This window comes from Acinetobacter piscicola (genome assembly GCF_002233755.1).
Taxonomy (GTDB): domain Bacteria; phylum Pseudomonadota; class Gammaproteobacteria; order Pseudomonadales; family Moraxellaceae; genus Acinetobacter; species Acinetobacter piscicola.
In genome coordinates this window covers 288,358-346,028 of the sequence record NZ_KZ268704.1, presented here as the reverse complement: position 1 = coordinate 346,028, position 57,671 = coordinate 288,358, and the positions used below count along the sequence as shown (strand labels likewise).

Genomic DNA, 57,671 nt, shown 5'->3' with positions numbered 1-57,671 from the left:
AAGTGGCACAGCGTATCGAATTTGATGATCTCGTGATTGACAATGGTGGACGTTCAGTGACATTGAATGGTGAATTGGTAGACTTCACTAGCGCTGAATATGATTTGTTATGGTTATTGGCTTCAAATGCAGGGCGTATCCTTTCTCGTGAAGATATTTTTGAGCGTCTACGTGGTATTGAATACGATGGTCAAGACCGTTCAATCGATGTGCGTATTTCACGTATTCGTCCAAAAATTGGTGATGATCCTGAAAATCCAAAACGTATCAAAACAGTACGAAGCAAAGGTTATCTTTTTGTTAAAGAAACCAACGGTCTTTAAGCGATTTAAACCCTTCCTGTGCCATTCCTTTTAAGGACAACTTCGGTGTCAAAACACAGCATATTCCTGCGTATCTACGCAGGACTTGTTATTCTTGTGGTTTTAGTTGCGTTATTTGGTTATTTGTTGGTGCAAATCATCAACTATCAACGTGCGCAAGAATATCGTGAATCATTGACAGATGGTATTTCGTTTGTCATTAGTGAAGGTGTGGCACGTCAGCAAACTGAACAGCAGCGATTGGATTGGATTTCCGATGCGTCTGATTTATTGGAATTGCCCATTTATTATTTGGATGCGCAAAAAGTCGATTTGTCGCGCACTGAAGAAAAACGCATAGAAAGCCAAAAAGCTGTTGTACGTTACGATGCTGAACTCGGGGTTGCTTATTTGGTGATTGGGATTCGCAATGATCCTAAACACTATTTGTATATCAAAGTAGATCAAATTGGTGAACGTCAAATGAAGGCCTTACCTGTCTTTATTTTGGATTATTTGGTTTACTACCCTGGGCAAGAACGAGAATATCTTAAAAAAATTCAACAGCATTTTTACTATGATGTTGGTGTAGAAAAAATTTCTCAGCTGAATCTGGATTCTGAGCAAATCGGGCGATTACGTTCAGATCAAAGTGTGATTCTATGGCGAGATAGTGCTACAGCACGTGGTACAACCATCTCTATTGTTTCTCCTTTGCCTAACTCACCTACTGATGTATTGGTGATGGGGCCAGTGCCGATGTTTAATTGGATGCCTGTTAAACTTGCAGCAGGTATTACATTGCTGAGCATGTTCTTATTATGTTTAGGTGTTTATGGTTTGATTGTGCCGATGCAACGTAAGTTGAAACAGGTCAATGAAGCCTTAGACATTATGAAAACAGGTGATATGTCGCAACGTGTTCCTGTTGAAGGTCATGATGAAATGGCAAGCTTGGCAACTAGTTATAACAGCATGTCTGACCATATACAGCGTTTGATTGAAGCTCAACGTGAGTTGATGCGAGCTGTGTCACATGAGTTGCGTACTCCTGTTGCACGAATACGCTTTGGTATGGAAATGCTCGCTGATGAAGAAGATTATGAGTATCGCCTACAACAAGTTGAAATGATTGATAAAGATATTGAAGCATTAAATACACTTATTGATGAAATCATGACCTATGCGAAGCTAGAACAGGGCACGCCATCTTTGGATTTTGAAAAAATTGCGCTAGTTGATGTTTTACAGCAAGTTGCAACTGAAACTGAAGCATTAAAAACCCAAAAAATGATTCATTTAAATCCACTTGCTCAAGAAGTTGTTGTGGATGCAGAACGTCGCTATTTGCATCGTGTGGTGCAAAATTTAGTAGGTAATGCAGTGCGTTATTGTGACAATCGAGTCAATATCAGTGGCGGTATTGACCATCAAAAAAATATGGCATATGTCTGTGTTGAAGATGATGGGCCGGGAATTCCCGAAGAAGATAGAAAGCGTGTTTTTGAGGCCTTTGCACGTTTGGATGACAGTCGTACACGTGCTTCGGGTGGTTATGGTTTAGGCTTATCAATTGTAAGCCGAATAGCCTATTGGTTTGGTGGCACGATTCAGGTGGATCAAAGTCCAGAATTAGGTGGTGCAAGATTCACCATGTCATGGCCAGTCAATCGCTTTAAAAAGAAAAAAGTTTGATCGTGAATCCAAAATCATTCAAGTAGTGTTTGAATTGACGAAGCTTGTAAATTCAAAATAAATAAAAAGCGCCGAAGAGATTTGGCGCTTTTTTAATAGATTGTTAATTTAATATCGGGCTGATTATTCCAAAAGCGTTGCATCTGGTGCGATAAAAGGTTTGCCTTCTTTTAATGCTTCCAATGCATCTGCATTAAAATCTATCAATAAGCTATTTTGCTCAGCATCAATTTTAAAACTGCTGATAATTTTTTGATCACCATTGATTGTGTCGATGCGATATTCATCTGCAATATTGAGAATACCTTCTAAATTTGTGGTTGTTGCCGCTAAATCTTGGCGAAAAAGTTCGTAAATATCTCTTAAATCAAAAATTGCGTTTTGAGCATCAGGATGCTTTTTGACATAGTTTTCAATATGACGAACCATTAATTGAGCAAACAGAAAATAATTGGGTTTACTTGAGAATTCCACGTTGTTCAGCTCCTAAGTTATAGGTTTAAAATTATTGATTTCAAGTTATTGGTTCTTAGCATACACATGAAAATGATGGAGTGTTGTATAAAGTTAATTAATCCATGTTGTTAAATTGAAATTTTTGCATCATTAAACATGGATCTATTCTCAATGAGGTAGGTTAAAAGTAGGCATTATTCATTTTATCTTCTTTGTTTTGGGTAGCAGAATTTTAGAGTCTAAAGATTAATTTTGATAAAATAGCTTTAAATGGAACACAATCCATATATTAATTTTATAACTTTATTATTATTTGATAATTTATTTGTTTAAGTGATGGGGTGAAGATTATTTTTTGCTATAGACTGTAACAAAATATTTTATGTTTGAAATTCTTAAGTCAATGTGAAAAATGAGGCTTATTTGAGAGGGATTAGCTCAAAAGTATCATCCTAATCCGCTGAAATACAAGTAAGCTGCTGATTTGTCATTTTTAATTCATATTCTGTATTTGTGATTCGAAAATAATAATAACAATAGAGTTTTATATTTAATAAAACGATGAATTCGTCATGTATTGGCTTAAATTCTCCTAAATTATGTATTTTGCTTAAAAAATCATCCGAAAGACTTAGAGTGATTAGCTAGCAACAGATGACATCAATCGGGTACAATTGGTCAGATTTATTTTATGTTTGGTGTATTTGCTAGGCCAATACATGCATTCTTTGTTAATAATAGGCCTGCCAGGAGTTATCCCCGCATGAGTGCCATTACTCCATACGATTGGGCAATTATTGCCTTCGTGATCGGCGTTACATTTCTATGTGTCTTTATGCTCACAGTTCCTTTACTCCTTGGGGGTAAATCTTGGGGACGTGCGAAGCAAGAGCAATTTGAATCAGGTGTGGTCAGTGCTGGTGGTGCACGTATCCGCTTATCTGCAAAATTTTATTTGGTTGCAATTTTCTTTGTCGTGTTCGACTTGGAAGCACTTTACTTATACGCATGGGCGACTTCTGTTCGCGAAGTGGGTTGGGTTGGGTTTGCAGCTGCGGCAGTATTTATTTTAGTTTTACTCGTTGGTTTGGTTTATGAGCTTTCAACTGGCGCACTTAACTGGGCACCTTCAGATCGTCGTAAAGCAGCAGGTATTAAACCTAAAATAGGTTCACCGAATATGAATCTTGCAGAAATTACCCGCTTTAATTCTATTGAAGAGTTGGTTATTGACCCTACAGGTACAATCCCAGCGCAATCATCAGGTCGTGTGAAATCTAAATCTACGACTATGTCACTGAATAAGGAGTAACTCGGGAATGAAATATACCTTAACCCGTGCGAATCCAGAAGCTGAGCAATATCCACTTCAAGATCGTCAAATTGTGACTGATCCACTTGAAGAAGAAGTGAATAAAAATGTGTTCATGACTCGTTTAGAGGACGTGGCACATACAGCTGTAAACTGGGGCCGTAAAAATTCATTATGGCCTTTCAACTTTGGTACTTCATGCTGCTACGTAGAATATGCAACGACTTTAACCGGTGTGCATGATTTATCGCGTTTTGGTGCCGAGGTTATTCGTGCTTCACCACGTCAAGCGGACTTAATGATCGTTGCAGGAACATGCTTTGTAAAAATGGCACCTGTAATTCAGCGTTTGTATGAACAAATGTTGGAACCTAAATGGGTGATTTCAATGGGTGCTTGTGCGAACTCTGGTGGTATGTATGATATTTATTCAGTTGTACAAGGTGTAGATAAGATTATTCCTGTTGACGTGTACGTTCCAGGCTGTCCACCTCGTCCTGAAGCACTCATCCAAGCATTAATGTTATTACAAGACCAAATTCAATTAGAGCGTCGTCCATTATCTGCCGTGATCGGTGATGATCTTAAGCCAGTGTATAAGCCAAAGATGATGCCTGAACGCGACCGTAAGAACGCTGAACGTATTGCTGTTAAAAACTTACGTTCTATGGACGAAATTGAGTAATTTTTACTGATGAATGTTTGACATATCTGAAGGATATGATCATCAGAAAATTTCACAGAATTTGTATTAAATAGGAAGCCAAGCCAATGGCTGAAACTGAAATTGCTATGCCAGAATCGACTCCTGTTGATTCACGCCCAGCATTTGCGATTGTAGAAGATCTCAAAGCCAAATTTGGCGAGAACTTTTACGTGCAACCGACGTTTGAAGATTTTCCAACGGTCTGGGTTGAGCGCGCACGTGTACAAGATGTTTTAATGTACCTGCGTACAGTGTCACATCCTTATGTGATGCTGTTTGACTTGTCAGCAGTAGATGAGCGTTTACGTACGCATCGTGAGGGTTTACCTGCATCTGACTTTACGGTTTTTTATCACTTGCTTTCTTTAGAGCGCAATAGTGATATTCGTATTAAAGTCGCGTTGAATGAGAATGATATTAACATTCCTACAGCGACTAATATTTGGCCAAATGCTAACTGGTACGAACGTGAAGCTTACGATATGTTTGGGATCAATTTCGAGGGGCATCCAATGCTTCGTCGTATTTTGTTACCGACGTATTGGGAAGGTCACCCACTGCGTAAAGAATACTCTGCACGTGCGACTGAATATACGCCGTACATGCAAGACAAAGCAAAACAAGATTTTGAACAAGAACATCTTCGTTTCGTACCTGAAGACTGGGGTCTGACTCGTGGTAATGACGATGAAGATTTCATGTTCCTCAACTTAGGTCCTAACCATCCATCTGCTCATGGTGCATTCCGTGTAATTTTGCAGCTTGATGGCGAAGAAGTAAAAGACTGTGTGCCTGATATCGGTTATCACCACCGTGGTGTGGAAAAGATGGCTGAACGTCAAACTTGGCATTCTTTTATTCCGTATACAGACCGTGTTGACTACTTAGGTGGTTGTGCGCAAAACATGCCTTATGTGATGGGTGTGGAGCAAATGGCGGGAATCACTGTTCCTGACCGTGCACAATGTATCCGTGTCATGATGTCTGAATTATTCCGTATCAATAACCACTTGTTGTATATCGGTACTGCGATTCAGGATGCGGGTGGTATGACCCCTGTGTTCTATATGTTTGCAGACCGTCAAAAAATCTATGACGCAATTGAAGCGATCACAGGTTTCCGTATGCATCCAGCGTGGTTCCGTATCGGTGGTACGGCGCATGATCTTCCAAATAACTGGCAAAAACTTATTCGTGAAATTCTTGAATGGATGCCAAAACGTTTGAAGGAATATCATACTGCGGCACTTAAAAACTCCGTATTTGTTGGTCGTACTCGTAATGTTGCTCAATATGATGCTAAATCTGCATTGGCTTGGGGTGTAACAGGTACGGGTTTACGTGCAACAGGCATCGATTTTGATGTGCGTAAATATCGTCCATACAGTGGCTACGAAAACTATGATTTCGAAGTGCCATTAGAGTATGAAGGCGATGCTTATGCACGTGTAATGGTTCACTATCGCGAAATCGAAGAGTCATTAAAAATCGTAAAACAGTGTTTGGATAATATGCCATCTGGTCCGTATAAAGCAGATCATCCTTTGGCTGTTCCACCACCAAAAGACAAGACTTTACAAGATATTGAAACTTTGATTACGCACTTCTTGAGCGTGTCATGGGGTCCTGTAATGCCAGCAGGCGAAGCGTCTGTAATGGCTGAAGTTGTGAAAGGTGCGTCTAACTACTACTTGACTTCTGATAAGTCAACGATGAGTTACCGTACTCGTATTCGTACGCCAACGTTCACACATTTGCAGCAAATTCCTTCCGTGATTAACGGCAGTCTTGTATCTGACTTGATCATTTATTTAGCGACAATTGACGTCGTTATGGCTGACGTGGATCGCTAGGGGTAAACGATAATGATGATTTTGACTGATAAAAAGCCACGTGTGAATGTTGAAGGGATTTTGACTGCTGAAGAAATCCATGAAATTGAACATCACATTGGTCATTATCCATACCCACGCGCAGCATCTTTGGATGCTTTAAAGTGCGTACAACGCCGTAATGGTTGGGTGGATGATGCACAGCTACATGCGATTGCTCAGCTTTTGACAATTTCTGTTGCTGATCTTGAAGGTGTTGCAACTTTCTATAACCGTATTTATCGCCAACCAGTTGGCCGTCATGTAATTTTATTATGTGATTCAATTGCTTGCTTCTTAATGGGTGCGGAAACTTTAGCAGAGGCTTTCCAACGCGAATTGGGTATTCAATTTGGTCAAACAACCGCTGATGGTCGTTTTACTTTATTGCCAATCTGTTGTTTAGGTAACTGTGATAAAGGCCCAACGTTGATGATTGATGAAGACACTCATGGTCTAGTTGAAGTGGCATCAGTTCAACAGTTATTGGAGAAGTATGTATGAATACTGAACCAAAACCAATTTATGGCGAAGGTAACCCAGAAACTCATCCACTCACTTGGCGTTTGAGTAAGCAGGAAAATGTTCGTAGTGCAGATGACTATGAAGCGCTTGAAGGTTATGCGGGCTTTAAAAAAGCCATCACTATGCCACCGAAAGATGTGTTGGAAGTGATTAAAGCAGCGACTGTAAAAGGTCGTGGTGGTGCGGGCTTCCCAGCGGGTATTAAATGGTCATTGATGGCACCAAATGATGGTGGTCCTCGTTATTTGATCTGTAATGCCGATGAAATGGAACCAGGTACATTCAAAGACCGTTTGTTGATGGAAAAGCTTCCTCACCAATTGATCGAAGGAATGTTGATTGCAGGCTATACCCTTGAAACAACTCAAGGTTATATCTTCATTCGTGGTGAATACATCGAAGCTGCTCAATATTTAAATGAAGCTTTAGAGCAAGTTCATGCCAAAGGTTACTTGGGTGACAATATCCTCGGTACAGGTTGGAACTTTGATTTACACGTACACACGGGTGCAGGTCGTTATATTTGTGGTGAAGAAACTGCATTGATTAACTCACTTGAAGGACGCCGTGCAAATCCGCGTACTAAACCACCTTTCCCACAGGTTGCGGGTGCTTGGGGTCGTCCTACGATTGTCAACAACGTAGAGACCTACAATAACTTACCTGCAATTATGTTGCGTGGCCCTGAGTGGTATATCAATCTTTCTGCGGGTAAGTCGAAAGATCCTGGTACAAAAATTTATGGCGCGTCAGGTAAAGTGAAATTCCCAGGTTTATGGGAGCTTCCGTTTGGTACGACTGCACGTGAAGTGATTGAAGACTATGCGGGCGGCATGCGTGATGGTTTGAAACTTAAAGCATGGTTACCGGGTGGTGCATCAACTGACTTCTTGGCAGCTGAACACATCGACCTTCCTATGGATGCGGAAAGCATCATGAAAGCAGGTTCACGTTTAGGTACGTGTTTGCTGATGGTGGTGGATGAAACTCAATGTATGGTTTCAGCGACACGTAACTTAGAAGAGTTCTTTGCACGTGAGTCATGCGGTTTCTGTACGCCTTGCCGTGATGGTTTACCTTGGGCAGTCAAAGCGCTTAAAGCAATTGAAAATGGTGAAGGGAAGATGGAAGACATTCAACATCTTCAAGAACTCACACGTAAATTGTGGATTGGTAAGACTTTCTGTGCTCACGCACCTGGTGCGATGGAACCACTTATGGGCGCACTCAAATATTTCCGTAGCGAGTTTGAAGCAAAAGTGACAGATCGTCCTGCTGCTCAAGTAAGCAACGTAGAACAAGTTTAAGGAACTCGACTATGGCTACAATTCATGTCGATGGAAAATCGTACGAAGTCAATGGCTCTGAAAACTTGCTACAAGCATGTTTGAGTCTTGGCATCGACATCCCATATTTTTGTTGGCATCCATCCTTAGGTTCAGTCGGTTCTTGCCGTCAATGTGCTGTTACTCAATATGCGAATCCAGAAGATACGCGTGGACGTTTAGTAATGTCATGTATGACGCCTGCTTCTGACAATACCTATATCTCTGTTGAAGATAAAGAAGCAAAAGATTTCCGTGAATCTATCGTGGAATTCTTAATGACCAACCACCCACATGACTGTCCAGTCTGTGAAGAGGGTGGTCATTGTCATTTGCAAGATATGACAGTCATGACAGGTCATGACCGTCGTCGTTATCGTTTTACCAAGCGTACCCATCACAATCAAGAGTTGGGTTCATTCATTGCACATGAAATGAACCGTTGTATCGCGTGTTATCGTTGTGTTCGTTATTACAATGATTATGCAGGTGGTACAGATTTTGGTGTATATGCAAGCGCTTCACGTGTTTATTTTGGTCGTCCAGAATCAGGTACTTTAGAATCAGAATTTTCTGGTAACTTAACTGAAGTTTGCCCGACAGGTGTATTTACCGATAAAACACATTCTGCACGTTATAACCGTAAGTGGGACATGCAGTATGCGCCGAGCGTATGCCAAGGTTGTTCTTCTGGTTGTAACATTTCACCGGGTGAGCGTTATGGCGAATTACGTCGTATAGAAAATCGTTTCAATGGTGACGTTAACCAATACTTCCTTTGTGATAAAGGTCGTTTCGGTGGCGGTTATGTGAATCGTGAAGATCGTCCGCGTCAACCACAATTCCGCAGTGGTACTGAAGTTACAACAGTTTCTGTAGATACAGCTTTAGATTCTGTGATTGCAAATATTCAAGGCAAAAAAGTTTTGGGTATTGGTTCGCCACGTGCATCACTTGAATCAAACTATGCACTTCGTGAACTGGTTGGACAAGCGCATTATTCAACGGGTATGTCTCAAAAAGAACAAAGCTTAGTTGAATTAGCAGCATCAATCATGCAAACCGAAGGTATTTATAATCCGGGTATGCGTGAAATCGAAAGCTATGATGCTGTGTTAATTCTCGGTGAAGATTTAACACAAACTGCACCACGTATGGCATTGTCTGTTCGCCAAGCTGCGAAAAACAAAGCCAAAGAAATGGCAGCAGAACGTCGTACTCAAGATTGGTTAGCTGAACCTTTACAACGTATTGCTCAAGATGCTAAATCTCCAATTTATATCTTGGCGGCAACGCAAACACGTCTTGCGGATGTAGCTACAGGTGAAGTCGTTGCTTCTCCAAATGATATTGCGCGTTTAGGCTTTGCAATCGCTGCAGCGGTAAAAGGTGACACGATTCTTGGTTTAGATGATGATGCGAAAGCATTTGCACAAACCATTGCGGATACTTTAAAAGCTGCGAAAAAACCATTAATCATTTCTGGTACAAGCTTGCAAGATGCTTCGATTATGGAAGCAGCAACACAAGTGGCACAGAATCTTGGTGAAAATGCAGGTTTAACATTGACTGTTCCTGAAGTGAACTCAATGGGCTTGGCATTATTTGGTGGTTTAAGCTTAGAGCAAGCTTTTGCACAAGATTATGATTCTATCGTGATTGTGGAAAATGACTTATTCCGTCATTTACCTGCTGCACAAGTTCAAGCGGCATTTGACAAAGCGCAAAGTGTTATTGTTTTGGATCATTCTGAAACAGATACGGTAAAAGCTGCCGATGTTGTGTTGTCTGCTGCAAGCTTTGTGGAAGGTGATGGCACAGTCGTGAGCCAAGAAGGTCGTGCACAGCGCTTCTATCAAGTTTACGATCCAAGCTACTATAAACCTGAACTTGCGATTAAAGAATCTTGGCGTTGGTTACATGCCATTGAAACTGGCGTGAAAGGTAAGGCGATTTCTTGGACTTTACTTGATGATGTTATCGAGTCAGTGGTTAAGAATGTTCCTGCACTTGAAGCGATTCAAGATGTAGCACCTAATGCAGGTTATCGTGTACACGGTTTGAAAGTTGCACGTGAACCACGTCGTTATTCAGGTCGTACAGCAATTCGTGCACCATTAAACGTACATGAGCCGAAACAACCTGTAGATCAAGATTCAGCATTAACATTCTCTATGGAAGGTTATGTTGGAAATCAAACACCTTCATCATTGGTTCCATTTGCTTGGGCGCCAGGTTGGAACTCTCCGCAATCTTGGAATAAATATCAAGATGAAGTGGGTGGACATTTGAAAGGTGGTGATGCTGGTGTTCGTTTATTCGATCGTCTAGGAAAACGTCCTGCACGTAGCTATGTTGCTCCAGCAGTAATGGTTGCAAATCCAGACAGTTTCCGTTTAGTGCCAATGCATCATATTTTTGCTTCAGGTGAATTCACTGCTAAAACACCGGCGATGGAATCGCGTATTCCAGCACCAGTATTTGCTGTAGGTGAGCAAGATGCAAAACGTTTAAATGTACAGGATGGACAACAAATCATCATTAATGCAGGTGAGACTACTGTTCGTCTTCCAGTGCAAGTGATTGAATATTTACCTTCAGGTTATATTGGTTATCCAGTAGGTCAAGCACCTACGGTATCTCTTGCTGAACCTGTATCTGTGGCGGTAGGAGTGTAATCATGAATGAAACTTTACGCGCTCTACCAACATGGGCTCAGGATTGGCCAATCGCATATTCAGTGATTCAAGCTATCGTGATCTTGTTGGTCGTGGTTTTACTTGCTGCATTGATGTCATTTGTTGAACGTCGCTTGCTTGGTTTATGGCAAGACCGTTACGGTCCAAACCGTGTTGGTCCTGGCGGTATGTTCCAGATCGTTGCTGACATGCTTAAAATCATGTTTAAAGAAGACTGGACACCAAAATTCGTTGATAAACTGACGTTCCGTTTAGCACCAGCAGTTGCAATGGCAACTGCGGTACTTTCGTTCATGGTTATTCCTGTTTCACCTTATTTAGGTGTTGCGGACATGAGTATCGGTCTATTGTTCTTTATGGCAATGGCAGGTATCGCAGTGTATGCGGTGTTATTTGGTGGTTGGGCTTCAAACAACAAATATGCATTACTTGGTGGTTTACGTTCAGCGGCTCAAACGATCTCTTATGAAGTCTTTTTAGGGATTTCATTGATGGGTGTCGTTGCGATTGCAGGTTCATTTAACCTTCGTGACATCGTAGAAGCTCAACGTGATGTATGGTTTGTTATTCCTCAGTTTATTGGCTTCATGATTTTTGTGGTCGCAGGGGTTGCGGTAACTCACCGTCATCCATTTGACCAACCAGAAGCAGAACAAGAATTGGCTGAAGGTTACCACGTAGAATACGGCGGTATGAAATGGGGGATGTTCTTCGTTGCGGAATATGTCAACGTTATCCTAATTTCAGCACTCATCGTGACTTTATTCTTCGGTGGTTGGTTAGCGCCGTTCAATTTAAATATTCCATTCATTCCAGATGCGTTCTGGTTCATTGCTAAAACAGCATTCTTTGTAATGATGTTTGTCTTGGCACGTGGTTCGTTAATGCGTCCTCGTTATGACCAAGTCATGAACTTCGGATGGAAAGTATGTTTACCACTGGCGTTGGTTAACCTTTTGGTGACTGGTGCTGTGATTCTGATGAATCAAGCCTAGGACAGCAGGGAGTACAAAATGTATAAAATTCTAGCTGGAGTCGGGTCAATTGTTCGTTCGTTGTGGATGGTATTTAGCCATGTTACACGTAAACGTGACACGATTTTATATCCTGAAGTACCAGCCGAACAAATCGTACCTCCACGTTACCGTGGTCGTATTGTGTTAACGCGTGATCCTGATGGCGAAGAGCGTTGTGTTGCATGTAACTTATGTGCGGTTGCTTGTCCAGTCGGTTGTATTTCATTGCAAAAAGCGGAAAAAGAAGATGGACGTTGGTATCCAGAATTTTTCCGTATTAACTTTTCACGTTGCATTTTCTGCGGTATGTGTGAAGAAGCGTGTCCTACAACTGCGATTCAGTTAACACCAGATTTCGAACTTGGTGAATATGTACGTCAAGACCTTGTTTATGAGAAAGAAAATCTGCTCATTTCAGGTCCAGGTAAATACCCAGATTACAACTTCTATCGTGTAACGGGTATGACAATTGACGGTAAAGAGAAAGGTCAAGCGCAACGTGAAAGCGCACCTGTTGATGTACGGAGCTTATTACCATGATGTGGCCATTTTATTTAATGGCTCTCGTGGCCATCGTTTCTACGGTTCGTGTTGTGACTAATGCGAATCCAGTACATGCATTGTTAAGTTTGATCGTATCACTACTTGCAGTTGCAGGCATTTTCTTGACTATTGGTGCGCCATTTGCAGCAGCATTAGAAATTATCGTTTATGCAGGTGCGATCATGGTTTTGTTCGTATTTGTCGTGATGATGTTGAATCTTGGTCAACATACAGTTGATCAAGAACGTAAGTGGTTGACCTCAGATGCATGGGCTTATCCTGCGCTGATGTGCTTTTTATTAGGCTTATGCTTAGTATGGAGTCTAGGTTCGGATTACACGACTTCGGGTGCCGTTATTGGAACTCAAGTGATTGGTCCTAAAGCAGTTGGTCAAGCACTCTTTACACAATACTTATTATTGGTTGAAGTTGCGGCAATGTTATTGCTTGCAGCACTCGTTGCGGCATTCCATTTAGGAAAGCGCGAATCTAGTGCAGAAGGGGATAAAGAATAATGGGCAATATTCCTTTAGAACATGGTTTGATCGTTGCATCTATCCTTTTCGCACTGGGTTTTTACGGTGTGATGGTACGTCGCAACTTTTTATTCATGTTAATGAGTCTTGAAGTCATGATGAATGCAGCGGCGCTTGCATTTGTTGTGGCGGGTAGCGCATGGGCACAACCAGATGGACAAATTATGTTTATCTTGATTTTGACCCTTGCAGCTGCTGAAGCGTGTATTGGTCTTGCGCTCGTCCTTCAGTTCTATCATCGCTTCCATCACTTGGATATAGATGCTGCTAGTGAGATGCGCGGATGAGTTATTTATATTTAACGATTTTATTTCCGCTCATTGGTTTTATCCTTTTAGCGGCAGGGCGTAATAAACTTCCTGAAAATGTAGCAGCAATCATTGGTGCAGGTTCAGTTGGACTTTCTGCATTATTCGCTTTAATTGCTGGTATGGATTTTGTGAATCATGGTTCTGTTGCACAAACACAACATCTTTGGACATGGTTCAATGTTGGCGGTTTTGCTCCAGGCATTAATTTACATTTAGACGGCTTATCATTACTGATGATGGGCATGGTTACTGGTGTAGGTTTCCTTATTCACATCTTTGCAACATGGTATATGCGTGGCGAAGAAGACTTTGCGCGCTTCTTCTCTTATTTCAACCTGTTCGTTGCAAGCATGTTAGTGCTTGTATTGGGTGACAACTTAGCGTTGTTATTCTTAGGTTGGGAAGGTGTAGGTCTATGTTCTTACCTATTAATTGGTTATTACTACCAAAACCCTGCAAATGGTTTTGCTGCAATCAAAGCATTTACAGTAACACGTGTTGGTGACGTATTTTTACTGATCGCACTGTTCTTGCTTTATCAGCAATTTGGTACTTTGCACATCGGAACGATTGTTGCAAATGCATCACAAGTTTTAGCACTTGACCATAATCTTGCACTTTGGACTTCACTGATGTTGTTCTTGGGTGCTGCTGGTAAATCTGCACAAATTCCATTACAAACATGGTTGGCAGATGCGATGGCTGGTCCTACACCAGTATCAGCATTGATCCATGCTGCGACAATGGTAACTGCAGGTGTTTACTTGTGCTGCCGTATGTTCTCTGTGTTTGAAATGACACCAGAAGTCATGCAGTTCATCTCGATTACAGGTGCGGTAACGTTACTCGTTGCTGGTTTTGCTGCATTGGTTCAAACCGACATCAAACGTATTCTTGCTTACTCTACAATGAGTCAGTTAGGTTATATGTTTATGGCTGTAGGTGCTGAAGCGTACCAAGCAGGTTTATTCCATATGCTTTCTCACGCATTCTTTAAGGCATTATTATTCTTGTCTTCTGGTGCTGTGATCTTGGCTTTCCATCACGAACAAAACATTTTCAAAATGGGCGGCTTGTTCTATAAGAATAAATTCTTATTTGCATGTTTTGCGATTGGTGGTGGTGCATTAGCCGCAATTCCATTTATTACCATCGGCTTCTTTTCTAAAGATGCGATTCTTGGTGCCGTTTGGGTTCAAGGTCAATCTGTAGCGATGTATGGCTGGTTGTACTGGGTTGGTGTAGCAGGTGCGTTCTTAACTTCGATTTATACATTCCGTTTAATTTGGATCGTATTCTTTGGTAAAGAAAACACGCCGTATCACGAAATCAAAGGTGCAACTTACTGGGCTCCATTGGGTATTTTGGCTGTGCTTTCAACAGGTTTGGCTTATTTCCTAAAAGCACCTGTAGAAAAAGCATTAACAGCTGCAAATATTCCAGTTTTCAATATTCCAACAGAAGAGTTGGTGCATGGTATGCATTCTGCTGAACATACAGCAGTTGGTATCGCATTGGCTGGTTTGGTTGTTGGTGTTGTCCTATTTGCATTTGCATATAAAGCAGTGAAAGGCTTTGCTGAAACTTCTTTTGGCGCTGGTCTTGTGAGTATTTGCCGTAATGCATTTGGTTTTGATTCGTTATACAACCTTGTATTTGTTCAACCTTACTTGTTGATTGCAAAAATTCTTGGTCGTGATCCTATTGATGGACTATGGCTGGTATTACCTGCGATCGTGAAAGGTGGCAATAAATTTACAAGTACCCGTCAGACAGGTTCATTACGTGAATATGCATCAAGTATGTCACTCGGTGTAGTGGTGTTGTTGATGATCTTGATCGTGATTCAGGTAGTGGGGAAATAAGATGGAAATTACAAACAATTGGATCTTACCCGCACTGATTCTTGTACCTTTTATTGCAGGTTTCATTTGCTGGTTAGTTGATAAACTTGATCAACATTTGCCTCGTTATATTGCCTTAGCCGGAATGCTCCTGACTTTGGTTCTGACCATTGTATTATGGAAACAAGGTGGATTTAGCTATGAGTTAGGTGCAAAAACACCGACTTGGGCGGCAGAGTTTTATTTACCTTGGATTAAAACACTGGGTATTAACATTCATCTTGCTGTAGATGGTCTTTCACTGTTGATGGTTGGCTTGACTGCTTTACTGGGTGTACTTGCAGTAGGTTGTTCATGGGGTGAAATTCAAAAGAACGTTGGCTTCTTCCATTTAAACCTTTTATGGTCTTTGGGTGGGGTTATTGGCGTTTTCCTTGCGATTGATTTGTTCTTGTTCTTCTTCTTCTGGGAGATGATGCTTGTTCCAATCTATTTCTTAATCGCACTTTGGGGGCACAGCGGTGCAGATGGTAAATCACGTGTTTACGCTGCAACCAAGTTCTTCCTTTATACTCAAGTTGCTGGTTTAATCATGCTGATCGGTATCCTAGGCTTAGTGGTCTATGGTTACATGATGACAGGTATGATTGGTTTCGATTATAACTACTTACTTGCAGTTGCGAATACACTTGATGCTCAAGCGCCACATGTTGCTTATGGATTAATGATCTGTTTCTTTATCGGTTTTGCGGTAAAACTTCCAGTTTTCCCTTTACATGGTTGGTTACCAGATGCGCATGCTCAAGCACCTACAGCGGGTTCTGTAGACTTGGCAGGTATTTTGATTAAAACGGCTGCTTACGGTTTATTACGTTTTGTTATGCCGTTCTTCCCGGCAGCTTCTGCACAGTTTGCAGATATTGCAATCATTTTAGGTTTGATTGGTATTTTCTACGGCGCTTGGTGTGCTTTCCAACAAACAGATATGAAGCGCTTACTTGCGTACACATCAATTTCTCATATGGGCTTTGTTTTACTTGCGTTATACGCAGGTAATATTCTGACATTCCAAGGCTTAATGATCATGATGTTAGCGCATGGTTTATCATCTGCTGCATTGTTCATTATGTGTGGTCAAGTGTATGAGCGTTTACATACACGTGATTTACGTTTGATGGGTGGTATTCGTGGTCAATTCCAGTATTTACCGTTCTTCTTAATGTTCTTTGTATGTGCGCTTGTTGGTATTCCAGGCTTAGGTAACTTTATTGGTGAATTCATGATTCTTATGGGTTCATTTGCGAAGTTCCCAATATTTACTATTCTTGCTGCAATCAGCTTAGTATTTGCGGGTCTGTATGGTCTTATTTTGATCCATAAAGCTTTATTTGGTACGCCAAATGAAGAACAGAAACAGCATTATGAAAGCCCATTAAAAGATTTAAATACACGTGAAACTGTAATTTTATTAATCTGTGCGGTCGGCTTAGTCTGGTTAGGTATCTATCCTCAAACATTCTTGGATATTTCAAGTTCAAGTATGTCATGGTTAGCAAATAGCTATATTCCGGTTCAAGACGTTGTCGATGCGACTCAACAAATCGTTTCACAACAAAATGTGGAGATCCAATAGTCATGAACTTCACAATGTCATTTTCGGATCTCATGCCTTTGGCTCCTGTCATGATCGTAGCGTTAGCTGCGGTTGTTGTGATGATCTTAACTGCGATTAAACGTAATCATAATTTGATTGCGACAGCTTCGGTTGTAGGTTTAAACCTTGCAGCGATTGATATTTTATTCATGATGTTTGGCGGTGCTTATGCACCATCAAATGTGATGAATATGTTTATGGTTGATCCATTTACATTGCTTTATCAATTAATCATTATTATTGCTGCACTGGCTTGTTGTACGCTGTCTCACGCTTATATTGAAACGTATAAAGATAATCGTGAAGAGCTGTATATCTTGATGTTGATCTCTGTTGCAGGGGCAATGTTAATGGTAACAAGTTCACATTATGCGTCGTTCTTTATTAGCTTAGAGTTAATGTCTATTCCTGTTTATGGTTTATTGGCATATACACATCAACGTAAAAAATCATTAGAAGCCGGTGTTAAGTATTTAGTACTTTCAGCGACTGCTTCTGCGATGTTGTTGATGGGTATGGCTTATTTATATGCTTATACGGGTTCATTGGCATTTTACGAGTCTTTCCAAACGTTGTTTGAAGTCATCAAACAACCAATGGTTGTATTAGGTCTAGGTTTAATTATTTTTGCAATTGGTTTTAAACTTTCTCTTGCACCATTTCATAAATGGACGCCAGACGTTTACCAAGGTGCACCTGCTCCAATTGCAACTTTCCTTGCGACAGTCGCTAAAGTAGCAACGATTGGTTTAATGGTTCGTTTTATCCTGACTTCAGGTGCGATTCTTATTCCATCAATTGTGACGATCATTACTGTGATTGCGGTACTTTCAATTATCGTTGGTAACTTGCTTGCTGTACGTCAAGTCAACTTGAAACGTATTTTGGGTTATTCATCGATTGCGCACTTTGGTTATTTGTTGATCGCATTGGTGAGCATGACCTATGCAAGCTTAGGTAGTGTAAGTGTTTATGTGGTGACCTATACATTAACCACGATTGGTGCATTTGGCGCTGTTGCTCTAATGTCTAGTCCATATAACAATGTTGATGAAGCAGAATCACTTGCGGATTACCGTGGTCTGTTCTGGCGTCGTCCAGTACTGACAGCAACATTAACTGTAATGATGTTGTCTTTGGCTGGTATTCCGTTAACAGCAGGCTTCATTGGTAAGTTTATGGTGGTTATGGCCGCTGTAACGACACAGCATTGGTTCTTGGCTGCAATGATTGTAGTCGGTAGTGGTATCGGTTTGTATTACTACTTACGTGTTATGGTTGTGATGTATATGACACCACCTGACAATCCACGTATTGACGCTGTTGATCATTGGGGACAAAAAGTGGGTGGTTTAATGGTACTAGGTGCTGCAGCATTAGTATTGTTAATCGGTATTTACCCAGATCCAATTATTAACTTTGCATTGAAATCAGAAATTTTATCTCCGATACATTTTTTGATGAGTCAACAGCACTAATCTGAAAAAACGATTATTGTTAACAAAAAAAAGCCTTCATTCGTTGAGGGCTTTTCTTATTTCTTATATAAAAAACATTTATAATAGTACAAATTTACTTTTATCTTTTTAGGTGTACTCCCGTGTCTATTCAAGAAATTCGTCATCCGCTCATTCGTCATAAATTAGGTTTATTACGTCGTGCTGATATTAGTACTAAGAATTTCCGTGAACTTGCTCAAGAAGTAACCATGCTTTTGACGTATGAAGCAACGAAAGATTTACCTGTATGTGACCATGAAATTGGTGGATGGGCGGGTAGTGTCACTGTAGATAGAATCGCAGGAAAGAAAATTACTGTCGTGCCGATTTTACGTGCAGGTATTGGTATGTTGGAAGGTTTTTTAAACCTAATTCCAAGCGCAAAAGTTTCAGTATTAGGTTTAGAACGTGATGAAGAAACACTTGAAGCACGTACCTATTATAAAAAATTAGTTCCTGATGTTCAAAATCGTATTGCGATGATTATAGACCCAATGTTAGCAACAGGTTCTTCTTTGGTTGCTGCAATTGATGTGCTTAAAGCCAGTGGTTGTAAAGACATTCGTGTAATGGTTTTAGTTGCTGCGCCAGAAGGTATTAAACGTGTTGAAACGGCGCATCCTGATGTGACGATTTTTACTGCATCTGTAGATCAAGGTTTGAATGAACATGGTTATATTGTTCCGGGTCTTGGTGATGCAGGAGATAAAATTTTTGGTAGTGTGCAAAAAGATTAAAATTTAGTATGATCAAAGGAGGCTATAAAGTCTCCTTTTTTTAAGCTTTTAAAAGAGAACAAAAAATGTTTCGAAAAGGCATAGTAACCTTTTTTGATGATCGTTCAGGTTTAGGCTATATAGAGTTAGCGGCTGATCATCAACGAGTTATTTTTAATTTAGAAAATTTTTCCAATACTTCGATTTTGCCACAAATTGGTGAACGGGTTAAATGCATTGTTATTGAAGAACGTGGTGAATTTTTAGCTAAATTTATTGTACGTTTAGATCATAAAAACTATGTTGCTGATAAAAATAAACCATTATCTTCGCAGCATGCTTATGATGAAAGTTCATTTGAGAATATTCGTAATTCAAGGAAAATTTTGAAAAAAAGACGGATTTCTACAGATAGTATTGCACTTCAAAGTGAACACGTGCCTGAAAATATCGCAACAGATCAGGTCATTGCATCTGCGGAAGAAGAGAATGAATCCGTAAACGATAAAAATGTATTTGCTACTCAATCTACTAAAACCATTCAAACTCAAATAGTCGCAATTCAGCCACAAATTATCAAAAGTAATTTGTATACTGAGGCATTCGTTGAGGCTTTTAAACCGATTCAGATCGAAGAAGGGCAAAGTCTCGTCGATGAAGTTTCTGTTGTAGATATCAATGAACAAGCTTCAAATGAACAGATTTCCGAACCAGTTGAAATGGCTCAAGAAGAAGTACCAACTGAATCTATTCAACCAATTCAAATTGAAGAAGTACAAAGTGTTGTCGATGAAGTTTCCGTTGTAGATATTAATGAACAAGTTTTAAATGAACAGATTCTCGAACCAGTTGAAGTGGTTCAAGAAGTAGAAATACCTAAATCTATTCAACCGATTCAAATTGAAGCAGTACAAAGTGTTGTCGATGAAGTTTCCGTTGTAGATATTAATGAACAAGTTTTAAATGAACGGATTTCCGAACCAGTTGAAATGGCTCAAGAAGTAGAAATACCTGAATCTATTCAACCAATTCAAATCGAAGAAGTACAAAGTATTGTCGATGAAGTTTCCGTTGTAGATATTAATGAACAAGTTTCAAATGAACGGATTTCCGAACCCGTTGAAATGGTTCAAGAAGAAGCACTTGTCGAATCTGTACAGCCGATTCAAGTCGAAACAGTACAAAGCGTTGTTAAAGATACTCCAGTTACTGAAATCAGTGAATCAGCTTTAAAAGAACAGATTTTTGAGCCAATTGAAACGATTCAAGAAGAAATACTTGTTGAATCAGTACAGCCAATTCAAGTCGAAGCAGTACAAAGTGTGGTTGATGAAGTTCCTGTTGTAGATATCAATAAACAAGCTTCAAATGAACAGATTTCAGAACCTGTTGAAATGGTTCAAGATGTGGAAATAGCTGAATCTATTCAGCCAATTCAGGTTAAAGCAGCACAAACTACTGAAGACACTCCAGTTGTCGATGCTTTGTCATCGATTCAAAATAAACCTGAGTCGAAAGTAAATGATGTAGAGAGACAAAAACGGTTGCTTGAACGGCAATTGCTTGAAAAAAATATGAACTTAAGTGCTTTCCAAAAGTTCATACAGCGAATGAAGGTGAAGTTTTTATACTCTAAACGCAAACAGACTCAAGTTAAGCCTGAAGTTCAAAAGCGTTTGCATTTTAATCCTTGGATTTTGGTCGTTGGTGTTGTGCTGCTGGGAGGGATAAATTTTAGCTTTTATGCACATGATAGATATGCAGAATATAAAAGTGAGAATTTATTAAAATTACAACAATATGAACATGCACAAAAAGAAGAAATTAAACGGCAGAAGCAAGAAGCGACTTCACGATAAGTTTTTGTTTTATAATTTTTTATTTAGTCTTGAAATAGGTTGATTCTTATTTCAAGATGATAATAGAGTAGACAAAAATAAAGCTCCTATTGGAGCTTGATTTTTATTCATCACAAAATTTCATAAAAGCTTTTAACCCAGGCCCTTGGTATTTTTGGCGATGGACTAGCATGAAAAGAGGGCGGGTTAGTTGCCAAAAAGGTGTATCAAGAATGACCAATTGACCTTTGTCAATTAACGGTTGAACAGCCAGTTTGGAAATACATGACATGCCTAAGCCGCCTGCAACTATTTTCAAAATGGCTTCATTATGGCCTAAAGTTAATCTGATCTTCGCATTTGGTAAATCTTTTAAAATAGCATTATCAAAAACTTCACGTGTGCCTGAACCTTCTTCACGAAGAATCCACTCACTTTGATAAAAATCTTCAGGTCTTAATGGACGATTGAGTTTTGCCAAAGAATGATTTGGTGAGCAGCACACTGCTAGTTCGTCATCACGCCAATGGATACATTGGAGCTGAGGTAAATAACATGAGCCTTCAATCAGTGCTAAATCAAGTTGAAATTGGTTCACAGCTTCAATCATTTGGCGAGTATTACCTACTTGAAGTTGTAAGTGTGCCTGTGGTTGAACTTGTAAGAAATCAGCCATCAAATCAGGCATTAAATAGTCGCTAATGGTTAATGTTGCACCGATTCGCAAATCGATACTTTGCAGTTCGCCTTTAGCCGCCTGTTCAAAAGCTTCGCAACGACCTAAAATTTCTAAAGCTTGAGGGAGTAAAAAACGCCCTAAATCGTTCAATTGTAATCGTTTTCCAAGACGATCGAACAGTGGCGCACCTAATCCATCTTCCAAGTCTGCCAAAGCCATACTTGCGGCGCTTTGGGTCAACCGAACTGCATCACTCGCTTTGGTAACAGTACCTTCTTGAGCAACAGCTACGAAAACAGCCAATTGGCGTAAAGTCATTCGCATGTGTAGAGCCTTAACATTTTAAATATTCATAAATAATATAGTCATGCTACCATGAGCACTGTCTTTCATGCCACGTAGAAATCATGTCAATTGAAAAATTTAGCGTAGAAAAAGTTTTGTCTGTTCGTCGCTGGACTCATACACTTTTCAGTTTTACCATGACCCGACCTGCACATTTTAAATTTACTGCAGGACAATTTGCACGAATTGGTTTGAAAGTGAATGATGATTTGATTGTACGTGCGTATTCAGTTGTTTCTTCTCCATTTGATGAAACTTTAGAATTCTTTTCAATCGTTGTCCCTGATGGTGCTTTTACGTCGAATTTACAACATCTTCAAGTAGGGGATGAACTGTATTTAGAAAAAGTTCCTTACGGTTTCCTAACTCTAGCACGTTATCAATTACCTTTACCGAAAGATTTATGGTTATTGGCTACAGGTACAGGACTAGCCCCTTTTATTTCCATGCTACAAGATTTTGAAACATGGTCTAAATATGAAAAAATCAATTTAGTTTATAGCGTGAGAACAGCATCTGAGTTGGCTTATATCGATCGCATTCAGGAAATTGCTGAAACATTTGGTGAAGGGCACACTGGGTTCAAATTTATTCCCATTATTACCCGTGATCCAAATGCAATGTTACATGACCGTTTGCCGCTTTTAATTGAGAATGGTGAATTAGAAAAAGTTGCAGATTTAGCTTTTAATCCTGAAACAACTCATGTCATGCTTTGTGGAAATCCACAAATGGTGGATGATACTAAAGCGGCTTTAAAAACACGTGGATTAAGTATGAACCGCCGTGGTGAAGGGAACATTGCAGTAGAGAATTATTGGTAAAATCATTGATTCTCAATGCTCAGTCTTACATCATAGAATAGATTTGAAATAGGACATTTACTGTTTAGACTGATTGTGTGCATTGTCCATCAATGCACAAACATGTCCATAAATTCACGTAATTCTTGAATCGCTGTATCAATATCACTGGTTAACCAAGTTGGTTCAAAAAGGCCTGCATAATGTTCAAGACGTTCATGTGGTACAACTAAACGAATGGGACAGTCTTCTTCAATTAAACGCCAAGGAATAATCGGTACTTCGTTATCTAAAAATGCAGCAACATTGCGAATATCAATAATCATGGCATTCACGCAATCTGGAAGTGGCATGACAGAAAACTCATCTGTACGCCTACGAAAATATTCTAAGTCGCCCCATTTAACCACATAACTCGGCTTACTAAATTCAATAATACCAATCAAATGTTCGTCACGAGAAGTATGTAAATAGCATTGATGTGTGACATCGGTTTCTAAATCAAGTACGACACTTTGTCGTTGATAAGCCATATCTACAATAGCCAAAAAATGGGGTACATATTATAGCTCATTTATCGGTTGATAACTGCTCATGCTAGAATTTACTTTCGTTTAAAATATTTTACACAACTGAACAGATTAACTTGCTAATATAAATATACACCATATGGATGGAGGTAGAAATTATGCGACACGATTTCAGCAAACCATCTCATGTAACCAGTGCAGAAGAAATCACTCATAAGAAACGTTTACCCGTTTATATGCTTATTCTTGTGGGGTTATTTCTCGTAGCGATGCTTCTTTACATGATAGCCAATTGGGTGTGATGTGCTGAACACATCAGTCCCATGATAATGAAGAATGATTTATCTAACCGACTCTAGCCATATTTATATTGCTAGAGTTTTTGTTTATGTCGCTTTATCATAAATTTATACAAATCATAAAATGTCTTAATTTTTGATTGTTATGAATAAAAATAATTTTTTCAGCTAAAAATAATTTTTTTTGCCCTTATTAAAATACATGTAATTTGTAAGTGATTCATAGTTTAAGGCGAGTGAATAGGGTACTTATGCTTTATTTTGAGTCATATTTGTAGAAGTTATGCAGTTAAAATTGAACAATAAATAATCAAAATATACAGTGAATGTGTGGTGAATTAAAAAGCAGATCAGCATTTTAGATTGAGTCTGGAATGTTTGTGAATCTCAACGAAGTATAAATCTATATAAATCTCAAGCTTGAGGAATAAAAAATGAATGAAATTTTACAAACACGGGGGCATTTTGATGCCATGTATTATTGGGATCAATTCCAACCCATATTGGCCGCAGTCGCCATTCTCATTGTCGGTTGGATTATTGCTTTAATTATTGCTGCGGGCGTTAAAAAAGTTCTCGAAAAACTGGGAACCAATCAGAAATTATCATCAGCGACAGGTCATCGCTCAAATATTGAAAATATTTTATCTCGAATCGTATTTTGGATCGTGATGATCATTGCAGTGATTGGTGCTTTAAATGTGCTGAATTTAACCAGTGTCAGTGGTCCGTTTAGCCTGATGATTCAACAATTCTTATTGTTTATCCCTCAATTATTGGCCGCCGTTGCAATCGGTTTTATTGGCTGGATTATCGCAAATCTTGTCAAAGTTGGACTAAAGCGAGTTTTAGATCGAACACAATTAGATGAGAAACTCAGTGCTGATGTGGGGGTTAGTCCAATTACCCAAAATATTGCAGATATCGTGTATTGGCTTATTTTATTGTTATTTTTGCCAATTGTTTTATCAATATTGGGTTTAGAAGGTTTATTACTTCCTGTTCAAAACATGTTAAATGAAGCGGTATCATATTTACCTAATATTTTCATAGCAGGCGTTATTGTTTTTGTTGGATATATCTTAGCAAAAATTGTACGCGGTATTGTTGAAGGCTTGATTAGCAGTTTAAATTTGCAAGCTCAAATTGAAAAAGTAGGTTTATTTAAAAATTCCAATCAAGGCTTATCTAAGTTTTTAGGTTCTTTTGTTTTCGCAATCGTGATGATTACGTCGTTAATCGTTGCATTTGAAGCTTTGGGTATCCAAGCGATTTCTCAACCTGCCACGGCGATGTTGGCTGAAATCATGTATGCCATTCCACATATTATTGCGGCAGGGTTGATTCTCATCGTTGCCTATGTGGTGTCTCGTTTTGTGGGACGTTTGGTTGCTGAAGTTGTTGCAGGAACAGGCGTAGATGAAATTCCAACAAAATTAGACGTCCAGCGGTTTTTAGGTGATACCAAAGTTTCTTGTATTATCGGTTATCTCATCGTTATTTTTACCATGTTATTTGCTGTTTCAGAAGCAGCGAATCGACTTGGTTTTGAACAAGTCAGCGGTTTAATCGCAATGTTTATTCACTTTGGTGCCAATATTTTATTAGGTGCAGTGATTCTTGTGATTGGTTTCTGGTTAGCCAATATTGTCGCAAATGTGGTGCAACGTGGTGAATATAATAGTTCTCGTTGGTTAGGGAATCTGGTTCGTATACTGATCATGGGTTTAGTCATTGCTATGGGCTTAAGAGCAATGGGAATTGCAGACTCTATTGTTAATCTTGCCTTTGGTTTAACTTTAGGCTCAGTTGCTGTCGCATTTGCCTTAGCCTTTGGTTTGGGTGGTCGTCAGCCTGCGGAGCGGGTTTTAGGGGATTTGATTGATAAAGCGAAAAGACAAGCCAATCAACCGAATCCGCTCAACCAGAAAGCAAATGATCCGTCGAATAATGCATTAGCAGAGAATACGCAAGTGACAGCAGATGCGCCAATCATTGAAACGGAGTACCAATCTTTGAACGATACATTGGATAATTCTCACAATCATGATGAAAATGACCCGAAATAACCTTTAATTTTGCAAAAAGATCGATCAGGATATTTGATCGATCTTTTTTATTTTATGATTGTTTAGCGTATATATTGTTATTGTACAAATATAGAGGAGAAAAATAATGTCCAACAAACAGCCGAATAAATTCATTGCTCCAATTGTTATTGCTGGAATTACGATTGGATTTTTAGCCAGTGCGTATAAGTTTGTTTTTGCCAAATCGAATAAGCAACAAAGCGAAGTTGCTCAGCAAGAGAATGCGCAAGTCGATCATTCAAAAGAGCTGCAAGATTAAATCTGCATTTTCAATTGCAATAGATGAATGTGTAGCGGACTTGAATATAGATCAGCTTGGCGGTTTAAAACGTTAAAAACCGCCTAATACTATGATTTAAAATTTATTTTTAGAAAATAAATACATCAAACATACTCGGAAGCGGCGTGTGCGGATGCCCATGCCCATTGGAAATTAAAGCCACCCAAATGACCTGTGACATCTAAAATCTCACCAATAAAGAACAAACCTTTTTGCTTTTTACTTTCCATTGTTTTTGATGAAACTTCAGTGGTATCAACACCACCTAGAGTAACTTCAGCGGTACGATAACCTTCTGTTCCTGAAGGTTTAACTTCAAACTGATGTAATTTATTGGCAATGCTTTCAAGCTTTTCATCACTTAATTGCCCAATTGCTATTTCTGCAAATTCTACCCAGATTAAATTTTGTAGTTCAATCACCACACTTTTTGGTAAATGTTCAATGAGCAAAGTACGAATCAGAACTTTAGGTTGAGTTTGTTTTTTTGCTTTAAAAAACTCGAAAAGATCATGAGCGGGTAAGAAATCTATTTTAAAACTTTGCCCAACATTCCAATAGTTGGAGAGTTGCAGCGAGCTTGGGCCACTTAAACCACGATGAGTAAAGAGTAATGCTTCGGTAAAGCTATTCAGTTCATTCGAAAGCGTGGCTTCAACAGCATTACCACTTAAACGAGTGGTGACTTCTTTAAATTGATCTGAGAATGTAAAGGGAACAAGACCTGCACGAGTTGGATAAATATGGTGTCCAAATTGTTTCGCAATTTTATAACCAATATCAGAACCACCCAATGTTGGAATAGATAAACCACCCGCAGCAACGACCACAGATTCAGCTTGAAAATAGCCTAAGTTAGTTGCAACTTGAAAACCTTGTGGATCGGTTTGTGAGACTGCTTTGACTTCACAATTGGTTTTGATATCGACCAAATGGGTCTTTTCACATTCATTCAATAACATGGCTAAGATTTCTTTTGCCCCTTTTAGGGTAAAAAGCTGACCATGTTTACGCTCTTCGTATTCAATACCATACTCGCAAACCATGCCAATAAAGTCCCAATTGGTATAGCGTGTTAAAGCAGAAATGACGAAGTGTGGATTGTGCGAAATAAAGTTTTCAGGTTCGATATAAAGATTGGTGAAGTTACATTTTCCACCACCTGACATGAGAATTTTTTTACCAATCTTATTGGCTTTTTCAACCACCAAAACTTTTCGACCACGTGCAGCCGCTTTTGCTGCAAGCATTAAACCTGAAGCACCTGCGCCGAGGACAATCACATCGTATTGGTTGGAAGACATGCAAAAACTCATGAAAAGTCAAAGCAGGGGATTATAGACAAATTTGAGTTAATTTTCAGAACTAATCTTGAGCTTAAATTTTGTTCTCGTTATTTAAAATCAATGAAGGGATTTTCCGACCCTGTAAACCGCCTGAATGAATGACCAATATTCTACTATTTTCTGCAAAATAAGCTTTTGAAATTAGGTCAAAAATACCATAGAGCATTTTCCCTGTATAAACCTGTTCCAAGGGAATGTGATGTTGATCTTCAAAGGTCTGAATAAACTGAAATAACTCAGGTGTTGTTTTGGCATAACCACCAAAGCAGTAATCATCGATAATTTTCCAATTGCTTTTAGCCGTTTGTTGAGCAACTTCTTGTTGTAGAAAATTACCTTTTAATGCCGAGAATCCTAGAATAGCGTGCCGATCCGTACTGGCTTCAATCAAACCAGTGATTGTTCCGCCAGTCCCGACGGCGCAACAAATGACGTCATAATTTTGTAAGTCATCTTGATTTAAAATCTCTTGACTACCTTGTATTGCCAAAGCATTTGTTCCACCTTCGGGGATGATATAAGCAAGAGGATACTGCTGTTTTAAATCAGCCAAAAATTCAGGTGTATCTTTTAATTTGTATTTTTCACGTGAAACGAATTGAAATTGCATACCCATTTGCTGAGCTGATTCCAAGGTTGAGTTCAATGTTTTATTTTCTAACTCAGCACCACGAATGATTCCAATACTTTGAAAGCCAAATAATTTAGCAGTATAAGCTGTCGCTGCAATATGATTGGAATACGCACCGCCAAAAGTTAGAATTTGTTTGAGTCCTAAATGTTGTGCTGCTAAAAAATTGTATTTGAGCTTAAAAAATTTATTACCCGAGATTTGCGGGTGAATTTGGTCTAGGCGTTTAATGGTGACTTGCACAGGAAGGTCAAGATTTAAAGTTTGATAAGGAATCGTTTGAGCAATACGATCGAACATATGCATATTCTTTAATAATCAAGCTGTATTTATACGAGTAAATCGTATTGTACTCAAATTCAATTTAAACATTGACTTATTTCGAGTTTGTATCAATAGAAGTGATCACAGACATTTCTTGTCTTAAGAACTCGAGCCCTTTTTGATTTGGGCCTATGCAAACCATATCAAATGGATTGCGCCACTAGTAAAAGAGGCTTTTGCCCATCTATAAACCTACGATGCTTTAATACCATGGATCAGTAAATCTACAGCACGTTTTGCCAATTGGATTTGCTCCTCTTCATTCATTCCTTGAAACGATGTTCTGAGAATTCCTGTAATCAAGGCATAATCTTTTGTGCTCAAATCAGCACGACAGACATTATGTGCAATGGCTTGGTCGATCAATGGTTGTAAAATTTGATCACGCTGTAAATAGATATTGACCAAAGCAGGGTCATCACGATCGATAACTCTCCAATATTCTGTAAGTGCTGTTAAATAAGGCAAATTATCGACATGATTTTGAATGAGTCGAATCATACCATCAGGATATTGGACATAATTCTTAGCACGTTCTTCAAGTCGACTTAAAGCTTGCTCCATCAATGTAAGTACCAAGGCACGACGATCTTGAAAATTTCGATAAAAAGTTGCTCGCCCAACACCTGCTTCATCAATAATGAGTTGTAAGGGTGCACGAATACCTTGTTCACGAAAGATTTTTAGCGCAGCTGCAAGCAAGTCTTCACGATTTTGAGCAGCTTGTTGTTGGCGTTTGAGCATGAGTAATGCAGCGCTTGGAGTATTTATATTTATTTAACGGACATTTTTGTCCGATGTAAAATAGTGCGCTGTTTATTTTTGTAAGTTAAAGCAATAACAACGCATTCTTAGATAAAATAATGCTTCAATATAAAGATAAATATGATGAATAAACAATTAGAGTTAGTTTTGCTGTGATAACGATGATTTTGATTAAAAAGAGAAATTATGTGAATGATTGTCGGAATTTATTCTTTTACGCCTCTGTTGTCATTTTGAGTGCATGTAATCCACCCGATCATCAGCAAATACAACAAAATAAAAGCGATACGCAGTTACAGCAGCAATTTCAACAATGGAAAGCGAAGCAAAATCCCGAATTATTGGCTGGGTATTATCAATTTATGGCGCAATATCTGAGAAATCCACCAAGCTTAATGGAGTTAACAACAACACGTAATTATATGCCTGAGCAATGCTATTCCAAACGTTTTGCGATTCCACCTAAGCATTATTGGAAAAATGTCGTGAACAGTTTGCAGTTGGTTGAGAAATTAAATCGAAATGAACTTTTTAAGCAATACACTATTACTGCAATTTATCGCAGTCCTGAATTAAATAAATGTATACATGGTGCAGAAAAGAGTAAGCATTTACATAATTTTGCTGTAGATTTTTATGTGCTTGACCCTAAAGAAATAAATGACAGTGATCGTAAATTATTGTTGAAAAGAATGTGTCAGTTTTGGAAAGTTGAAGGTAAGCATTTTAAAATGGGGCTGGGTGTTTATGGCAATAATCGCTATCACATAGATACGCAAGCTTATCGAACGTGGGGCAAAGATTATAAATCTACAAGTTCAGCATGCTTGAAAATTTAAAATCATATTGAAGATGACTCAATTGTTTTGGGTGTTTTAATTGTTTTGATAATACATAAAATAATCGCGATAGATTCAAAAAATGGGGTAATTTCAAATGTTTAATTTAAGACGGTATTTTATATCCGCAGTCATATTATCCAACAGTGCATTTGCTTTTGCGCAAGCAGATGCTGCATATGAAGTTGATCCAAACGCGAAAGTTTTAGGTCAAGCCGGTCAAGTGAAAATTCAAAAAGAGTTTTGTGATCAAAATTATTCATGTGATTATGTTTTGTATGATGCTAAAGGGGAACGACAAGTTCTTATTACGAATTGGTCAAAAACAGCGCATGTTTATCAATTTAATTCGAACTTAATGGGGTTTAAATTAGGTTCAACAGGTGGCGGTCATGTTCTCACAATCATTGATCATAAAAACCATCAGAAAGATTATTCGAATTTCTTAGCAATCAATAAATCAAAAACTTGCTTTGTAACGTATGAATCAGGGCTAAAGAATATGCCTGATTCTTTAGTGTTTTATAGTGTGCCTGATCTGCGTGTGCATCTCGTTTTAAACCATAAAGTTCCACAGTTTAAACAGTTCACCTATCCAAATAGTACGAATTTTGAAGATAATGGTGATTTTTCTTTTAATTATAATGTGAAATTAGAGGGTGAAATGGATAATCAATACGTGATGATTCAAAAACCTTGTCAGCCCGATTATCGTATTATTATGAATTAAAAAGGTTATGAAAATATTCTCAAAAGATTGATATTTAATTCACTTTTCATTGGTCGCCTTGGATCGCTATTCAGTTACTCTATAGGCTGTTAATTTTTTCATGTGGTAGTTATTTTATTTTGAATAAAACTGTTTTTAATGAAAATAGTCAATTTTATTGAACATATAAAACAAGCAAGGCATAGATTAAACAAGGGAATTAATTCAACCTTGTGGGAAATAAATTAGCTTTGCAAAAAAAATAGCTGTATTTTTGTACAAAACTGCTATGCTGAATAGATAAGAATAAGGAAAGAGGATATGTGATGAATAAACTATCCATCGGTTTAAGTGTTTTACTGGCTGTATGTTTAGTAGGATGCGAGAAGAAAGCACCAATGAGCTCAGCTAAAACTGAAGTCCGTTCGATTCATATCGCAGGGATGCCTGTTTATGAAAAAGATTACCGTCTTACAACACGTGAAAATACCATAGATTCAGAACACTAAATTTTCTGAATGAAAAGAGCATCAAACCTGATGCTCTTTGTATATTTAACGGTGATTTTTGAAAAACTTATTTAAAAAAAGATGTAGAAAAATAACTTTCAATTTGTTTTGATTCAAAACTCTAAAGCATATATTTCTAAGTATATTTGCCGAAACTCAGCTGTCATCTATTGGGTTAAAATTTAGGTATTTGCTCAGTGACAGATTAAATTAAATCAATTTGCCAATTTGATGCAAAAATTTCTAAATTACATTGGTGTAATTGCGCTGTGACCTCATCATAATGTTTTTGTAGATCATTCATTGTAATGGTATGAATCCATGATGCATCTTGTTTGTATAGATGATAATCGACATTAATTTTATCAATCGCTTGCTGAATGATTCGTTGCTGATTGAGTAGTGCTTTCCGATCTGCAAGTACATTTAAAACTTTACGGCCATGGATAGTTTTTGTTACAGCATTGGTTGCTTCTATGCGATTGGTGAGTTCATAGATTTCTCGATTTACTGAAAAAGCTTCTCGAATCAAAATATGTGGTGCATCGTTGAGTTTCGCATCGGACTTGATCAATAAATTATTATTGATCCTTTGCTGTAAGGCATCTCGTTTCGTGGTTAACTCAATACGAAGTAAAAGTGCTTCAGCAATAGTCATGTTTTTAGAGGATTTTTTTAGATTCATTACATTTATTTTTTAGGAATAGTTAATTATTAAGGCTAGTTTATGCTTTTTCTATTTTAAAAGAAAGCATTCGATGTGTGATTACGTCGACATTTATTTAAACGATTGAAATTTTTTGCCTTATTTTGATTCTTAGATTTACCAATCTTAAAATGAGAATGATTGAATATTGATATATAAAAAAGCACTTTTAGGGTAAAATCGGCTTTGCTAAAAATCTATCTGAGTAATGCGTAGTGGAATCGTTAATTGTTTTAGGATCAATAGCTCTAGCTCTGATGTTGGGTGCGATTAGTCCTGGCCCTACATTTATCTATGTAGCGAAAAACTCTATTGCGATTTCACGTCAACATGGCTTATTTACAGCTTTGGGTACGGGTACTGGCGCTGCTTTGTTTGGACTTTTAGCTGTAATGGGTTTACAGGCTATTTTATTGGCAGTTCCTTCTGCTTATTTGGCTTTGAAAATCTGTGGTGGTTTATATTTGCTTTGGCTGGCTTATAAAATTATTAAACATGCCAAAGAGCCTATGCAACAAATGGATGGTAAAGCTCAGGTGATGAGTTTTGCGCATGCTTATCGTTTGGGTTTAATTACTCAATTGAGTAATCCTAAAATTGCGATTATTTTAGCCAGTGTTTTTACTGCACTTTTGCCGAAAGAAATTCCAACCTATTATTATTTTGTCTTGCCTGTTTTATGTTTTTTTATTGATGCAGGATGGTATTCATTGGTGGCAGTTGCACTTTCAGCGGAAGGCCCTCGTAAGGTTTATTTAAAATCTAAAAAAATATTTGACCGTATTGCAGGTGGGGTAATGACTGTACTTGGGTTGAAGTTAATTTTTGGGATGAAGTAACAGTTTTACCTCATCGCAAAGGAAGATAATTTATTTAAGGGTCAATCCTTAAAATGCACAGGAATCCACTGATAGCTTTTGCCATCAGCTGAATAAATGTGTCCAATGGCAGGAAATGGTAAGTGTGGCGCTGCGATGGTCTGCCCATTTTTTGCATAGTCAGCAAATTGTTTTAAGCGTGTTTGAACGGCTGCTTTAGGATCTATATCATAATCAATCGCCGTTTCAGGTCGATCAAACTGAACGGTATGTGAATGCACAATATCTCCAATAAAAATCACATCTTCATCTGAAGTTTTCAGTTTGTAGCTAAAATGGCCTGGAGTATGTCCGGGTGTACTGATTACTTCAAAACCATCAATTTTATCCCCAAGCTTAAATATTTTAAATTGCTTCTTGGTTTGGTATGGGGCAAGTGCCGCTTTAATTTTAGGAACAGTACCCGTATATTTTGCTTGTTGATCTTTCGGGATTTTTTGTAGTTGTTTGGGATCTAACCAATAATCAGCTTCGTTTTCAGAGACATAAATTGTGGCATTTGGATAATTCGAAACACCATTTTTACTCACACCACATGAGTGATCGGGGTGTAAGTGCGTCAGTAAAATGGTATTGACTTGTTCAGGTTGGTATCCCGCAGCTTTTAAATTCTTCAGAACAGAACCCAAATGTGCTCCAAAGCAATCCGCAGTACCACTATCGACTAAAACCAAAGATTGACCTGTATTGACCAAGAAAGCATTTATTGAGGTTTGTACGCCTTTGGCTTGATCTGCATGGTACTTTTTAAGAATTTTATGTACCTGATCTTGAGGCATGTTTTGAAATAAGGTTGGGGATATAAAATTTGTTCCATCAAGCAAAGCGGTGATTTGAGTATTTCCGACTTGATGTTGATAGTAGCCTGAAACTTGTTTTTGTGATTGGATCGAAGTTTGAGGAAGAGTACCTGCAAATGCTGTAAAACTAAAGAAAGTTGAGCTTATTAAAGCGGATATGAGGATTTTATTCATTGTTAAAAGTTCTCAAATTTGTTGAATTATCTATTTTTTAGCATGTCATGGAGAACCTTTAAACTCTTTTTTATGGATTGTTATTTCAATAGAATTATTTTTATCATCTGGCATTTTCTGACGCAGATCCTCAACAATTGCAAATACTGTTGAAAATATAGATGATCTTGTTAATTGAATTAAATTTAGGAGGCTATTTTCGAAGTCAGTGATTTTTACATAAGTATGCGTAGAATCGTTAGAGAGTTCGAAAGTATCTGGAACTAGAAATAAAATATGATGTTCAAGAGCATTTCTCCAGTTTTTATAGAAACCAAATTGTCCATTTTGCTCATTAAGATCACAAATAATACTATTAATAGCAATTAATGCAAAATTTTCTTTGCTTTCCAAAATAGTTTTATTTTGACGCCAAAAATTATTAAAAGCAGTGTTTTTTTCAATTTTAAATGAAAAGTATTGACATAAAAATATAGCTAACTTATCTAATATTGAGAAACACAACCTGAAGCAAGTTCTTAATCTTTCAGATTTTATATTAATTATCTCTTGATCATATAATTCAGAATAACAACTTTCATAGTCGAACTTTGAGCTGTCTATGAATTTAGATTCATAAAGCATTATACGCATTAATGAAAATTCAGCTTTCATTCGATTCAAATATTGTTCATATTGGAGAATATCCGCTGAGGAAATTACTTCTTGTAATAAAGTTAAATCATCTCTTTCGTTGGAAATACATGAACAGTACATACCATGGATATTTAGAGTTAAATTTTCATAAATACACCATTGTCTAAATTGAGACATCTCTGCTAGTTCTTCAAGATTCTTATTTTTATCATCATCTTCATCAAAATCAGGAATTTGAGATCTTAGGAATTCAATTCTATGAAAGTAATATGGTTTATAGCTCGTAGGTGTAAAAGCAGAGAGATATGCAAATTCATAGCCCTTTACAATTTCTTGAATCATTTTTCCATTACGATGATCAAGGAGTTTATCAAAATCCTCTAAGCATGTACTTCTATTGATAAAAGCTTCAGGATAGTCTAATTTTGTTTGGATCATTTTTTCATAGATATACATTGCCTCAGAGAAGCGATATTGTTGTTTTAATACATTAGCTAAATTTATCAAATTTTGATAGTAAAGGTTTGGGTCTATTTCTTTATCAATATTTTTAAACACCTGCCAATATAGGTTTTTTGCTTCACTATATAATTGGCTTTCCTTGTAGTTTAAAATACTGTTTTTATGTCCAAAATTATTTGCAATACTAATCTTTGCATTAGCTAAATTATAAAAAAAGTTGTTACCGAACTCCTTTTCATAATGTTCATAATTTTGCTCTAAAATTTCAAGACCTTTATTTACTGCGATTTCGTTTTTTAAAGATGAACCCACATCTATAAATTGCCCAGCTAAATTAAATAGAAGGTGAAGTTTAATTGTTGATGTCTCATGTTTTTCTAACTCACTGAACATTATTTCAGAACCAAATAAAGCTTCACTCCATTCACATTGATCAATAGAGTTAGAAATAGCATTTATCGCTTCATTAATTTTTTGTAGTTCCAGTTTCATTTTGAATTTTTTATAAAAAAGCCCTACTAAATATAGCAGGGCTTTTTATAAGTGTCTAAACCTCAAGAAACCTTATCACCCGCTTTAGCGCCAGTTTCAGGTGAAATCACCCAAACACCTTCACCATTGCCCGCAGCGAGTACCATACCGTTCGAAATACCAAAACGCATTTTACGTGGTGCAAGGTTAGCGACCATGACCACCAATTTACCTTTTAAGTCTTCAGGTGCATAAAACTCACGGATGCCACTAAACACATTACGTGGTTCAGCTTCGCCAACATTTAAAGTGAGTTGAAGAAGCTTGTCAGAACCATCTACATGCGCTGCCTCAAGTACTTCTGCTACACGAAGATCAACTTTCATAAAGTCTTCGATGCCAATCACTTCTGCCTCACCCACTTTTGGCTCAGGCTTCTTCTCGGCTTTCTTCTCTTTTTTCTTTTCAGCTTTTACAGGTTCTGCCGCAGCAGCTAAAGAATCTTTAGAAGCATCAACCATCGCTGCAACTGCTTTCGGGTCTACACGCTGCATTAACGGTTGAAATAACGCAATTTCATGATTCACCAAAATGGTTTTAGTTGAAGCAAAATCAAAGCTTTCAAGTTTTAAGAAGTCTTGAACTTGAGCCGCCAAAGTCGGTAATACAGGTGCTAAGTAAACCGCCAATTGACGGAATAAATTAATACCAACAGAACACACGTCATGAACTTGCTGTTCTTGACCTTCTTGTTTCGCCAATGCCCAAGGCTTTTTCTCATCAATATATTGGTTAGCTTTATCTGCAAGCGCCATGATTTCACGAATAGCAGCAGAGAACTCACGTGCTTCATAAGCTTGAGCGATAGATTCGCCAGCGTCAATAAAGCTTTGAACCAATTCAGGTTCAGCACATTCAGTTGATAATTTATTTTCAAAATTACTGTTAATGAATTTTGCACAGCGGCTCGCAATATTCACAACTTTACCCACCAAGTCTGAATTCACTTTTTGTACGAAGTCATCTAAGTTTAAATCTGAATCTTCAACCTTATCAGACAGTTTAGACGCAAAGTAATAACGTAAATATTCAGGATTCAAGTGCTGTAAATAGGTTTCAGCTTTGATGAATGTACCACGTGACTTCGACATTTTCTGACCATTTACAGTCAAGAAACCATTCACAAACAAACCAGTCGGTGTGCGGTAGTTTGCACCTTCCAACATTGCAGGCCAGAACAATGCATGGAAATACACGATGTCTTTACCAATGAAGTGATAAACCTCATTTTTAGAATCTTTTTTCCAATAGTCTTCAAAGTTCAGTTCTGGGCGTTTGGCTTTGATGTAATTTTCAAAACTCGACATATAGCCGATTGGTGCATCAACCCAAACGTAGAAATATTTGTTTGGTGCATCTGGAATTTCAAAACCGAAATACGGTGCATCACGTGAAATATCCCAATCGTTTAAACCATTCTCAAACCATTCATCTAGTTTGTTGGCGATTGAAACAGGTAAACGACCTTCATCACGTGTCCATTTCTGTAAATATTCTGCAAAATTAGGCAGTTTAAAGAAATAGTGATCAGATGATTTTTCGACAGGTGTCGCACCACTTAAAGTAGAACGTGGATTCAGTAATTCAGTTGCATTATAAGTTGTACCGCACACTTCACATGAGTCGCCGTACTGATCTTCAGATTTACATTTTGGGCACGTGCCTTTAATGAAACGATCTGAAAGGAACATGCTTTTTTCAGGGTCAAATAACTGCGTGACAGGGCGAATTGCAATATTGCCTGCTTCACGGTTTTTGATATAAATTTCAGAAGAACGGTTTTTATTTTCTTCACTATTGGTTGAATCATAGTGGTCGAAATGTACACCAAAACCATCAAAATCACGGATATGTTCTTTTTGAACATTGGCGATTTGCGCTTCTGGGGTAATACCATTCGCTTCTGCACGGAGCATGATCGCTGTACCGTGTGCATCATCCGCACATACATAAGTCACGTCATGTCCCATTGCACGCATGGCACGAACCCAGATATCTGCTTGGATGTAGCCGAGTAAGTGACCCATATGAATTGGACCATTTGCGTATGGAAGGGCATTTGTGACTAAAATATTTCGCACGGATATAACTCTCTTTCTCAAAGTTAATGCAAGGGCAATGATTTTAGCTCAATTGCTATGAAGTTGCACAAAAGAATAAGTGAATTCTTTTCAAAAGTAGCTTTTTATGTCATGTCGATTCATTATGATAAACAATAGAGCGTAATGCCAAAGAGCGACAAATCAATGATTGATGATGAATATTTTGAAGATGATCAAGCTGTAACCCGTATTCCGCAAAATCAGCAGTCTAAAAAGCGAGAGAATAATATTCTCAAAGCAGCAGGAGATTATCTTGATGAAATTTCTGAGAGCGAACATCAATACTTAATTGAGATATTACAAAGGCTTGCACAAGAAGAGCCTTATTTTAATGTGCTTGCCGATGAATTAGACCAGCCAGTAGGTGCAAAAGTTGCCAATGATGCTTTGAATTTATTACATTTTTGGAAAAAAATTCATAACGTTGACGATCTATCTCAGTTTAATTTGTTAGACGTGATCAATGCTGAGTTTTTCCAAACTGAACTACTCAACGCTTTTGATGAGTTAGAAATAGGTGAGTCCAAAATACAACGCCGTCAAGTGATAGAAGAAGCATTAAAGCTCTATGAATTAAAGCTTTTTGCAGGATGTATTCCACTTTTGTATGCGCAATTGGAAGGTTTACTGACCGATGTATTGCTTCAAAATGGTTATTTAAAACAACATGACACCAAGTTTGTGGATGTTTATAAAATCGTACCCGGTTTAAAGGGACATGAAATTAAAAGTTTGTGGCATAAGGCTAAGATTGCCAATGAGTTGAATCATTATTTTCTAGAATTATCTGCATATAAAATGGACAGCAGTTCAACTGTGACGATGACTCGTCATAACATTTTACATGGCACCGATATGAATCATTTTAATCAGGGACGTAGTTTTGTGCTGTTTATTTGGTTGTTTGCAGCAATCAGTTTTATGAGTTCGATCAGGTCTTAAAATTTTTATCAATACCGATACTTTCAAACTTCACCCAAATTTCACATAGACCTCTCTCAAATCACATTTTAGCTTTAGACAATAAAACCAAGATCGGAAAAGGAGAATATCATGCGATCTTGGGTTTTATTACTTTCAGCAATCAGTGCAAGCTTAGCCTCAGTATTCAGTTTGGTTTTACCACTTGGCTTGTTTCTTCGCTTTTACCATGGAAATTTATTTGTTAGCGCATCGGAACGAATGTCGAGCCGTGCGATTGAAGTATTGTTTTATCTCACACCATTTTTAGTTTTATTTGCTTTCTTTATTTTTTTAATCATTTTGAGTGGTTTAAAAGCCCCCAAGAAAGTATTTGAAATAAAGCAAATATTCAAAGCTATTGTGATGGTAGGTTTGAGTTGGTTTAGTTTTATATTTTTAATTCAATTTTTAGATGGTGTCATCCATAATATGGCCGAAAGTCTATTTTGGGGAATGATTGCGCTGCTTCTCATGTTACTGCCATTAACCGTTGGTATAGTCAGTGGGAATGTGATGTATTTTATTATCAATAAAAGATTATTTTGTAGTTTGAAAGGCAGTGAATGTCGTGAATATAAGTCTTCACCACTTTAATTAAGCTTGATTAAATTTAATGTGGTTTATTTAGCTATATAACTGTAAATAAAAACGTTGAATCCGTATTTTGAATAAGAAGGTTGAATCGTAATTTTGAGAGAAAATTAAATGTTAAAGCTTGTTGCAGAAGATTTTATTCAAGTGGATCAGATTGATTTAGTGTTACCACTGTATAAAGAACTGATTGAAAAGACCAAACTTGAACAAGGTTGTATTGCTTATGATCTTTTTCATGATTTAAAAGATGAAGGGCATTTTGTTTTTATTGAAGAATGGGCTGATCGGGCTGCATTAGATGCACATGTTCAATCAGAACATTTTCAGCGACTGGTTCCACTTATTGATCAATATCAACGAAAAGAAGGGAAGTTTACGCATTTACATTGTGTAGAAACACTATTTTCAAAACAAACTTAAAGGCCTTGAAGAATCATTGCCTTAATTTTAGTGGCTTTTTCAAAGTGATTAAGTTGATGGGTTTTAATCCACCATTCTGCTGCTTCCATAAGTTGCACAGGATCATCATTTTTATTGGCAAAAAATGCGTAAAATGAAAGTCCTACAGCATCACCTTTTTTGGCAATTTTTTCATCACAGATTTGAATGATTTTGGATCTTAAACTTTGACGCATATTTGCCCCATAAAATGAAAAATGTATGAACAGGATGTAAAAATAAACAATCATACAAATAAATTACTACATTATGTCGCTATGTAGCTCGATTGTTTCAAATTGCAGTTTTCTAACTTTAGACAGACTTCTCTTGCTATAAATAGGTCATGAAAGTGTTGTATCCACCGTATTTAATGTGAGTAACAGGAAGTGCCTATGACAAAATTAGATGACTTAAAAAACAAAGCCTCAGAAGTTGCAGATGATTTGAAATTGAAAGCACAAGAAGCGAAGTTAAGTGCTGAAAAAGTTGCTGATGATTTAAAGCATAAAGCTCAAGAGGCGCTTCTAAAAGGAGAAAAAGCGATTAATGATTTAAAACACAAGAAAGATGATGATCAAGCCAACTAAGTTGAATTCACAACATAAAAGCCTTTCGTGCTCATCACCAAAGGCTTTTATTTTCATAACGATTTAGCTTTGATCATTAAGGATCTTTGCGAACCCATTCAATTTTACGCACCTGATTATTGATCACAGTAAATGTATAAAGAACATTATCAATGTCATAGGTATAGTCAGAGGCAGTCACAGTCAGATCACCTTCTTTCATTTCATAAGAATTCATTGAAACAGGGGATTGAGCTATACGTAGCATCATTTCAGAAGAAGTATCGCCAACATTGACCATTTGCCCAGAAGAAGTTCGAACAGCACTGGTTGATGTTCCTGCAATCGCAAAACTAGAAATGAATAAGGAGAGGAATAAAGCTAAAATACGATGCATAAGTTCACCTTTTTATTGTTAGTAGAAAATATTTAGATTGATATAAAAATAATATAACGAAAATTGATTCAATCGTTTGTTGTGAAATTGTGGTCTAAATCTCAATAATAAACATGACAAAGTGTAGGAAATAAATAAAAATAAGTTATCAAATTTAGCTACTTATCTACATGTGAAAAGATTATTTTCATCATTCCAAAAATCATTATTTCTAATAAAAATGGAACTAAACGAGAGAAAGTTGAATAAATTTGTACTTTTATTCAATAAACCCAACTCAATAAGTCGGATTTATAACAACATTTAAAAGACGCAATAGAACTAAGCTTAACCTGAACACAAAATACAGTTAAACTAGCGCTTCAGTATTGTTGAATTTGCAAATTTGGAGCAAATCTATGTCGTGGCTTTCTTCACTTAAATCGGTTTTTTCTCCTGCACAGGAGGTGAAAGAAGAAGAAATCCAAATGGTACTTCAAAATTATATTTTGCCTGATTCAAACAATGGATTAAAAGATCGTATTACTCAAGTCAATGTTGAAGGGCGAGTGTTACAACTGACGATCAATACTTTTCCAGAAGAAGCAGACCATTTGCAAAAAATTCATGATGATCTTGCAGATGCTTTGGAGAAATGCGGTATCCAAGAATTGAATATGCATGTGATTCAACAAAAAATTCAACATGATCACAGTTGTTCAAGCGAGCAACATGGTCAATCTGGACATAGTTGTTCATCAAAACCAAAAGCTGAAAAACCAAATCTACCTCCTGTAGTCGATGCCTCATCGCAAGCGGTTCAAACAGAAGAAGATCCGAATAATCCACCGATTCAAAAAGCTGCACCACAACAACGTGATATTCCTAAACACCCACGAATTAAAAACGTGATTCTGATTTCATCGGGTAAAGGCGGTGTCGGTAAATCTACTACAACGGTCAATATTGCCTTAGCATTGCAAAAACTGGGCTTAAAAGTTGGTGTATTAGATGCGGATATTTACGGACCAAGTATTCCCACGATGCTCGGAAATGAAGGTCAAACCCCGAAAATTGAAGGTGAAAATTTCGTTCCATTAGAAGCTTACAATATGGCGGTGCTTTCAATTGGGCATTTGATTGGTAAACAAAATACGCCCGTCGCATGGCGTGGAGCGAAAGCCACAGGTGCATTGATGCAACTGTTTAACCAGGCACTTTGGCCAGACTTAGATGTCTTGGTTATCGATATGCCACCGGGTACAGGTGATATTCAATTGACCCTCGCACAACGTATTCCTGTAACAGGTGCTGTGATTGTAACTACACCGCAAAACGTTGCTTTAATGGATGCTGTAAAAGGGATTGAACTATTTAATAAAGTTCAGATTCCAGTGATCGGTGTGATTGAAAACATGTCGACACACATTTGTTCAAACTGCGGGCATGAAGAGCAAATTTTTGGTACAGGTGGCGGTGATCAACTTTCTCAACAATACGATATTCCATTGCTTGGGCGTTTACCGCTGAATGTTCAAATACGTGAAAATGCAGATGCAGGTAAACCATCTGTGATTGCAGGCGATGATGCTGCTGAAAGTTATATGGCGATCGCAGAAAAAATTGCACAAACTTTACCTAAAGTTGAAAAAGATCCACATCGAATTTTCTAATGCTGGATTGATACAAAAGTGCTTTGAATAAGTTATGCCAGTTAGTTAAGCATTTTTAATCCTCCTCTTGCGGAACATGCTCCTCACCTTTGATAAAGGAGGGATGAGCAGCACTGCTGCGCAAGGAATCTAAAATTGTTTTAAATTCTCAATAGTTCCCCTCTTTTGCCTTGCGCCATATATGGCTCAGGGTTAGGGGAAATTTATCAATGAGTAATAATAAAATTATGCTTAACTGATTAGCATTCTTTATTTTTATAAGAATGAATCGCTTTTGGAGAGATTCTCCCAAGTTTAAAAAGGATGTTTGATCTTGATTTAAAATCATATATTTATGTTGGAAATACCTATATTACTTAAAACTCTTTTAAAGCCCGTTCACGCCATTTTCTCACTACACTCCAACGCCAATAAAGACGGGTTGCAATAAAAAGAAGCGATGCAAAGATCATTGCTTCAATGAATAAACCCGTTGCAAGAATTTTGGCTAAACTTAAATCAATATGTCCATGACCAAAGTTTTGAATCCAATGAACAATTTGATGGAATACACCTAAAAGCATGTCTTTATTGATCATATGGACATGATAAATTTTTGAACCAATCCAAAAAGCAAAAATTAAAATAGGCACAACTGTAAATGGATTCATGATCCACGCTAAGATTAAACCTATAGGTAAATTTGCTTCAAAGAAAAGTACAGTAAGTACAATTAAAACCGTATGAAACGGAATGGGCAAAATTCCCCAAAATGTTCCAATAAACATGGCTTTAGAAATGGATTTTCGGTTGACGTACCAAAGCTGAGGACTTAAGGCTTTATCGCCAAAAATCTTCATAAATTTCAAATTGTTGACTTTTTCAGGAGAAGGAAGCCAAGACTGAAAAAAACGCTTTGCCATAAACATAGAAAATACAAGAAAGGTATCTATTGTGCCTCAATAGCGGTTGAAACGACAGCTTTAATCAGGATGAGCCGATGAGTGTGCGGGAAAAACTGAGTAGAGAATAGACAATAAAGCTGAAAGTTTTCTTAAAATATGCAGTTGAAATCAATCAGCAATAATGAGTCATTGATTTCATTCAAATTTATAATTCATCACTTTGTATTTTTTCTTTAATCATCAATTTGCTAACTAGACTGATTTTAAAGAGATTATTTGTCCATGCTTTATCTGGTTTTGGATATTTAAAAGACATTTAATTGTAAGATGACTTTGCAGTTCTATGACATTTAAGACGATTTAACTCTATGAAATAGAAATAGAAAAAATATTTATGTGACATAATGTAACACGTTCTCTTACAAATAATTTTTTGCCAATTGAATACAACTGATTTAATCTGCAATTAATCCATTGATGAGGTCATTTAATGATTTCATGGTTTTTTATTGGCTTGGTGGTGACGATTCTTTTGACACCAGGACCAACCAATACGCTCTTAGCATCTTCTGGAATACAGGTTGGAATTCGAAAATCTCTCAATCTTATTCCTGCGGAAGCGCTTGGCTACTTTATCTCCATTAGTATTTGGGGATTAATCATTGGCACTGTTGCAAAACAGTTCCCAACAGTACCGACGATTTTGAAACTATTTAGTGCAGGTTATATCCTATTTTTAGCACTTAAATTGTGGCGTACAGCCAACCGTGATGAAAACTTTAATCAAGCAAGTATTCGCGCACGTGAGCTTTTTGTCGCAACGTTGTTGAATCCAAAAGCATTATTGTTCGCTTCAGCGATTTTCCCGACCTATGTTTGGCAAAATGCATCTGCATATGTGTCGCATATGTTGTGTTTCTTATTGCTTATTGTACCGATTGCTTTCTTTTGGACTTTTATCGGCTCAATTATTTGTAGCAATCAAGTGAGTTGGTTAAATCAACGCAATATGCAAAGAACAGCATCTTTAGTACTGGTGAGTTTTACTGTTCCTCTTAGTTATTCTGCATTGTTAAGTCTTTAATCTATTTTCAAATTATCTATTTAATCTATGCCCCAAGTTTGATGTCATGTGAACTTGGGCATTTCTATTGCTGTTTAAACATTCCTTTCAAATGCGTTTTCAGTTAAAGTACAGCGCAGTATTGAAAATAGATTTTGGGATAGAAAAATGGCAATTAAGTCTGATCGTTGGATTCGTGAAATGAGCGAAAAACACGGCATGATTGAACCGTATGCAGAAAACCAAGTCCGTTATGATGCAAATGGTGAAAAACTCATTTCTTATGGCGTATCTAGCTATGGTTATGATGTCCGTTGTGCACGTGAGTTTAAAGTATTTACCAATGTTCACTCTGCGATTGTTGATCCTAAAAACTTTGATGATAAAAGCTTTATCGATATTGAATCGGATGTATGCATTATCCCGCCGAACTCATTTGCTTTAGCGCGTACTGTTGAGTACTTCCGTATTCCACGTAATGTTTTGACCGTTTGTTTAGGTAAGTCAACCTATGCACGTTGTGGTATCATTGTAAATGTCACGCCACTTGAACCAGAGTGGGAAGGTCATGTGACTTTGGAATTTTCCAATACTACAAACTTGCCTGCACGTATTTATGCAGGTGAAGGTGTGGCTCAAATGTTGTTTTTCGAGTCTGATGAAGTCTGCGAAACGTCTTATAAAGATCGTGGTGGTAAGTACCAAGGTCAAACAGGTGTGACTTTGCCGAAGGTTTAATATAAGTTGTTGATAATAACGTGTATTGTGAGAGATGGGTGGTAAATCCATCTTTCATTCATCGGAAAATAACAATAACGAGCAGATTCTTTTTGCATTTGATTAAATAATTAGCATAATGGAAATTGAGATAAGGTTGGCAAAAAGTATCAACCTTGTTTTAAGTGGGTAAGTAGGGATACCACTTAAAAGGAATATTTAGAAAAATAAAATATGGTGCGGAGCATCGTATAAATAGGAAGGTCAAGATGACTACACTCGGTTATACAGTAAAATTTAAAAAAACTTTACTGGCTTCACTTATTAGTTTGAGTGTAAGTCAATCGTGTTTTGCGCTTGAAGAATTATCGGATGAGAGTTTAAGTGAGTCTACAGGTGAAGGGATTGCACTACTGCCTGAAAATTTCAGCCTCCGTTTTAATGGTGTAAATGATGAGCTTGGTGGTGGATCAATTCGATTGATCCCTGTTGGACCTATTTCTGCAACAGCGGAAAGTAAAGGCTTTCAAAAAGCTGAAGTGTTTGTTAATGGTCTTTCTATAGGGCAGTCAAAAAAGAATGTAGGTGCTGGTCGGGACAAGAATGATTGGGGCGTTGGTTTTGGTACATTAGGAACCACTGTAAATGATTTTGCACGTCCAATAGACTCTTGGGGTAGTGCCCAAAACCCATGGATATTAAAAACTGTAACTGATACTGCAGTTCCTTCATTTTCTGGTACAACTAAGGACGTTTCTTATATCACTTTAGAAGCACCGTTAATGCATGATGTGATCCCGACGACAGGTGCTGAGTCCTCTGCATATAATTTAAAAATGGGTATGTATGCAGATGCTTTTATGCGGGATAAAACTCAAGCTGAAAGTATCACGAATAAAATGCAAGGCTTGTCCAATCGAATTCGTGCGGCGGTGGTTTGGGATGGTTTTTCTGTTAATGGTTCTAACTTAAAAGTATTTCGAACTTTAGATGGGGTAGGTTCGGGTAATACTGGTGGGACTTATGATGTTTATAAGTTGATTGCACAAAAAGATGGGAATGGGAATGTCACAGGCTATATCAATGACACTGCAAATAAGTTAGGTACTTTTAATTATGGCTTATCGAAGTCTTACAATCAAACTTTAGGTGTTGCAGGCATTGTCCGTTTAAATAGCGGAAAAACGGATGGGGTTGATGCTCGTGGCTCAGTAACCTTGGGTGCTGTAACGCGTAAAATTTATCAATTAGATTTTTCCCGAAATGCTGACAATAGTGTAAAACGAGATGCTGCTGGAAATGTAATTTATACACAGGGTTCGGATGTCACGGCTAATCCAAATACCTCTTCAGGCATTTTGCAAACTTACATGCCACCAAATAATGGGCAGAAAACAACAACGTATGATGGTTTACCTTCTGGAGGATCATTTCCAAATGGTGGGCAATGTGCAAGTCCTCAAGCGCAAAACGGTGCGGCAGCTGGGTGTACCATTCAGGAAGGGGTAACTGCACGGCGTTTTGTAGCGACATCGAGTAACAGTTGGAGTATGCCTGCTGTGAAAAGCGTATTACGGATCAGTACACAAGAGCTATTAAACACGGATGCAACGGGAACTCCAGCATTTGGTGGTGCTGTACCGAACTTTAAGGCTAATACAAAAGCAGAAGGAATCTTTTTATATAATCCAAATATTAACCTAGTATTAGGTAGTTTGGCGCAGCCTTTAATATTGGGGACGAATGGTTCTAACTTTTCAATTGAATTAACACGTATCCCAAACAATGCTGCTGTATATAGTAAAATTTATCAACGTTATGCGGATATTCCAGCAGATGTTGCATTAAGTGATGGGAATATCTATTTAGGGAATACGTGTAATATTAATAAATGTGGTGGGACACAAACCATTAATAATGTTACTTATCAGGATTCTAAAGCAACACATAGTAGTATTACCATAGGCTCGACAGTCTACGATGCAACAACCAATAGAACGACAGCGTATAAAGGTATAGAGGCTTTTGGGGTTTCGATTGGGGAATTGCAAACAGAAACAAATTTAAGTAATAGTCTTTCTCAGGATTATACACAAGTATGGAATGCTACAAGGACTCGTTCACAGGATTTCTGGGGAACTTGGTCATATGGTGGTTGGAGTGCTTGGGGCGCAGTTGCTCCCAAGGCAAATGTTGGCGCAAAAGATACTTATGAAACGACTCAGCGTCAAAATATGAATGGGCAGATTTTGGGTATTCAAACAACAATGCCAACAAATATTAATAGCACATTACAAAATATGACACCTGCAGGATCAACACCGAAAAATAATCTTGGTTCAGCTGCAATTGATGGTTTACTAATTCAACATTTTAAATTTACCACCACTGGATTATAGGCTGGAGTATATGATGAATAAAATTAAAGATATTCTTACAGCAAGTCTTGTTGGTCTAATGTTGTTAGGTGTGAATAGTGTGAGTTATTCAGATCAACTGACACCACTTTCTGATACAGATTTGGCACAAGTGAATGGCCAAGCAGGTGTAGATTTAAATCTTAAACTTAGCTTGAATCATACCGCTGATTATAAATTTGATTCAAGCGTGTGCTCGAGCTCACAATTGGAATATTGCCGTTTAGCAATTGCACTGAATAACCGCTATGATGATGGTTCTAATGATACCTATAGCAATGGGGTGCGTGTTCCTTCTGCTACTGGTAAAAATCAATGGTTAGTTTTTAAAGGTATACAAGGTACAGTACTGATTGATAAATTATCATTGGATGGAGCTGATGTTACATTTAAGTCAAAATCTGGAACGGATACGTATCGTGGCGCATTAAATTTTGGTTTTGATCCAAATCAGACTATAAAAATTAGAAATTTTGGCTTTCAATCTCTTTCTATAGAAACGGATACTGCGGTTGCTTCGTCAAGCAGTAATCAAGAAGGTTTTCTATCTACCACAAAATATAATCAAACAACAGATAATACTTTTGATAAATATAATCCTGACACTGGTGTCGCAAGAGAAAAAGGGTTTCTTGGTGTAAGTATGAATGGGAATTTATCACTTGGAGGAAGTATAAAAGTTTTTTCCTGTATAGATCATTCTCGCTGCTAAAAAGGGTAAAAGGATGAATAAAAAGAACGGAATTCATAAAGCATTTGCACTTTCAGCTTTAAGTATGAGTATTATTTTACTTTCGCAGTCAGTCTTTGCTTTGGAAGAGCTAACGGATCAAGCATTAAGTAATGTTAATGGTCAAGATGGTGTGGACTTAAGTATTGATTTTGATCGTGCCAATTTTGATAAATTCTATTGGGAAGATAAGGCTGGTACAGCAACAAATGCAGAGCAAACCTTGAGAGCCAATGCGAATAATGTCGTATTTAGTGGCATGGGAGCCACTCAGCCGGGTGTTAATTTGAAATTTAATGCAGCGAGTGAGGGGAGTAAAACAGGTCTTGATGCTCAATTGGTACTTAAACCTTTCACGATGGCTATAGACAGTTGGACTTTATGTGATACCGCAGCGACGCCGGCCTGTGGTGGGAGTCTTGGGAGTTTAGGGTTGCAAGTCGCAAGTCCAATGGGTATTCGACTAACAACACCAAATGGATTGTTTAGCTCTACAGATCAGGCTGCGTTGAGTTTGGGTTTAAATAATCTAAATTTATTTATTGGGCAGAAACAAAGTCTTGCTGCTCTAACGCAAAACCAATTATTAAGTAAGCTAAATTTTAATTTATCTGGAAAAGGCTTTATTACTATAGATCCAGCAAAAGGATTATTCATTACAACCAATCAAAATGGAGCTACAACGAATAAATCTCATACACCTACCAGTACGTTAGGCTATGTGGATTTTGACCGTGTTGATGATCCGAATAAAAGTTCGATACCTACAGCTCAATATGGAACATATGGAGCAACAAGTTCAGGGATCAATATAGAGCTTTCAACTGTGAAAAATGCTACAGCTGGCGTTTATGATGCGAGTGCGGCTAAAGGTTTAATACGAGTGGGCGCTTCAGGTCGTATCGTTGATGGTACATTACAGATACGAGGGATAAGTGCCGCAGGTAAAATAAATCCAACAGATAACAATCTCACCAATACACATGAGTTGAATAATGTGTTGGGTTTTGCAAATCAAGGTGCAACAACAGCAGCAAGTTCAACAGTCATAGGGAGTTCTGGGATTGGTTTTCGTATGCGTGGATCATTTACCAATGTGGGTGATCAAATGCTAACAGGTGCTAAGGTAGGAAAACCAACAACACTTGAAATAGGCGGTGCAGGCAATGATTCCTATGGTTTTGAATTTTCTAATTTAACCCCACTAATTTCAGGCTCTGCAGAAAGAGCATATTTTGATAGTGGTGACATTTTTCTCAATCTCGCGAATACACAAACAATTAGATTACCAGAAAATAGTGTGCTTCGTACGGCACGCTTTGGTGGAATAGCTGGGCAGTATTTAACGAATGCGAATGATTATATTCAGAAAATACACAATGATGCTATCAACCCATATAGTTTGATTTTAGCTATACGTGGAATGAATTTCCAAGCTTTGTCGCGCCAAGGTAGATTTACCAGTAGCACTGGTATTTCTACTGCGAATGCTTTTACTAATCAAACCAATAATTGGGGGCTAGCACTCCCTATTTATAATTTAAATGCGAACTTGGCAACATATGCAAAAAGTTATACTGGGGATGTATATGGTTTGACCAATGGTATTGTAACCAAATCTACAGTAACAGACTCTCAAAGACTTGGTTTGGCACTAGCTTTAAGTACTGAGGGAAGAGATGCATCAGGTAGTAAAACCACATCAATAATGGTGATTGATGGTAGTCCAGTCAGTACCAATGGAAATAAGCCAACAGATTATTATTTAGGCTTGCGTAATATTGATATGCTTTTACGTGGTTATGGAAGTATGGGTTTTGAGAATGGTAATGTAAATTTGACTATGCCTGATTTGCTGATGGTCATGTCAGCAGAACTTGCCGCAGGTTATTTACCAGGTGCCAAATATAAAAGCTATGCCTATACTTCACCTTTAGATAATTTTAAATTAACTAATGATGTTTTGTTAGGTATCAAAATTAAATTGTTGGGAGATATAGGATTTGCACTCATTCCGAATAATGCGACAGCAGATGGAAATGCGCTTACTATTGTTGGTGATTATAAGTTGACTGACGGTGCAATTCAGTTAAGTGACCCTGTCGATGGATCAATGATGGGATTAGATAATATTTCAGGGAAAATTAGATTTAATAACAGTATTGTGATTGGTAAAAATACGACAGATTACACAGTAGATAAGCAAGGTAATGTTGCCTTTAATTATGCTTTGAACTTTAATCCAGATAAAGATCCAAATGAAGTTTTTAGAGTAAAAGATATTAATTTCTATCCACCAAACTCAAGCAATACCACAGGGCAGCGTTTGGGAGAAATGGTGATGACTGGTGGTCGTTTAAGCAGTAGCTTAACGCTTACACCAAGAAATTAACAAAAGGATATAATGATGAAAAAAATATATAAATCTAAACTCGCACTAGGCATTTTGACTACGATTATGTCTACTTCTATTTTTGCAACTTCTCAAATGCACGAGCTAACAGATAGTGAATTATCTGAACAAACGGGTCAGGCTTTATTATCACTGGGTTTTACTGGTCCATCAGGTGCAGGTGTAGGTGCTACGACTTCGGACTATGGTTTCTATAAACTTGGTCTTGAGGCGAAAGTAGAGTTAAATGCTAATATCAAAAATATGCAGCTTGGCTGTGGCGGTGTAAATGGTGCAGGCGCATGTGATATTGATATGTCTAATATATCTCTAAGTGGCTTGCCTGATGCAAAAGATGCGAGTGGAACACCAACTTGGACCAAAGGACGAGCGAGTAGTAGTGCAGAAATAACGAACCCCTTTTTAGAGTTTGCAATCAAAAACCCAAATTCTGCTTCGACTAGAGAAGTGACTGGATTCCGTTTAAGTGCTGAAAAAATTATGGGATATCTTTCTGCGGGTACAGATAATGTGCAAGATCCGACTGATGGAATAAAAACTTTTAGTGGCTTTCTGAAAGTTGCTCAAACTCCAGTCAATGCGTTTACGGATCCAGCTTATTTTGGTACCACTGAAGATCAACGTATTTTTGCAAAAATTACAGCTTTAGGTTTGTTTCCAAGAACAGTATTTACAGATGCAGCAGCGATGCAATCTTCCACTAATAACGGTAAGCCTTGGGGGATACAGGTCACAAAACAAATTGTGAGTTTTAATTTCCCTGAAACAATTGTAACGGGCAATCGGATGTCTCAGCTCAATTTAGTGGTCAATGATGTTCCAATTCCGACAATTGCAATTGGTGCGGATAGTGGAGCCATTAAAATGTTATTGGATTCGTCTATTTTAAGTGTTAGTGATGCTACTTTCTATATGGGTGCAGAGGGAACAACAGCAGCTGGTTGCGCTGCAAATCTAAATGCGTCGGGTTGTTCATATATTAAGAATTTAAAAGCTAATGTTGCTGTAAAGCAAAATTTTAGTCTGATTCATAACTTGCCAATTACTAGTGGTGGCTATTTGAGTCTCCAAAATGCTGCTGTTAAGTGGCCTGGCAGTGATGCTGCTGATGTGGCACAACCTGGATATTGGTTATCATTTAAAGACCCTTTGGATTTTGGTGCATTGAATCCAACTTCTGGAATTAATATGGATGATGTCTTGCCACAAATTGGTACATTTATTACGAATTACTTGTCGCAAAATAATATTAATTTAGGAGCCGCCAATACATGGAATGCACTTACAGGTGCTCCAATTTATCAAGGTATTGGCTCAATCATACTTGCAGACAATGCACGTGCAGTAATGACCCTAAATAATCTACTTTTAGATAACAACCAAAAACCAGTTAGTAACTGTTATGGTAGTTTAAAATTTTGTTAAAAATTGCACTTTATCGAAATGTATTTGCGGATGAATATAATTTCACCTAAAGTTAAACAAACTAAATTGTCTTAAGGATTAGGACAAATGAAAAAAATAAAAAAATATTGCTGTTGTATTGCAGTTGTTATGAGTCAGACAACATTTGCTTTAGAAGCAATGAATGATGCGGACTTGTCTGCATCTACAGGGCGAGATGGTTTTAATATAAACCTAGGTGTAAGTAGGATTCAAATCAATCAAGCTTCTATTATCGATAATAATGGATTGCCAGCAGATCATTTACTGAAGGCTAGTGCAAATTATGCTGCACCAGCTTCTTATGTGTTAGCTGGGACGGCTGCAAATACACCTGTAACGCTAGATTTTATCGGCGCTAATGCTTCTCCGACTATACAGATGTCTTTAGATACGGATGGTAATAATGGTCATCCTTTTAGCAATATAAACTTTAAATTTGGTCAAAATATTTCTGGGATAAGTGTATCTCCTTTTGCAATTTATCTAGCAGGGGTAAATTCTACTTCAACACCTACTATACAAAAACTAATTTATACAGGTACTGTTCTAAATTCAGATGTATATAAATTATTAACAGTGGGTAGTACATCCAATAAATTGGATATTCTGTTTCATGACACCAATAAACCGTCTATAAATATACAATTAGGTAATGCACCTCAAAATAGAATGTTTCTGTTTCATGGAGCAATAAAGGCAATTTGTTCGACCAGTTGTCCTATAAGTTTGGTGTCAGGAAATACAAGTGCTGCTTTTGATTTGAAAATGACTGCAACAGATCAAACCACAGGTTTTTTACTTGATAATTTTTATGCGGGGTTCGAACCATCGGGCATGGTGATTGGTAATACAGGAACCACAAGCAAAATGGATATAGGGATAAATAATCTTATGCTAGGTGTTCAAGGGCAGACGGATACTAGTTTTGCAGGTTTAAGTAATAGTACTATGGGGTCATTTGGGCTATCAGGTGCTAGCGTAACAAATTTAAAAACGACAATTAAAGGGATGTAGTTTGTATATTTAGAGTTTTTACGACATTAGGTGTTTGAAGTTATTAAGACAATTGTGAAAAGTTTATTTATTTATACTTGATTAAAAAGAGTATAAAAGTTAAAAATAATGATAAGAGTCTGAAATAATTATTTGATAAATATGATTAATTTTAATGAAATAAAACGAGTGTGTATTGTTGGAGCCGGAACTTCAGGTTGGTTTTCAGCCCTCCAAATGAGAAAAAGTCTAAAAGAAAATGTTGAAATTTGTGTAATCGCGACCCCTGAAATTCCAACAGTTGGTGTAGGTGAAGGGGGGGTTCTTAATTTTATGAGCAGTCTTATTCGTTTAGAAATTCCTTTTCTTGAATTTATGCAAGAAACGGACGCTGTACATAAATTGGGATTTGTATATGAAGGGTGGCGAACAGGGAAACCCGATGATATGTATTATCATATGTTTCCTCATTTGAATAAGCATGAAAAAATAAAAGGTTATTACCCAATATTATCCGTTTTAGCAAATCATAATGTAGCTGTCTCTAATATTGTGGATTCGATAAAATTAAGAGAAGAAAATATCTCGCAGCAAAATATTACAGATATGTTTGTGAATATGAAAGATCATAATTTTTTGTCATCTTTTCATTTTGATACTTATAAGGTTGCACAATATTTAAAGAAAATCGCTTTGAACCGCAATATTAAATATATCGAAGCAAAGGTCGATCAAATTCTTGTAAATGCTCAAAGTGGAGACATCGAATTTTTAGAAGTGAATAATCAAAAAATTAAAACTGACTTTGTTATAGATGCTTCAGGTTTTTCTAGAGTTTTTATTGGTAAACACTTTAATAGTGAATGGGTGTCTTTGTCTGATAAATTAGTAATGAATACTGCTATACCATTTCATCTGCAACATAGTTTAAAAAATCCTGAACTTGTTACAAGATCTACGGCAATGAGTAGTGGTTGGGTATGGCAAATTCCTCTACAAGAACGTATAGGCTCTGGTTACGTTTTTAATGATTCTTTTATCAGTCCAGAGAAAGCAGTTGATGAGGTCGAAAGGTGGTTAGGTCACCACATTGACCCAATTAAGATTATTAAATTTGAAGCGGGTTATTATAAAAATATTTGGATAAATAATGTATTGGCAGTTGGGCTATCGTCTGGTTTTGTTGAGCCTTTGGAAGCGACATCTATTGGTCAAATGCTTTTACAACTCGAAGTTTTCGACCAAGTAATTTTAAATTCTGCAGGTATTGTATCAAAGCATTTAGTGGATTTTTATAACCAACAAAATCAAAACTCTTGGGAGGGTGTCGCAGATTTTATCAGAATGCATTATGATACTAATCGTGCTGATACAGATTTTTGGAAATCTACAGTCAATATTCCAATGTCAGAAAAATATAAAGAATTAAAAGAGATTTGGAAATATCGAACACCACGTGATTATGATTTTATAGAGTATCAAATGGATTTAATGCACCATTTTGGGGTATATAGTTGGTTGGCGATAGCACAAGCATTGGGTCATATAAAAGCCGAAGTTACAGTGCCTGAATTGATGGATTTAACTTCTCAGCAGCGTCAAAAATTAGCTAAGGAAATTAACGATATATATCAACGTTTGGGTTTACAACCTAGTTAATAGGTATTAATTGCATAAAAAACCCGCATCAAGCGGGTTTTTTTATGAATAAACTTTAAGTTTATTTCACTAGTTTAGCCAACAATTCTTCTTTGCTTAAATTCACAGACTCAGCATCTTTACGACCTTTATATTCAAAAGTACCTGCGTCCAAGCCCTTTTCACCAATCACGATACGGTGTGGAATACCTGTAAGTTCAAGATCAGAGAATTTAACACCAGGGCGTTCGTTACGATCATCTAAAAGAACGTCATAACCCGCAGCTTGCAATTCAGCATACAAAGCTTCTGCTGCTTCAACAGTACGTGGAGATTTATGTGCATTCATAGGAACAATCGCAACTTCAAAAGGTGCAATGGCAGCTGGCCAAATGATACCTTTATCATCAAAGTTTTGTTCGATTGCAGAAGCAACAACACGAGTTACACCAATACCGTAACAACCCATAGTCACAACTAATGGTCTACCATCTTCACCCAATACTTTACAGTTAAGTGCTTCAGAATATTTTTGACCTAATTGGAAAATATGACCGACTTCGATACCGCGCTTAATTAAAATTGTACCTTTGCCATCTGGAGAAGGATCGCCTTCAACCACATTACGTAAGTCATATACCTCAGTAAACTGAGCATCACGTTCCCAGTTCACACCAACTGCATGTTTATCCACTTCATTAGCGCCTGCAACAAAGTCAGATAGAACAGATGCAGCACGGTCAATAATGACGGCTAAGCCTTTTTCTACGAGACCTTGAGGGCCACAGAAACCTGTGACTAATCCATTTTCTTGAATTTGTTGTTCAGTTGCAAAAGTTAGTGGGCTTGCAATGAGAGGATGTTTTTCAGCTTTAATTTCATTGAGTTCGTGATCGCCACGGAGGAATAGGGCAACGACAGGTACTTTGCCATTTTCATCTGCAAGACCTTGAACCAATAATGCTTTTACAGAATGTGCAGGATCAGCGTTCAAGAAAGTTGAAACATCGGCAATGGTTTTTTGATTTGGTGTATCGACAACTTCAAGTGCTTTAACGGGTGCAGAACGCTCACCTACTAAAACAGCCTCAGCCATTTCAACATTGGCCGCATAATCTGACTCAGTCGAGAAAGCGATATCATCTTCACCACTTGAAGCTAACACGTGAAATTCGTGTGAACCTGAGCCACCGATTGAACCTGTATCAGCTTGAACTGGACGGAAGTTTAGACCCAAACGTGAAAAAATACGGCAATAGGTGTCATACATGACATCATAAGTTTCTTGTAAAGACGCTTGATCAACATGAAATGAATAAGCATCTTTCATGATAAATTCACGAGAACGCATTACACCGAAACGCGGACGAATTTCATCACGGAATTTAGTCTGAATTTGGTAGAAATTTATTGGAAGTTGTTTGTAACTTTGCAGTTCGTTACGAGCTATGTCTGTAATGACTTCTTCATGGGTCGGGCCAAGTACGAAATCATTGCTATGACGATCTTTAAAGCGCAGTAATTCAGGACCATATTGTACATAACGACCAGACTCTTCCCAAAGAGAGGCAGGCTGAGTTACGGGCATTAATGTTTCCAAAGCACCAGCACGGTTCATTTCTTCACGAACAATGGCTTCAACTTTATTTAACACACGTACACCCATCGGCAACCAATTGTATAAACCTGAAGCCAATTTACGAATCATCCCAGCACGTAACATCAGTTGATGTGAAATAACTTCAGCATCGTTTGGGGTTTCTCTTAACGTTGCAAATAAAAAGCGACTCGCGCGCATGGAAACTGTCCTAAAATTCTTAGATTTAAAGCAGAGATTATACGATAAAAAAATCAGCTGAACATTTATAATGTTGGCTTGATTTAAAATAAGGATCTCAGTGGTTTTAAATTTATGAGAATTTTATTGTGAAAAATCTATTTTAAAAATTCTTACTTGAGTGTGTTTGCTAAGCGATAGAATTCTAAAAAGCAGAAAAAGGAGCCTCTTGAGTCAAGAATATTATCCGTATATTTATTAGGATATCTTAAAAATATAGTTGAGTATTCCTGTTATTTCAAAGCTGTATTTTCATTGTTCAAGTCTTTTTAGGCGATTGATTATGTCGTCATAGTAGGCTTGAGTGCTTTGGTAATTGCTTTGCAAACTTTCAATGTAGCCTTTACTGCGTCCAATATTCTCTGAGTTATATTTGATTCGATCCTTTAAAATGACTGGCACGGTACTTCCTTTACGGTAAAACTCCATTTCTTGTCTTTTTAATAATATACGGTCACTTTGTAGTTGTTTAAGATTTTGATTTTGCAGATTAATTTGCTGTTTAATGTTTTGCAAAATTTCATTCTTTTTGTTTGACGCAACTGTGGAATTCCCATAAGCCCGTTTTAAACGGGCATCTTGTTCTAATTTTCGAACTTCAGATGCACGTGATGTAGATTGTTGTAGGTCTCGTTCGACACTATAGGCTTTATTGCGTTTAATGACTTGCATGTTACGATCCAATGCTTCATAGCCATATTTGATATGCGCAGGAGTAACAGAAGTACTAATATTGGCAACTCCATTTTTATCGTAATATCTGTACCATGCTGCTCTAGGTTCTTGTTGCTCTGCATAGATAGTAGTCATACATGCACAAAGTAGAATGATCGACAAAAATACATGAGTTATTTTTTTTGTTTTTAAACCTAGATTTTGACAATAGATTTTTTTATTCATTTAACGCCTACCATCCCCCAAAAACTAAATTGATTTACTTGGTTTTAAAATCAGTCTAAGATCATCTTATGTGTTTACAAAAGTTTAATAAACAATAAAGTTATAAAACAAGACAGAATGTTTTTTTTAATGTGAGCTTTACAGTGTTTTATGTATGTAATGCGATTTATGACAAGAAATGTTTATTGGTAAAGTTAGTTAATATATGTTAAAAAAAGCTGATTAATTGTAAAAATAAATCTGTTCAGCACAATTCAATCCAAGCTAGCGGAAAGGGGCATTAAATGGACGATAAATTTCAAAATCTAAAAGTCATGGTTATCGATGATTCAAAAACTATTCGTCGTACTGCTGAAACATTATTGCAACGAGAAGGTTGTGACGTTGTCACTGCTGTAGATGGTTTCGAAGCGCTGTCTAAAATCGCTGAAGCAAATCCAGATATCGTATTTGTCGATATCATGATGCCACGCTTAGATGGTTATCAAACATGCGCTTTAATTAAAAATTCTCAAAATTATCAGAATATTCCTGTCATTATGCTTTCTAGTAAAGATGGTTTGTTTGATCAGGCAAAAGGACGTGTCGTAGGTTCAGATGAATATTTAACAAAACCATTTAGTAAAGATGAATTATTAAATGCAATTCGCAATCATGTAAGTGCTTAAAGATTAATTTTGGGGAAAATAATGGCGAGAATCTTAATTGTTGATGATTCACCAACAGAAATGTTT

54 protein-coding genes (2 of these 54 only partly in view) are annotated in these 57,671 nt (G+C 37.4%); 39 read left to right on the top strand and 15 right to left on the bottom strand.

Annotation, left to right across the window (positions count from 1 at the left end; translation table 11 throughout):
* Positions 1-323 carry the 3' end of a response regulator transcription factor BfmR gene (gene bfmR, locus CDA10_RS01520; RefSeq protein ID WP_010115106.1) on the top strand. Its footprint begins 394 nt before the window's first position, so only the last 323 of its 717 coding nucleotides appear in the window; its start codon lies beyond the left edge, outside the window; the stop codon is at positions 321-323.
* A gap of 45 nt (positions 324-368) precedes the next feature.
* On the top strand, positions 369-1,997 hold the full coding sequence (gene bfmS, locus CDA10_RS01515; RefSeq protein ID WP_089603752.1) for a sensor histidine kinase BfmS: 1,629 nt from the start codon (positions 369-371) through the stop codon (positions 1,995-1,997).
* 123 nt (positions 1,998-2,120) lie between these two features.
* Here bfmS and CDA10_RS01510 read toward each other — a convergent pair whose 3' ends face one another.
* Positions 2,121-2,426 (bottom strand): hypothetical protein, encoded by a 306-nt coding sequence (locus CDA10_RS01510; protein WP_167374937.1) that lies wholly within the window; start codon positions 2,424-2,426, stop codon positions 2,121-2,123.
* A 790-nt stretch (positions 2,427-3,216) separates the two neighbouring features.
* Here CDA10_RS01510 and CDA10_RS01505 point away from each other — a divergent pair.
* The 15 genes from CDA10_RS01505 to CDA10_RS01435 all read left to right on the top strand — a co-directional run bounded on the left by CDA10_RS01505 (position 3,217) and on the right by CDA10_RS01435 (position 20,869).
* On the top strand, positions 3,217-3,765 hold the full coding sequence (locus CDA10_RS01505) for an NADH-quinone oxidoreductase subunit A (protein ID WP_089603750.1): 549 nt from the start codon (positions 3,217-3,219) through the stop codon (positions 3,763-3,765).
* 7 nt (positions 3,766-3,772) lie between these two features.
* Positions 3,773-4,450: a NuoB/complex I 20 kDa subunit family protein gene (locus CDA10_RS01500; RefSeq protein ID WP_010115110.1), complete on the top strand. Its 678-nt coding sequence runs from the start codon at positions 3,773-3,775 to the stop codon at positions 4,448-4,450.
* Positions 4,451-4,536: 86 nt separating this feature from the next.
* Complete coding sequence (gene nuoC, locus CDA10_RS01495; RefSeq protein WP_089603749.1) at positions 4,537-6,324, top strand: NADH-quinone oxidoreductase subunit C/D; 1,788 nt, start codon at positions 4,537-4,539, stop codon at positions 6,322-6,324.
* Positions 6,325-6,336: 12 nt separating this feature from the next.
* The gene (gene nuoE, locus CDA10_RS01490; protein ID WP_089603748.1) at positions 6,337-6,846 is read left to right on the top strand and encodes an NADH-quinone oxidoreductase subunit NuoE; all 510 of its coding nucleotides are present in this window, start codon (positions 6,337-6,339) and stop codon (positions 6,844-6,846) included.
* On the top strand, positions 6,843-8,174 hold the full coding sequence (gene nuoF, locus CDA10_RS01485) for an NADH-quinone oxidoreductase subunit NuoF (protein ID WP_089603747.1): 1,332 nt from the start codon (positions 6,843-6,845) through the stop codon (positions 8,172-8,174). The genes nuoE and nuoF overlap by 4 nt, the downstream gene beginning before the upstream one ends.
* An 11-nt stretch (positions 8,175-8,185) precedes the next feature.
* Positions 8,186-10,870, top strand: coding sequence for an NADH-quinone oxidoreductase subunit NuoG (nuoG, locus tag CDA10_RS01480; RefSeq protein ID WP_089603746.1), 2,685 nt, complete (start codon positions 8,186-8,188; stop codon positions 10,868-10,870).
* 2 nt (positions 10,871-10,872) lie between these two features.
* On the top strand, positions 10,873-11,886 hold the full coding sequence (gene nuoH, locus CDA10_RS01475; protein ID WP_089603745.1) for an NADH-quinone oxidoreductase subunit NuoH: 1,014 nt from the start codon (positions 10,873-10,875) through the stop codon (positions 11,884-11,886).
* An 18-nt stretch (positions 11,887-11,904) separates the two neighbouring features.
* Positions 11,905-12,447 (top strand): NADH-quinone oxidoreductase subunit NuoI, encoded by a 543-nt coding sequence (gene nuoI, locus CDA10_RS01470; protein ID WP_005030883.1) that lies wholly within the window; start codon positions 11,905-11,907, stop codon positions 12,445-12,447.
* Entirely contained in the window at positions 12,447-12,965 is a 519-nt protein-coding gene (gene nuoJ / locus CDA10_RS01465; RefSeq protein WP_171333931.1) for an NADH-quinone oxidoreductase subunit J, read from the top strand. The genes nuoI and nuoJ overlap by 1 nt, the downstream gene beginning before the upstream one ends.
* Positions 12,965-13,273 carry an NADH-quinone oxidoreductase subunit NuoK gene (gene nuoK / locus CDA10_RS01460; protein WP_089603743.1) on the top strand — a complete coding sequence of 103 codons (309 nt, stop codon included), beginning with the start codon at positions 12,965-12,967 and terminating at the stop codon, positions 13,271-13,273. Before nuoJ ends, nuoK begins: the two co-directional genes overlap by 1 nt.
* Positions 13,270-15,162 carry an NADH-quinone oxidoreductase subunit L gene (gene nuoL, locus CDA10_RS01455; RefSeq protein WP_089603742.1) on the top strand — a complete coding sequence of 631 codons (1,893 nt, stop codon included), beginning with the start codon at positions 13,270-13,272 and terminating at the stop codon, positions 15,160-15,162. The genes nuoK and nuoL overlap by 4 nt, the downstream gene beginning before the upstream one ends.
* 7 nt (positions 15,163-15,169) lie before the next feature.
* Positions 15,170-16,774, top strand: coding sequence for an NADH-quinone oxidoreductase subunit M (nuoM, locus tag CDA10_RS01450; RefSeq protein ID WP_171333930.1), 1,605 nt, complete (start codon positions 15,170-15,172; stop codon positions 16,772-16,774).
* A gap of 2 nt (positions 16,775-16,776) precedes the next feature.
* Positions 16,777-18,273, top strand: a complete 1,497-nt coding sequence (nuoN, locus tag CDA10_RS01445) for an NADH-quinone oxidoreductase subunit NuoN (protein WP_089603740.1) — start codon at positions 16,777-16,779, stop codon at positions 18,271-18,273.
* Between the two features lie 122 nt (positions 18,274-18,395).
* A complete protein-coding gene (gene upp, locus CDA10_RS01440; RefSeq protein WP_089603739.1) occupies positions 18,396-19,031 on the top strand; it encodes a uracil phosphoribosyltransferase in 636 nt (211 codons plus the stop codon).
* A 65-nt stretch (positions 19,032-19,096) separates the two neighbouring features.
* Positions 19,097-20,869, top strand: a complete 1,773-nt coding sequence (locus CDA10_RS01435) for a hypothetical protein (RefSeq protein WP_089603738.1) — start codon at positions 19,097-19,099, stop codon at positions 20,867-20,869.
* A gap of 103 nt (positions 20,870-20,972) precedes the next feature.
* On the opposite strand, the gene gigC is transcribed toward CDA10_RS01435, so the two are convergent.
* On the bottom strand, positions 20,973-21,851 hold the full coding sequence (gene gigC / locus CDA10_RS01430) for a LysR family transcriptional regulator GigC (RefSeq protein WP_089603737.1): 879 nt from the start codon (positions 21,849-21,851) through the stop codon (positions 20,973-20,975).
* An 83-nt stretch (positions 21,852-21,934) separates the two neighbouring features.
* On the opposite strand from gigC, the gene CDA10_RS01425 reads away from it, so the two are divergent.
* On the top strand, positions 21,935-22,696 hold the full coding sequence (locus CDA10_RS01425) for a ferredoxin--NADP reductase (protein WP_089603736.1): 762 nt from the start codon (positions 21,935-21,937) through the stop codon (positions 22,694-22,696).
* A gap of 89 nt (positions 22,697-22,785) precedes the next feature.
* Here the strand turns inward: CDA10_RS01425 and CDA10_RS01420 are convergent, their stop codons facing one another.
* Positions 22,786-23,208, bottom strand: coding sequence for a hypothetical protein (locus tag CDA10_RS01420; protein WP_089603735.1), 423 nt, complete (start codon positions 23,206-23,208; stop codon positions 22,786-22,788).
* A 730-nt stretch (positions 23,209-23,938) separates the two neighbouring features.
* Here CDA10_RS01420 and CDA10_RS01415 point away from each other — a divergent pair.
* Both CDA10_RS01415 and CDA10_RS16860 read left to right on the top strand, forming a co-directional pair.
* Positions 23,939-25,573, top strand: coding sequence for a mechanosensitive ion channel (locus tag CDA10_RS01415; RefSeq protein WP_089603734.1), 1,635 nt, complete (start codon positions 23,939-23,941; stop codon positions 25,571-25,573).
* Between the two features lie 106 nt (positions 25,574-25,679).
* Entirely contained in the window at positions 25,680-25,853 is a 174-nt protein-coding gene (locus CDA10_RS16860) for a hypothetical protein (protein ID WP_167374933.1), read from the top strand.
* 125 nt (positions 25,854-25,978) lie between these two features.
* Here the strand turns inward: CDA10_RS16860 and CDA10_RS01410 are convergent, their stop codons facing one another.
* The 3 genes from CDA10_RS01410 to CDA10_RS01400 all read right to left on the bottom strand — a co-directional run bounded on the left by CDA10_RS01410 (position 25,979) and on the right by CDA10_RS01400 (position 28,919).
* On the bottom strand, positions 25,979-27,178 hold the full coding sequence (locus tag CDA10_RS01410; RefSeq protein WP_089603733.1) for a BaiN/RdsA family NAD(P)/FAD-dependent oxidoreductase: 1,200 nt from the start codon (positions 27,176-27,178) through the stop codon (positions 25,979-25,981).
* 73 nt (positions 27,179-27,251) lie between these two features.
* Positions 27,252-28,151 (bottom strand): 1-aminocyclopropane-1-carboxylate deaminase/D-cysteine desulfhydrase, encoded by a 900-nt coding sequence (locus tag CDA10_RS01405; RefSeq protein ID WP_089603732.1) that lies wholly within the window; start codon positions 28,149-28,151, stop codon positions 27,252-27,254.
* A 216-nt stretch (positions 28,152-28,367) separates the two neighbouring features.
* Positions 28,368-28,919 carry a TetR/AcrR family transcriptional regulator gene (locus tag CDA10_RS01400; protein WP_089603731.1) on the bottom strand — a complete coding sequence of 184 codons (552 nt, stop codon included), beginning with the start codon at positions 28,917-28,919 and terminating at the stop codon, positions 28,368-28,370.
* Between the two features lie 209 nt (positions 28,920-29,128).
* Between CDA10_RS01400 and CDA10_RS01395 the strand changes: the two genes are divergently transcribed.
* The 3 genes from CDA10_RS01395 to CDA10_RS01385 all read left to right on the top strand — a co-directional run bounded on the left by CDA10_RS01395 (position 29,129) and on the right by CDA10_RS01385 (position 30,997).
* Positions 29,129-29,779, top strand: a complete 651-nt coding sequence (locus CDA10_RS01395) for a D-Ala-D-Ala carboxypeptidase family metallohydrolase (RefSeq protein WP_228704578.1) — start codon at positions 29,129-29,131, stop codon at positions 29,777-29,779.
* Positions 29,780-29,876: 97 nt separating this feature from the next.
* Complete coding sequence (locus CDA10_RS01390; protein WP_089603729.1) at positions 29,877-30,509, top strand: hypothetical protein; 633 nt, start codon at positions 29,877-29,879, stop codon at positions 30,507-30,509.
* A 305-nt stretch (positions 30,510-30,814) separates the two neighbouring features.
* A complete protein-coding gene (locus tag CDA10_RS01385) occupies positions 30,815-30,997 on the top strand; it encodes an NF038215 family lipoprotein (RefSeq protein WP_089603728.1) in 183 nt (60 codons plus the stop codon).
* A 205-nt stretch (positions 30,998-31,202) separates the two neighbouring features.
* On the opposite strand, the gene CDA10_RS01380 is transcribed toward CDA10_RS01385, so the two are convergent.
* Positions 31,203-31,655 (bottom strand): DIP1984 family protein, encoded by a 453-nt coding sequence (locus CDA10_RS01380; protein WP_089603727.1) that lies wholly within the window; start codon positions 31,653-31,655, stop codon positions 31,203-31,205.
* A gap of 305 nt (positions 31,656-31,960) precedes the next feature.
* On the opposite strand from CDA10_RS01380, the gene CDA10_RS01375 reads away from it, so the two are divergent.
* Complete coding sequence (locus CDA10_RS01375) at positions 31,961-32,542, top strand: LysE family translocator (RefSeq protein ID WP_171333929.1); 582 nt, start codon at positions 31,961-31,963, stop codon at positions 32,540-32,542.
* 41 nt (positions 32,543-32,583) lie between these two features.
* Here the strand turns inward: CDA10_RS01375 and CDA10_RS01370 are convergent, their stop codons facing one another.
* The 3 genes from CDA10_RS01370 to metG all read right to left on the bottom strand — a co-directional run bounded on the left by CDA10_RS01370 (position 32,584) and on the right by metG (position 37,265).
* Positions 32,584-33,555 carry an MBL fold metallo-hydrolase gene (locus CDA10_RS01370; protein ID WP_089603725.1) on the bottom strand — a complete coding sequence of 324 codons (972 nt, stop codon included), beginning with the start codon at positions 33,553-33,555 and terminating at the stop codon, positions 32,584-32,586.
* A 45-nt stretch (positions 33,556-33,600) separates the two neighbouring features.
* On the bottom strand, positions 33,601-35,145 hold the full coding sequence (locus tag CDA10_RS01365; protein WP_089603724.1) for an LA2681 family HEPN domain-containing protein: 1,545 nt from the start codon (positions 35,143-35,145) through the stop codon (positions 33,601-33,603).
* Between the two features lie 62 nt (positions 35,146-35,207).
* Positions 35,208-37,265 carry a methionine--tRNA ligase gene (gene metG, locus CDA10_RS01360; RefSeq protein WP_089603723.1) on the bottom strand — a complete coding sequence of 686 codons (2,058 nt, stop codon included), beginning with the start codon at positions 37,263-37,265 and terminating at the stop codon, positions 35,208-35,210.
* Positions 37,266-37,430: 165 nt separating this feature from the next.
* On the opposite strand from metG, the gene CDA10_RS01355 reads away from it, so the two are divergent.
* The 3 genes from CDA10_RS01355 (at position 37,431) to CDA10_RS01345 (ending at position 39,263) form a co-directional block, all read left to right on the top strand.
* A complete protein-coding gene (locus CDA10_RS01355; RefSeq protein WP_089603722.1) occupies positions 37,431-38,228 on the top strand; it encodes a hypothetical protein in 798 nt (265 codons plus the stop codon).
* A gap of 111 nt (positions 38,229-38,339) precedes the next feature.
* Complete coding sequence (locus CDA10_RS01350; RefSeq protein WP_089603721.1) at positions 38,340-38,843, top strand: hypothetical protein; 504 nt, start codon at positions 38,340-38,342, stop codon at positions 38,841-38,843.
* Between the two features lie 111 nt (positions 38,844-38,954).
* Positions 38,955-39,263, top strand: coding sequence for a putative quinol monooxygenase (locus CDA10_RS01345; RefSeq protein ID WP_089603720.1), 309 nt, complete (start codon positions 38,955-38,957; stop codon positions 39,261-39,263).
* Here CDA10_RS01345 and CDA10_RS01340 read toward each other — a convergent pair.
* On the bottom strand, positions 39,260-39,478 hold the full coding sequence (locus tag CDA10_RS01340) for a DUF6500 family protein (protein ID WP_089603719.1): 219 nt from the start codon (positions 39,476-39,478) through the stop codon (positions 39,260-39,262). The two genes, CDA10_RS01345 and CDA10_RS01340, sit on opposite strands and share 4 nt — an antisense overlap.
* A 198-nt stretch (positions 39,479-39,676) precedes the next feature.
* Between CDA10_RS01340 and CDA10_RS01335 the strand changes: the two genes are divergently transcribed.
* Positions 39,677-39,871 carry a hypothetical protein gene (locus CDA10_RS01335; protein ID WP_089603718.1) on the top strand — a complete coding sequence of 65 codons (195 nt, stop codon included), beginning with the start codon at positions 39,677-39,679 and terminating at the stop codon, positions 39,869-39,871.
* 76 nt (positions 39,872-39,947) lie between these two features.
* On the opposite strand, the gene CDA10_RS01330 is transcribed toward CDA10_RS01335, so the two are convergent.
* The gene (locus CDA10_RS01330) at positions 39,948-40,247 is read right to left on the bottom strand and encodes a hypothetical protein (RefSeq protein WP_089603717.1); all 300 of its coding nucleotides are present in this window, start codon (positions 40,245-40,247) and stop codon (positions 39,948-39,950) included.
* 398 nt (positions 40,248-40,645) lie between these two features.
* On the opposite strand from CDA10_RS01330, the gene apbC reads away from it, so the two are divergent.
* Positions 40,646-41,899: an iron-sulfur cluster carrier protein ApbC gene (apbC, locus tag CDA10_RS01325; RefSeq protein ID WP_089603716.1), complete on the top strand. Its 1,254-nt coding sequence runs from the start codon at positions 40,646-40,648 to the stop codon at positions 41,897-41,899.
* A gap of 356 nt (positions 41,900-42,255) precedes the next feature.
* On the opposite strand, the gene CDA10_RS01315 is transcribed toward apbC, so the two are convergent.
* Complete coding sequence (locus CDA10_RS01315) at positions 42,256-42,807, bottom strand: DUF2062 domain-containing protein (RefSeq protein ID WP_171333923.1); 552 nt, start codon at positions 42,805-42,807, stop codon at positions 42,256-42,258.
* Between the two features lie 466 nt (positions 42,808-43,273).
* On the opposite strand from CDA10_RS01315, the gene CDA10_RS01310 reads away from it, so the two are divergent.
* The 8 genes from CDA10_RS01310 (at position 43,274) to CDA10_RS01275 (ending at position 54,221) form a co-directional block, all read left to right on the top strand.
* Positions 43,274-43,867, top strand: a complete 594-nt coding sequence (locus CDA10_RS01310; protein ID WP_089603713.1) for a LysE family translocator — start codon at positions 43,274-43,276, stop codon at positions 43,865-43,867.
* A 147-nt stretch (positions 43,868-44,014) separates the two neighbouring features.
* Positions 44,015-44,584: a dCTP deaminase gene (gene dcd / locus CDA10_RS01305; protein ID WP_089603712.1), complete on the top strand. Its 570-nt coding sequence runs from the start codon at positions 44,015-44,017 to the stop codon at positions 44,582-44,584.
* Between the two features lie 248 nt (positions 44,585-44,832).
* Positions 44,833-46,962 (top strand): hypothetical protein, encoded by a 2,130-nt coding sequence (locus CDA10_RS01300; RefSeq protein ID WP_089603711.1) that lies wholly within the window; start codon positions 44,833-44,835, stop codon positions 46,960-46,962.
* Positions 46,963-46,975: 13 nt separating this feature from the next.
* Positions 46,976-47,692 (top strand): hypothetical protein, encoded by a 717-nt coding sequence (locus CDA10_RS01295; RefSeq protein ID WP_228704577.1) that lies wholly within the window; start codon positions 46,976-46,978, stop codon positions 47,690-47,692.
* A 13-nt stretch (positions 47,693-47,705) separates the two neighbouring features.
* On the top strand, positions 47,706-50,102 hold the full coding sequence (locus tag CDA10_RS01290) for a DUF6160 family protein (RefSeq protein WP_089603710.1): 2,397 nt from the start codon (positions 47,706-47,708) through the stop codon (positions 50,100-50,102).
* Positions 50,103-50,114: 12 nt separating this feature from the next.
* Entirely contained in the window at positions 50,115-51,548 is a 1,434-nt protein-coding gene (locus CDA10_RS01285) for a hypothetical protein (protein ID WP_089603709.1), read from the top strand.
* 87 nt (positions 51,549-51,635) lie between these two features.
* The gene (locus tag CDA10_RS01280) at positions 51,636-52,583 is read left to right on the top strand and encodes a hypothetical protein (protein WP_089603708.1); all 948 of its coding nucleotides are present in this window, start codon (positions 51,636-51,638) and stop codon (positions 52,581-52,583) included.
* A 141-nt stretch (positions 52,584-52,724) separates the two neighbouring features.
* Positions 52,725-54,221, top strand: a complete 1,497-nt coding sequence (locus CDA10_RS01275; RefSeq protein ID WP_089603707.1) for a tryptophan 7-halogenase — start codon at positions 52,725-52,727, stop codon at positions 54,219-54,221.
* A gap of 61 nt (positions 54,222-54,282) precedes the next feature.
* On the opposite strand, the gene CDA10_RS01270 is transcribed toward CDA10_RS01275, so the two are convergent.
* Both CDA10_RS01270 and CDA10_RS01265 read right to left on the bottom strand, forming a co-directional pair.
* Positions 54,283-55,998, bottom strand: a complete 1,716-nt coding sequence (locus CDA10_RS01270; RefSeq protein ID WP_089603706.1) for a proline--tRNA ligase — start codon at positions 55,996-55,998, stop codon at positions 54,283-54,285.
* 291 nt (positions 55,999-56,289) lie between these two features.
* Positions 56,290-56,937 carry a hypothetical protein gene (locus CDA10_RS01265; protein WP_089603705.1) on the bottom strand — a complete coding sequence of 216 codons (648 nt, stop codon included), beginning with the start codon at positions 56,935-56,937 and terminating at the stop codon, positions 56,290-56,292.
* Positions 56,938-57,221: 284 nt separating this feature from the next.
* Between CDA10_RS01265 and pilG the strand changes: the two genes are divergently transcribed.
* Positions 57,222-57,605 carry a twitching motility response regulator PilG gene (gene pilG, locus CDA10_RS01260; RefSeq protein WP_089603704.1) on the top strand — a complete coding sequence of 128 codons (384 nt, stop codon included), beginning with the start codon at positions 57,222-57,224 and terminating at the stop codon, positions 57,603-57,605.
* Between the two features lie 21 nt (positions 57,606-57,626).
* A protein-coding gene (locus CDA10_RS01255; RefSeq protein ID WP_089603703.1) for a response regulator crosses the window boundary here: on the top strand, positions 57,627-57,671 show its beginning. Its footprint extends 324 nt past the window's final position; only the first 45 of its 369 coding nucleotides appear in the window; the start codon lies at positions 57,627-57,629; the stop codon falls past the right edge of the window.

What these genes read in the sequence shown, in the direction of transcription:
- dcd (WP_089603712.1), top strand. Translation starts at nt 44,015, where the DNA reads ATGGCAATTAAGTCTGATCGTTGGATTCGTGAAATGAGCGAAAAACAC.
- CDA10_RS01285 (WP_089603709.1), top strand. Translation starts at nt 50,115, where the DNA reads ATGATGAAAAAAATATATAAATCTAAACTCGCACTAGGCATTTTGACT.
- CDA10_RS01510 (WP_167374937.1), bottom strand. Translation starts at nt 2,426, where the DNA reads ATGGTTCGTCATATTGAAAACTATGTCAAAAAGCATCCTGATGCTCAA.
- CDA10_RS01500 (WP_010115110.1), top strand. Translation starts at nt 3,773, where the DNA reads ATGAAATATACCTTAACCCGTGCGAATCCAGAAGCTGAGCAATATCCA.
- CDA10_RS01400 (WP_089603731.1), bottom strand. Translation starts at nt 28,919, where the DNA reads ATGCTCAAACGCCAACAACAAGCTGCTCAAAATCGTGAAGACTTGCTT.
- CDA10_RS01405 (WP_089603732.1), bottom strand. Translation starts at nt 28,151, where the DNA reads ATGTTCGATCGTATTGCTCAAACGATTCCTTATCAAACTTTAAATCTT.
- CDA10_RS01270 (WP_089603706.1), bottom strand. Translation starts at nt 55,998, where the DNA reads ATGCGCGCGAGTCGCTTTTTATTTGCAACGTTAAGAGAAACCCCAAAC.
- nuoF (WP_089603747.1), top strand. Translation starts at nt 6,843, where the DNA reads ATGAATACTGAACCAAAACCAATTTATGGCGAAGGTAACCCAGAAACT.
- CDA10_RS01385 (WP_089603728.1), top strand. Translation starts at nt 30,815, where the DNA reads ATGAATAAACTATCCATCGGTTTAAGTGTTTTACTGGCTGTATGTTTA.
- nuoE (WP_089603748.1), top strand. Translation starts at nt 6,337, where the DNA reads ATGATGATTTTGACTGATAAAAAGCCACGTGTGAATGTTGAAGGGATT.
- CDA10_RS01365 (WP_089603724.1), bottom strand. Translation starts at nt 35,145, where the DNA reads ATGAAACTGGAACTACAAAAAATTAATGAAGCGATAAATGCTATTTCT.
- CDA10_RS01340 (WP_089603719.1), bottom strand. Translation starts at nt 39,478, where the DNA reads ATGCGTCAAAGTTTAAGATCCAAAATCATTCAAATCTGTGATGAAAAA.
- CDA10_RS01350 (WP_089603721.1), top strand. Translation starts at nt 38,340, where the DNA reads ATGCGATCTTGGGTTTTATTACTTTCAGCAATCAGTGCAAGCTTAGCC.
- CDA10_RS01420 (WP_089603735.1), bottom strand. Translation starts at nt 23,208, where the DNA reads ATGGCTTATCAACGACAAAGTGTCGTACTTGATTTAGAAACCGATGTC.
- CDA10_RS01310 (WP_089603713.1), top strand. Translation starts at nt 43,274, where the DNA reads ATGATTTCATGGTTTTTTATTGGCTTGGTGGTGACGATTCTTTTGACA.
- CDA10_RS01335 (WP_089603718.1), top strand. Translation starts at nt 39,677, where the DNA reads ATGACAAAATTAGATGACTTAAAAAACAAAGCCTCAGAAGTTGCAGAT.
- CDA10_RS01415 (WP_089603734.1), top strand. Translation starts at nt 23,939, where the DNA reads ATGAATGAAATTTTACAAACACGGGGGCATTTTGATGCCATGTATTAT.
- CDA10_RS01300 (WP_089603711.1), top strand. Translation starts at nt 44,833, where the DNA reads ATGACTACACTCGGTTATACAGTAAAATTTAAAAAAACTTTACTGGCT.
- CDA10_RS01275 (WP_089603707.1), top strand. Translation starts at nt 52,725, where the DNA reads ATGATTAATTTTAATGAAATAAAACGAGTGTGTATTGTTGGAGCCGGA.
- CDA10_RS01380 (WP_089603727.1), bottom strand. Translation starts at nt 31,655, where the DNA reads ATGACTATTGCTGAAGCACTTTTACTTCGTATTGAGTTAACCACGAAA.
- CDA10_RS01375 (WP_171333929.1), top strand. Translation starts at nt 31,961, where the DNA reads ATGTTGGGTGCGATTAGTCCTGGCCCTACATTTATCTATGTAGCGAAA.
- nuoK (WP_089603743.1), top strand. Translation starts at nt 12,965, where the DNA reads ATGGGCAATATTCCTTTAGAACATGGTTTGATCGTTGCATCTATCCTT.
- CDA10_RS01425 (WP_089603736.1), top strand. Translation starts at nt 21,935, where the DNA reads ATGTCAATTGAAAAATTTAGCGTAGAAAAAGTTTTGTCTGTTCGTCGC.
- pilG (WP_089603704.1), top strand. Translation starts at nt 57,222, where the DNA reads ATGGACGATAAATTTCAAAATCTAAAAGTCATGGTTATCGATGATTCA.
- CDA10_RS01265 (WP_089603705.1), bottom strand. Translation starts at nt 56,937, where the DNA reads ATGAATAAAAAAATCTATTGTCAAAATCTAGGTTTAAAAACAAAAAAA.
- nuoC (WP_089603749.1), top strand. Translation starts at nt 4,537, where the DNA reads ATGGCTGAAACTGAAATTGCTATGCCAGAATCGACTCCTGTTGATTCA.
- nuoJ (WP_171333931.1), top strand. Translation starts at nt 12,447, where the DNA reads ATGTGGCCATTTTATTTAATGGCTCTCGTGGCCATCGTTTCTACGGTT.
- CDA10_RS01330 (WP_089603717.1), bottom strand. Translation starts at nt 40,247, where the DNA reads ATGCATCGTATTTTAGCTTTATTCCTCTCCTTATTCATTTCTAGTTTT.
- nuoL (WP_089603742.1), top strand. Translation starts at nt 13,270, where the DNA reads ATGAGTTATTTATATTTAACGATTTTATTTCCGCTCATTGGTTTTATC.
- gigC (WP_089603737.1), bottom strand. Translation starts at nt 21,851, where the DNA reads ATGCGAATGACTTTACGCCAATTGGCTGTTTTCGTAGCTGTTGCTCAA.
- nuoH (WP_089603745.1), top strand. Translation starts at nt 10,873, where the DNA reads ATGAATGAAACTTTACGCGCTCTACCAACATGGGCTCAGGATTGGCCA.
- apbC (WP_089603716.1), top strand. Translation starts at nt 40,646, where the DNA reads ATGTCGTGGCTTTCTTCACTTAAATCGGTTTTTTCTCCTGCACAGGAG.
- CDA10_RS01345 (WP_089603720.1), top strand. Translation starts at nt 38,955, where the DNA reads ATGTTAAAGCTTGTTGCAGAAGATTTTATTCAAGTGGATCAGATTGAT.
- CDA10_RS01410 (WP_089603733.1), bottom strand. Translation starts at nt 27,178, where the DNA reads ATGTCTTCCAACCAATACGATGTGATTGTCCTCGGCGCAGGTGCTTCA.
- nuoI (WP_005030883.1), top strand. Translation starts at nt 11,905, where the DNA reads ATGTATAAAATTCTAGCTGGAGTCGGGTCAATTGTTCGTTCGTTGTGG.
- CDA10_RS01435 (WP_089603738.1), top strand. Translation starts at nt 19,097, where the DNA reads ATGTTTCGAAAAGGCATAGTAACCTTTTTTGATGATCGTTCAGGTTTA.
- CDA10_RS01505 (WP_089603750.1), top strand. Translation starts at nt 3,217, where the DNA reads ATGAGTGCCATTACTCCATACGATTGGGCAATTATTGCCTTCGTGATC.
- CDA10_RS01390 (WP_089603729.1), top strand. Translation starts at nt 29,877, where the DNA reads ATGTTTAATTTAAGACGGTATTTTATATCCGCAGTCATATTATCCAAC.
- CDA10_RS01280 (WP_089603708.1), top strand. Translation starts at nt 51,636, where the DNA reads ATGAAAAAAATAAAAAAATATTGCTGTTGTATTGCAGTTGTTATGAGT.
- CDA10_RS01295 (WP_228704577.1), top strand. Translation starts at nt 46,976, where the DNA reads ATGAATAAAATTAAAGATATTCTTACAGCAAGTCTTGTTGGTCTAATG.
- CDA10_RS16860 (WP_167374933.1), top strand. Translation starts at nt 25,680, where the DNA reads ATGTCCAACAAACAGCCGAATAAATTCATTGCTCCAATTGTTATTGCT.
- CDA10_RS01290 (WP_089603710.1), top strand. Translation starts at nt 47,706, where the DNA reads ATGAATAAAAAGAACGGAATTCATAAAGCATTTGCACTTTCAGCTTTA.
- CDA10_RS01315 (WP_171333923.1), bottom strand. Translation starts at nt 42,807, where the DNA reads ATGTTTATGGCAAAGCGTTTTTTTCAGTCTTGGCTTCCTTCTCCTGAA.
- CDA10_RS01355 (WP_089603722.1), top strand. Translation starts at nt 37,431, where the DNA reads ATGATTGATGATGAATATTTTGAAGATGATCAAGCTGTAACCCGTATT.
- CDA10_RS01370 (WP_089603725.1), bottom strand. Translation starts at nt 33,555, where the DNA reads ATGAATAAAATCCTCATATCCGCTTTAATAAGCTCAACTTTCTTTAGT.
- nuoG (WP_089603746.1), top strand. Translation starts at nt 8,186, where the DNA reads ATGGCTACAATTCATGTCGATGGAAAATCGTACGAAGTCAATGGCTCT.
- nuoN (WP_089603740.1), top strand. Translation starts at nt 16,777, where the DNA reads ATGAACTTCACAATGTCATTTTCGGATCTCATGCCTTTGGCTCCTGTC.